General features: G+C 27.2%; 55 protein-coding genes and 1 other annotated feature (2 of these 56 only partly in view). Of the genes, 42 read left to right on the top strand and 13 right to left on the bottom strand.

From position 1 onward, the window contains the following. Nucleotides 1-180, bottom strand: the 5' portion of a protein-coding gene (locus Q3304_RS05155) for a hypothetical protein (protein WP_407814088.1). 828 nt of this gene lie to the left of the window's left edge; the window shows 180 of its 1,008 coding nt (coding positions 1-180); it begins with the start codon at nucleotides 178-180; its stop codon lies off the left edge, out of view. Nucleotides 181-842: 662 nt separating this feature from the next. Here Q3304_RS05155 and Q3304_RS05150 point away from each other — a divergent pair. The 4 genes from Q3304_RS05150 (at nucleotide 843) to Q3304_RS05135 (ending at nucleotide 4,131) form a co-directional block, all read left to right on the top strand. After that, nucleotides 843-1,220: a BlaI/MecI/CopY family transcriptional regulator gene (locus Q3304_RS05150; protein ID WP_407814089.1), complete on the top strand. Its 378-nt coding sequence runs from the start codon at nucleotides 843-845 to the stop codon at nucleotides 1,218-1,220. 103 nt (nucleotides 1,221-1,323) lie between these two features. Continuing rightward, on the top strand, nucleotides 1,324-1,710 hold the full coding sequence (locus Q3304_RS05145) for a BlaI/MecI/CopY family transcriptional regulator (protein ID WP_243193134.1): 387 nt from the start codon (nucleotides 1,324-1,326) through the stop codon (nucleotides 1,708-1,710). 422 nt (nucleotides 1,711-2,132) lie between these two features. Next, complete coding sequence (locus tag Q3304_RS05140) at nucleotides 2,133-2,927, top strand: MerR family transcriptional regulator (protein ID WP_407814090.1); 795 nt, start codon at nucleotides 2,133-2,135, stop codon at nucleotides 2,925-2,927. Between the two features lie 58 nt (nucleotides 2,928-2,985). Beyond that, nucleotides 2,986-4,131: an agmatine/peptidylarginine deiminase gene (locus Q3304_RS05135; protein WP_407814091.1), complete on the top strand. Its 1,146-nt coding sequence runs from the start codon at nucleotides 2,986-2,988 to the stop codon at nucleotides 4,129-4,131. A gap of 206 nt (nucleotides 4,132-4,337) precedes the next feature. Here Q3304_RS05135 and Q3304_RS05130 read toward each other — a convergent pair whose 3' ends face one another. The 3 genes from Q3304_RS05130 to Q3304_RS05120 form a co-directional block, all read right to left on the bottom strand. Beyond that, on the bottom strand, nucleotides 4,338-5,012 hold the full coding sequence (locus Q3304_RS05130; RefSeq protein ID WP_407814092.1) for an MgtC/SapB family protein: 675 nt from the start codon (nucleotides 5,010-5,012) through the stop codon (nucleotides 4,338-4,340). 220 nt (nucleotides 5,013-5,232) lie between these two features. Further along, nucleotides 5,233-5,787 (bottom strand): cysteine hydrolase family protein, encoded by a 555-nt coding sequence (locus Q3304_RS05125; RefSeq protein ID WP_054269911.1) that lies wholly within the window; start codon nucleotides 5,785-5,787, stop codon nucleotides 5,233-5,235. 77 nt (nucleotides 5,788-5,864) lie between these two features. After that, nucleotides 5,865-6,230 carry a helix-turn-helix domain-containing protein gene (locus Q3304_RS05120; protein ID WP_054276396.1) on the bottom strand — a complete coding sequence of 122 codons (366 nt, stop codon included), beginning with the start codon at nucleotides 6,228-6,230 and terminating at the stop codon, nucleotides 5,865-5,867. 229 nt (nucleotides 6,231-6,459) lie between these two features. Between Q3304_RS05120 and Q3304_RS05115 the strand changes: the two genes are divergently transcribed. Then, a complete protein-coding gene (locus tag Q3304_RS05115) occupies nucleotides 6,460-6,594 on the top strand; it encodes a hypothetical protein (protein ID WP_054269913.1) in 135 nt (44 codons plus the stop codon). 197 nt (nucleotides 6,595-6,791) lie between these two features. Continuing rightward, the gene (locus tag Q3304_RS05110) at nucleotides 6,792-7,577 is read left to right on the top strand and encodes a GNAT family N-acetyltransferase (protein WP_054276397.1); all 786 of its coding nucleotides are present in this window, start codon (nucleotides 6,792-6,794) and stop codon (nucleotides 7,575-7,577) included. A 95-nt stretch (nucleotides 7,578-7,672) separates the two neighbouring features. Here Q3304_RS05110 and pdaA read toward each other — a convergent pair whose 3' ends face one another. Next, a complete protein-coding gene (gene pdaA, locus Q3304_RS05105) occupies nucleotides 7,673-8,497 on the bottom strand; it encodes a delta-lactam-biosynthetic de-N-acetylase (RefSeq protein ID WP_054269915.1) in 825 nt (274 codons plus the stop codon). A 222-nt stretch (nucleotides 8,498-8,719) separates the two neighbouring features. Here pdaA and Q3304_RS05100 point away from each other — a divergent pair, with 222 nt between their 5' ends. Continuing rightward, nucleotides 8,720-11,839 carry a helicase C-terminal domain-containing protein gene (locus Q3304_RS05100; RefSeq protein ID WP_407814093.1) on the top strand — a complete coding sequence of 1,040 codons (3,120 nt, stop codon included), beginning with the start codon at nucleotides 8,720-8,722 and terminating at the stop codon, nucleotides 11,837-11,839. A gap of 17 nt (nucleotides 11,840-11,856) precedes the next feature. Then, nucleotides 11,857-12,456 carry a ribonuclease H family protein gene (locus Q3304_RS05095; protein WP_167640087.1) on the top strand — a complete coding sequence of 200 codons (600 nt, stop codon included), beginning with the start codon at nucleotides 11,857-11,859 and terminating at the stop codon, nucleotides 12,454-12,456. A gap of 203 nt (nucleotides 12,457-12,659) precedes the next feature. On the opposite strand, the gene Q3304_RS05090 is transcribed toward Q3304_RS05095, so the two are convergent. Then, the gene (locus tag Q3304_RS05090) at nucleotides 12,660-14,750 is read right to left on the bottom strand and encodes a peroxiredoxin (RefSeq protein WP_176702479.1); all 2,091 of its coding nucleotides are present in this window, start codon (nucleotides 14,748-14,750) and stop codon (nucleotides 12,660-12,662) included. Nucleotides 14,751-15,015: 265 nt separating this feature from the next. On the opposite strand from Q3304_RS05090, the gene Q3304_RS05085 reads away from it, so the two are divergent. From Q3304_RS05085 to Q3304_RS04965, 25 genes are all read left to right on the top strand, one after another. Next, nucleotides 15,016-15,264, top strand: a complete 249-nt coding sequence (locus tag Q3304_RS05085) for a hypothetical protein (protein ID WP_054269966.1) — start codon at nucleotides 15,016-15,018, stop codon at nucleotides 15,262-15,264. Nucleotides 15,265-15,429: 165 nt separating this feature from the next. Next, the gene (locus tag Q3304_RS05080; protein ID WP_054269919.1) at nucleotides 15,430-16,821 is read left to right on the top strand and encodes a hypothetical protein; all 1,392 of its coding nucleotides are present in this window, start codon (nucleotides 15,430-15,432) and stop codon (nucleotides 16,819-16,821) included. Between the two features lie 123 nt (nucleotides 16,822-16,944). After that, nucleotides 16,945-18,408, top strand: coding sequence for a VanW family protein (locus Q3304_RS05075; RefSeq protein ID WP_054269920.1), 1,464 nt, complete (start codon nucleotides 16,945-16,947; stop codon nucleotides 18,406-18,408). Nucleotides 18,409-18,472: 64 nt separating this feature from the next. Continuing rightward, on the top strand, nucleotides 18,473-19,066 hold the full coding sequence (locus Q3304_RS05070; RefSeq protein WP_054269921.1) for a helix-turn-helix domain-containing protein: 594 nt from the start codon (nucleotides 18,473-18,475) through the stop codon (nucleotides 19,064-19,066). Nucleotides 19,067-19,195: 129 nt separating this feature from the next. Continuing rightward, complete coding sequence (locus tag Q3304_RS05065; protein ID WP_407814094.1) at nucleotides 19,196-20,593, top strand: tetratricopeptide repeat protein; 1,398 nt, start codon at nucleotides 19,196-19,198, stop codon at nucleotides 20,591-20,593. A gap of 179 nt (nucleotides 20,594-20,772) precedes the next feature. After that, entirely contained in the window at nucleotides 20,773-21,144 is a 372-nt protein-coding gene (locus Q3304_RS05060) for a CidA/LrgA family protein (RefSeq protein ID WP_054269922.1), read from the top strand. Beyond that, on the top strand, nucleotides 21,137-21,826 hold the full coding sequence (locus Q3304_RS05055; protein WP_054269923.1) for an LrgB family protein: 690 nt from the start codon (nucleotides 21,137-21,139) through the stop codon (nucleotides 21,824-21,826). Before Q3304_RS05060 ends, Q3304_RS05055 begins: the two co-directional genes overlap by 8 nt. 522 nt (nucleotides 21,827-22,348) lie before the next feature. After that, a complete protein-coding gene (locus tag Q3304_RS05050; protein WP_054269924.1) occupies nucleotides 22,349-23,215 on the top strand; it encodes a YitT family protein in 867 nt (288 codons plus the stop codon). Between the two features lie 241 nt (nucleotides 23,216-23,456). After that, nucleotides 23,457-24,266: an MORN repeat-containing protein gene (locus Q3304_RS05045; RefSeq protein ID WP_054269925.1), complete on the top strand. Its 810-nt coding sequence runs from the start codon at nucleotides 23,457-23,459 to the stop codon at nucleotides 24,264-24,266. A gap of 146 nt (nucleotides 24,267-24,412) precedes the next feature. After that, a complete protein-coding gene (locus Q3304_RS05040; RefSeq protein WP_231300642.1) occupies nucleotides 24,413-25,477 on the top strand; it encodes a CAP-associated domain-containing protein in 1,065 nt (354 codons plus the stop codon). A 27-nt stretch (nucleotides 25,478-25,504) separates the two neighbouring features. After that, nucleotides 25,505-26,224: a polysaccharide deacetylase family protein gene (locus tag Q3304_RS05035; protein WP_167640092.1), complete on the top strand. Its 720-nt coding sequence runs from the start codon at nucleotides 25,505-25,507 to the stop codon at nucleotides 26,222-26,224. A gap of 21 nt (nucleotides 26,225-26,245) precedes the next feature. After that, on the top strand, nucleotides 26,246-26,830 hold the full coding sequence (locus Q3304_RS05030) for an aminodeoxychorismate/anthranilate synthase component II (protein ID WP_223152499.1): 585 nt from the start codon (nucleotides 26,246-26,248) through the stop codon (nucleotides 26,828-26,830). 1 nt (nucleotide 26,831) lies between these two features. Further along, the gene (gene pabB / locus Q3304_RS05025) at nucleotides 26,832-28,181 is read left to right on the top strand and encodes an aminodeoxychorismate synthase component I (RefSeq protein ID WP_407814095.1); all 1,350 of its coding nucleotides are present in this window, start codon (nucleotides 26,832-26,834) and stop codon (nucleotides 28,179-28,181) included. Beyond that, nucleotides 28,171-28,914, top strand: coding sequence for an aminotransferase class IV (locus Q3304_RS05020; RefSeq protein ID WP_407814096.1), 744 nt, complete (start codon nucleotides 28,171-28,173; stop codon nucleotides 28,912-28,914). The genes pabB and Q3304_RS05020 overlap by 11 nt, the downstream gene beginning before the upstream one ends. A gap of 33 nt (nucleotides 28,915-28,947) precedes the next feature. Then, entirely contained in the window at nucleotides 28,948-29,649 is a 702-nt protein-coding gene (locus Q3304_RS05015; RefSeq protein ID WP_231300643.1) for a hypothetical protein, read from the top strand. Nucleotides 29,650-29,674: 25 nt separating this feature from the next. Continuing rightward, the gene (folE, locus tag Q3304_RS05010; protein WP_407814097.1) at nucleotides 29,675-30,247 is read left to right on the top strand and encodes a GTP cyclohydrolase I FolE; all 573 of its coding nucleotides are present in this window, start codon (nucleotides 29,675-29,677) and stop codon (nucleotides 30,245-30,247) included. Nucleotides 30,248-30,311: 64 nt separating this feature from the next. After that, nucleotides 30,312-31,103 carry a dihydropteroate synthase gene (folP, locus tag Q3304_RS05005; protein WP_161803429.1) on the top strand — a complete coding sequence of 264 codons (792 nt, stop codon included), beginning with the start codon at nucleotides 30,312-30,314 and terminating at the stop codon, nucleotides 31,101-31,103. Nucleotides 31,104-31,113: 10 nt separating this feature from the next. Continuing rightward, nucleotides 31,114-31,479 carry a dihydroneopterin aldolase gene (gene folB, locus Q3304_RS05000; RefSeq protein ID WP_054269969.1) on the top strand — a complete coding sequence of 122 codons (366 nt, stop codon included), beginning with the start codon at nucleotides 31,114-31,116 and terminating at the stop codon, nucleotides 31,477-31,479. Beyond that, entirely contained in the window at nucleotides 31,472-31,978 is a 507-nt protein-coding gene (folK, locus tag Q3304_RS04995) for a 2-amino-4-hydroxy-6-hydroxymethyldihydropteridine diphosphokinase (RefSeq protein WP_054269933.1), read from the top strand. Before folB ends, folK begins: the two co-directional genes overlap by 8 nt. Then, nucleotides 31,959-32,744 carry a 3-deoxy-7-phosphoheptulonate synthase gene (gene aroF, locus Q3304_RS04990; protein ID WP_219673528.1) on the top strand — a complete coding sequence of 262 codons (786 nt, stop codon included), beginning with the start codon at nucleotides 31,959-31,961 and terminating at the stop codon, nucleotides 32,742-32,744. Before folK ends, aroF begins: the two co-directional genes overlap by 20 nt. A gap of 222 nt (nucleotides 32,745-32,966) precedes the next feature. Continuing rightward, nucleotides 32,967-34,793 carry a DNA primase gene (gene dnaG / locus Q3304_RS04985; RefSeq protein ID WP_227832485.1) on the top strand — a complete coding sequence of 609 codons (1,827 nt, stop codon included), beginning with the start codon at nucleotides 32,967-32,969 and terminating at the stop codon, nucleotides 34,791-34,793. A 17-nt stretch (nucleotides 34,794-34,810) separates the two neighbouring features. Continuing rightward, nucleotides 34,811-35,977, top strand: a complete 1,167-nt coding sequence (rpoD, locus tag Q3304_RS04980) for an RNA polymerase sigma factor RpoD (protein WP_054269936.1) — start codon at nucleotides 34,811-34,813, stop codon at nucleotides 35,975-35,977. A 165-nt stretch (nucleotides 35,978-36,142) separates the two neighbouring features. Beyond that, on the top strand, nucleotides 36,143-36,832 hold the full coding sequence (locus Q3304_RS04975; protein ID WP_407814098.1) for a tRNA (adenine(22)-N(1))-methyltransferase: 690 nt from the start codon (nucleotides 36,143-36,145) through the stop codon (nucleotides 36,830-36,832). Nucleotides 36,833-36,845: 13 nt separating this feature from the next. Then, complete coding sequence (locus tag Q3304_RS04970; RefSeq protein ID WP_407814099.1) at nucleotides 36,846-37,943, top strand: Nif3-like dinuclear metal center hexameric protein; 1,098 nt, start codon at nucleotides 36,846-36,848, stop codon at nucleotides 37,941-37,943. 62 nt (nucleotides 37,944-38,005) lie between these two features. Continuing rightward, the gene (locus Q3304_RS04965) at nucleotides 38,006-38,578 is read left to right on the top strand and encodes a flavodoxin family protein (RefSeq protein WP_054269939.1); all 573 of its coding nucleotides are present in this window, start codon (nucleotides 38,006-38,008) and stop codon (nucleotides 38,576-38,578) included. Nucleotides 38,579-38,641: 63 nt separating this feature from the next. On the opposite strand, the gene Q3304_RS04960 is transcribed toward Q3304_RS04965, so the two are convergent. Next, entirely contained in the window at nucleotides 38,642-39,109 is a 468-nt protein-coding gene (locus tag Q3304_RS04960; protein WP_407814100.1) for a pyridoxamine 5'-phosphate oxidase family protein, read from the bottom strand. Between the two features lie 147 nt (nucleotides 39,110-39,256). Further along, nucleotides 39,257-39,522: a binding site (T-box leader), on the top strand. Between the two features lie 167 nt (nucleotides 39,523-39,689). Here Q3304_RS04960 and Q3304_RS04955 point away from each other — a divergent pair. Continuing rightward, the gene (locus Q3304_RS04955; RefSeq protein ID WP_407814101.1) at nucleotides 39,690-40,241 is read left to right on the top strand and encodes a tryptophan transporter; all 552 of its coding nucleotides are present in this window, start codon (nucleotides 39,690-39,692) and stop codon (nucleotides 40,239-40,241) included. Nucleotides 40,242-40,366: 125 nt separating this feature from the next. Here Q3304_RS04955 and Q3304_RS04950 read toward each other — a convergent pair whose 3' ends face one another. The 3 genes from Q3304_RS04950 to Q3304_RS04940 form a co-directional block, all read right to left on the bottom strand. Next, entirely contained in the window at nucleotides 40,367-40,843 is a 477-nt protein-coding gene (locus tag Q3304_RS04950; RefSeq protein ID WP_054269942.1) for an HD domain-containing protein, read from the bottom strand. Between the two features lie 118 nt (nucleotides 40,844-40,961). Further along, nucleotides 40,962-42,053 carry a DUF5808 domain-containing protein gene (locus Q3304_RS04945; RefSeq protein WP_407814102.1) on the bottom strand — a complete coding sequence of 364 codons (1,092 nt, stop codon included), beginning with the start codon at nucleotides 42,051-42,053 and terminating at the stop codon, nucleotides 40,962-40,964. Continuing rightward, a complete protein-coding gene (locus Q3304_RS04940; RefSeq protein WP_054269944.1) occupies nucleotides 42,046-42,435 on the bottom strand; it encodes a GntR family transcriptional regulator in 390 nt (129 codons plus the stop codon). The genes Q3304_RS04945 and Q3304_RS04940 overlap by 8 nt, the downstream gene beginning before the upstream one ends. Nucleotides 42,436-42,625: 190 nt before the next feature. Here Q3304_RS04940 and Q3304_RS04935 point away from each other — a divergent pair, with 190 nt between their 5' ends. The 6 genes from Q3304_RS04935 to Q3304_RS04910 all read left to right on the top strand — a co-directional run bounded on the left by Q3304_RS04935 (nucleotide 42,626) and on the right by Q3304_RS04910 (nucleotide 50,103). Next, nucleotides 42,626-42,895: a hypothetical protein gene (locus Q3304_RS04935; protein WP_407814103.1), complete on the top strand. Its 270-nt coding sequence runs from the start codon at nucleotides 42,626-42,628 to the stop codon at nucleotides 42,893-42,895. A gap of 418 nt (nucleotides 42,896-43,313) precedes the next feature. After that, complete coding sequence (locus Q3304_RS04930; protein WP_407814104.1) at nucleotides 43,314-44,039, top strand: response regulator transcription factor; 726 nt, start codon at nucleotides 43,314-43,316, stop codon at nucleotides 44,037-44,039. Continuing rightward, nucleotides 44,026-45,276 carry a sensor histidine kinase gene (locus tag Q3304_RS04925; RefSeq protein ID WP_407814105.1) on the top strand — a complete coding sequence of 417 codons (1,251 nt, stop codon included), beginning with the start codon at nucleotides 44,026-44,028 and terminating at the stop codon, nucleotides 45,274-45,276. The genes Q3304_RS04930 and Q3304_RS04925 overlap by 14 nt, the downstream gene beginning before the upstream one ends. A 79-nt stretch (nucleotides 45,277-45,355) precedes the next feature. Then, complete coding sequence (locus Q3304_RS04920; protein WP_054269948.1) at nucleotides 45,356-46,033, top strand: ABC transporter ATP-binding protein; 678 nt, start codon at nucleotides 45,356-45,358, stop codon at nucleotides 46,031-46,033. Next, entirely contained in the window at nucleotides 46,034-48,595 is a 2,562-nt protein-coding gene (locus tag Q3304_RS04915) for an ABC transporter permease (RefSeq protein WP_407814106.1), read from the top strand. A gap of 233 nt (nucleotides 48,596-48,828) precedes the next feature. Next, entirely contained in the window at nucleotides 48,829-50,103 is a 1,275-nt protein-coding gene (locus tag Q3304_RS04910) for a 4Fe-4S dicluster-binding protein (RefSeq protein ID WP_079740315.1), read from the top strand. 55 nt (nucleotides 50,104-50,158) lie between these two features. On the opposite strand, the gene Q3304_RS04905 is transcribed toward Q3304_RS04910, so the two are convergent. Then, nucleotides 50,159-53,203 carry a serine hydrolase gene (locus tag Q3304_RS04905; protein WP_407814107.1) on the bottom strand — a complete coding sequence of 1,015 codons (3,045 nt, stop codon included), beginning with the start codon at nucleotides 53,201-53,203 and terminating at the stop codon, nucleotides 50,159-50,161. Nucleotides 53,204-53,409: 206 nt separating this feature from the next. On the opposite strand from Q3304_RS04905, the gene Q3304_RS04900 reads away from it, so the two are divergent. Then, complete coding sequence (locus tag Q3304_RS04900) at nucleotides 53,410-53,709, top strand: rhodanese-like domain-containing protein (protein WP_407814108.1); 300 nt, start codon at nucleotides 53,410-53,412, stop codon at nucleotides 53,707-53,709. Nucleotides 53,710-53,766: 57 nt separating this feature from the next. Here the strand turns inward: Q3304_RS04900 and Q3304_RS04895 are convergent, their stop codons facing one another. Both Q3304_RS04895 and Q3304_RS04890 read right to left on the bottom strand, forming a co-directional pair. Then, the gene (locus Q3304_RS04895; protein WP_407814109.1) at nucleotides 53,767-54,336 is read right to left on the bottom strand and encodes a TetR/AcrR family transcriptional regulator; all 570 of its coding nucleotides are present in this window, start codon (nucleotides 54,334-54,336) and stop codon (nucleotides 53,767-53,769) included. Between the two features lie 197 nt (nucleotides 54,337-54,533). Further along, a complete protein-coding gene (locus Q3304_RS04890; protein ID WP_407814110.1) occupies nucleotides 54,534-56,762 on the bottom strand; it encodes a YhgE/Pip domain-containing protein in 2,229 nt (742 codons plus the stop codon). A gap of 291 nt (nucleotides 56,763-57,053) precedes the next feature. Between Q3304_RS04890 and Q3304_RS04885 the strand changes: the two genes are divergently transcribed. After that, nucleotides 57,054-57,671: the 5' portion of an ABC transporter ATP-binding protein gene (locus Q3304_RS04885; protein WP_407814111.1), read on the top strand. It continues 1,158 nt past the right edge of the window; only the first 618 of its 1,776 coding nucleotides appear in the window; it begins with the start codon at nucleotides 57,054-57,056; its stop codon lies off the right edge, out of view.

Below are 57,671 nucleotides of genomic sequence, written 5' to 3'. Positions count from 1 at the left end.
TTCAATGTTGTATTTATCTTTGAAATATTTACTTGACATATCCATAAATTCTTCAATTTTTTTTTCATTTGATAATTCCCAAGAAGACATGGAAGGTTTCCAATTAGTTTGTACTAGTTTGCAATTTTTTGTATGTCTTAACCAAGAAAAAAGTAAGGACTCACCTATTTCTATTTTCAAATTTAAACACCTCCTAATATACTATTTAATTCATTATATCACAAAAGGCATTAACTGAAAATATAGTGATTTCAAGGGCTTTGTTAACATGTATTTGATTAACTATGGCTAAATGATGTTGCAAATTCATCTATTAATGCGAGCAAATAATAGATGAATTTTACGTTATATTATAACTATACATGAATCTATAAGTAGATAGAAATTGGACTTATTAGAAGAGTATTTTAAAAATTTATGATAGGAATATAAGTATACTTAATAAAGTTATTAATGTTTTTTAATTTAAGATAATTTAGAAATATGCATATTATTGCCCACCTAAAAAACTTTCACAAAACCAAAAGAGTATATGTTTTTGATAACTTACCAATATAACTTATAACTCATTTTACAAGTCTTATTTAATAAATATTTATGTCACTAAATTCCTTTAGTTTTACCAATTTAGTATTATTCTACAATTAAAACAATACAATACAACTAGTTATTATTCAACATATGTGTTTGAAAGTTGAATAAGTTTATAGATATGAATAATGGTTTTTATATATAAAAACAAACTAAAATAGTAGAATATATGGGAAATTTTACCTGTAGTTTTTGTGTTAAAAAGCTCCTATTATTAGTTTAAGTTGGACTAAATGAGGGAGCGACACAAGATGGAAGAAGAAATGTTAGTAGAAAAATTATTAAGAGCAGAATTAATAGTAATGGAGTATTTATGGAAAAAAGATTCTAAAATGCCTAAAAAAGAAATTGTAAAAGATATAAAACAGATGTATGTATGGCATAAAAGTACAATAAAAACACTATTAAAAAGGCTACTTGACAAAGGCTATTTGGCTAGGGATATTATAAAGTTTCAATCTCATTATAAAATAATAATAGATAATGAAGAATATTATGCTTTTAAGAAAAAGGTACTAAAATCTAGTAAGAGTAGAAAAATAATGCGTTCCCTTACTACTACACATAAAAATGTAAGTAAAGAAAAGTTGGATTCATTAGAAGAGTATTACAGAAACTTAAAAGAATGATATGGTAAAAATTGGATGGATATATTTGGCTAAATTCTCTTGTTTGATAAGCTTTATTGATGTAGAATTTACATATACATAAATCGGCAAAGGGGTGTAAACTATGAAAATTAGTAAATTACCAGAAGCAGAATTAAAAGTTATGAGATATATTTGGGAATCAGATAGAATATTGACATCAAGAGAAATTGTTGAGGCTATGGAGCAAAAGTATGAATGGAAAGATACAACTACATTTACAGTATTAAAAAGATTGCAAAGAAGGGAGTTTTTAGAAACAGAGAAAATAGATAAACGTACTCACTATAATGTACTAGTAAAAGAAAAACAATATCAGAGATTTGAAACAAGAGAATTTATAAAAAATATACATAAAAATTCAATTAAAAGTTTGATTTCAGCATTACATAAAGATGATGAGAAGGTAGATGAAAAAAAGTTAGAGGAACTAGAAGAGTATTTCAATAATTTAGAAGAAAATGAGAAATAAAGAGTATTATTTTATAAAGAAAAAATGAGTGGCAAATTGTTTTTGCCACCCATTTGCCACCGAACTTATTATATAAAATTAACTATAAATAAATAAACATAAATAAGATAAAATAAAAACATTGATTTAATGTCTGATATTTTAACGGTTTCAAAATAAATATAAATAAATATAAATAAACATAAAGAAAATACTACAATTTGTAACTGAAATTCAAGTACTTGTAACTAAATAATTAAATTTTAATTGATGATAAAATAATATAAAAATTCTGGATTAAATAATGTGAAAATAGACTAGTGATTATCTAGTCTATTTTTATTTGGTAAAATTTTACTCTTTACATTTTGTTCAAGTTTTATTTACAGTATATAATAGTAAAGTAATAAACTTCCAATCAATAAAATAAAGAAGGTGTTTGTATGTATAAAATAGGTGAAGCTTCAAAAATAACTAAAATATCATCTAGAATGCTCAGATATTATGATAAAGAAAATATATTGAAACCTAGTCACATAGAAAATAATGGATATAGATACTATACAGATGGAGACATTAATGTAATATCAAAAATCAAAAACTTAAGAAGGTATGAATTTACTTATGAAGAAATAAAAGATATATTCGATAATAATAAATATGAAAGTATAGATATATATATTAATAAGATTGAAGAATTAACAAAAAAGGTAAATACATATGGGTATTTAATTTCAGAAATAGAAGAAAAGGTGAAATTTAAAGATATAATCATAAATAATTATGATATTAATATTTGTGAACGACAATCAGTTAATACATTGTGCCAAAAAGCTATTATTAATTATAAGGATATAGGAGAATTTATAGAATCTTGCTATAATGCGATTTCAAAAAGCAAATCTAATAAAGTTGGATATTATTATGTAATGTTTTACAATAATGAAAATGTAGATGAAAACACATATGAAATAGAATATTATCAACCTATTATAGATAATAAAGATATAAAAGGATTTAATAATAAGGTAATTGAAAGCGGTACATATATTAGTACAATATGTTATGGAGATTATGAAAATTTAACTGGTGCTTATTCTGCTTTGTACAAGTGGATTAAAAATAACGATTTTAAAATTAAAGGAAATTTTGTTGAAAAATACTTTGTAGACTCATTATTAACTCCATTTAGCTACGAATTTATAACAGAAGTATCTATAAAAGTTTCAAAAGATTAGTTGACCTTGACATTATGATAACCTTTATACTTGAAATATAAAAATAGAGGAGGTTATTATGAATAAGAGAATTTTAATGCTGGGATTATCACTACCATTATTATTGATGATAAGAGAATTTACAAAAGGATATGAAAACAAAACCATAAATCAAAATAATCAACAAAAGTATTATATGCCACTAGAAGATGAAGAACATGAAGGAACTTGGTTGCAATGGCCTCATAGTTATACTTATGGGAAAAAATATCAAAATGGAATAGAAGATGTATGGGTAAATATGACAAAGTCTTTAGTGAAAGGTGAGAATGTTCATATAGTAGTTTATAATAAAAGTGAAAAAGATAGAATAGAAAATTTATTGAAAAAAGAAAATATTGATATGAATTATATAGATTTTTATATTTATAAAACTGATGATGTTTGGATAAGAGATAATGGTCCTATATTTGTATATGATGAAAGCGATGAACTTGTAATATTAGATTGGGGATTTAATGGTTGGGGAAGAAAAGAACCATATAGTAAATCAAATCAAATTCCTAAAAATATAAGTGAAGACTTAGGAGTGAAAAGTATAAATTTAAAAGAAGTAGTTTTGGAGGGTGGAGCAATGGAACTTGATGGTGGTGGAACATTTCTAGCAACTAAAAGTTCTATAATAAATAAAAATAGAAATAAAAACTTAAGCCAAGGTGATATAGAAAAATATATAAGGAAATATTATGGTGTAGAAAAATTTATATGGTTAGATGGTGTGGTTGGAATAGATATAACAGACTTTCATATTGATGGATTTGCAAAATTTTATGATGAATCAACAATAATTACATTAAATGAAAAAGGATTGATAGATTGGGGTCTAAAACAAAACGATATTAATATATTATTGAATTCAACTAATGCAAAAGGAGAAAAGTATAATTATATATATCTACCACTTACACAAAATAATGTTAAATTAAAAAATGGAAAAAACTTAGAATATCAAGGTTCATATATGAATTTTTATATAGGTAATAAAGTTGTATTAGTTCCAAATTACGATGACCCAAATGATAAAGTTGCAAATCAGATTATACAAGATTTATATCCTGATAGAAAAGTAATAGGAATAGATATAAGAGAGTTGTATAAAGATGGTGGAATGATTCATTGTGTAACTCAACAACAGCCTATAGATATAGTTAAAAATAGAGAATAATAGAGTGTGATATGAATTGATATTGGCAGAGTATTTATGGACAAAAGATTCTTTAATAAGTAAAAGAAAAATTTAAGAGTTTAGAAGAAAATCATTAATAAGACACATTATTGTTTAACAAAGAAAAATGGAGTGGCAATTTTTTTGCCACCCATTTGCCACTACATTTTCAAATCGGTGGCAAATTGTATCATTATAGTTGTTTTTTATATTTCTAAAGTTTCTATAAGAGGGTTATCACTAAATAATTTTAATAAATTTGTTTTTTTGTATCCTTTAGGTAACTTAGTATATATAACTATTTCTAACCAATCTCCATCAAGACGTTTAATATTCATGTTTATAATTTCAATATTAGATTTCTTAAATTTCTCCTCAATGTACTCTATAGAATCAGTGCTATTAGAAATTCTGAGAGAAACTTGTTCTGCTGTAGGAAGTTTCATCCATTTCCTATCTCTATGGAGTAATATCTGTACAATAACAATGATAATACTTGAAACAATACCTAATAAATATAGTCCAGAGCCAATAGCAAGCCCTGTACCAGCTGTTGCCCATATACCAGCAGCTGTAGTAAGTCCACTTACTGATTGATTTCTAATAAATATTAATCCAGCTCCTAAGAAACCTATTCCACTAACAACTTGTGCTGCAACACGGGCTGGGTCTAGACCAATACCTGGAGTACCTACTATATCATTAAACCCATACTTAGAAACAATGATTATAAGTGCTGAACCTAATGCAACTATAAAATGAGTTCGTATTCCAGCTTCTTTTAGTCTATTTTTCCTTTCATATCCAATTAAAGCTCCACAGAAACCAGCAATAATGATTCTTGCTATATACCCAAATTGAATTAGTATATGATTATTCATTTGTCTAGCACCCCTTTCTATATAATATTATATATACTATAATACTACATTTTTTATGTGGATATAGTAAAGTTTAAAATTTATATAATAGTTATATATGAATATAAAATAGATAAGGGTATTTTATATATATAAAAATGGTAGAAAGTATCTAATTTTAAATGATTAAAAAGCATACTTAAATAGGTTAAGTTTGCTTTTTTTAATATGGTGAATATTTTTATTTATAACAACTAGACAAAAAAATATCTGTATTTTTTATATCTGCAAAACTATTCTGCAATGATGCCATGAATACTTGATGGACAGTGTTTGCATGAATTTCTACATCACACCAAGATAAATTTTTTGTTGTACAGGCATCATCTATAAGAGTTATGTCGTATCCCAATTTTTTTGCTGTTCTTACACTTGTATCAATGCACATATGACTCATCATCCCACAAATCACCAACTTAGTTATACTTTTTTTCTCAAGTACAGTGTGTAGGCTGGTTTGAAAAAAACTGTCTGGTGAATGTTTAATTATAATTTCTTCATTTGCCAGTGGAAAAACAGTTTCATTTATTTCTGAACCATAAGTGTGAGGAAGAAAAAAAGAAGCTGTTTTATCTGTTGATATATGTTGTACATGAATAACTGGTAAGTCATTTTTTCTAAAGAACAGCAATATCTTTTTTGTATTTTCAGCAGCTTTTTTTGATTCAAATAATTCACATTTTCCGTTTTTAAAATAATCATTCTGAATATCAATTAGTATTAAAGCTATAGACATGTTTATACCTCCTATCTATCCTTATTATAATATTCATATAAGAAATGTAAATTACTTACTTTTTGGTATGTATAAAACTATTTATTATAACAAATTCCTTTGCTATCTAGAACCCCTTGTTGACCGTTTTCAAGCATATATTCTATACCTATTTCTTGCATTATTTCCACAGCTTTTAACATTTTTTTACCACGGTCAGTAAGAAAATATTCAACATGTAATGGATAACCAGCTGAACTTATCTTATCAATAATACCAAACTCATGTAGTTCTTTTAATTGTTGAATTAACATTTTTTGATTTATTCCCAAGATACTATGTTCTAACTCAGAAAATGTCTTATTAGACTGTCTCAATTCAAATACAAGGATAGTTTTCCATTTTCCTTTGATTATGTCATGTACAATTTCAAGAGGACATGTGTATTCATCTCTTATTTTCATAATATATCACCCCCATAAAATGATAATAAATTATATCACCTGTATAGTGATATGACAAATATATATGAATTGTATGTAAAGTTTATGGTTTATTAAGTTCTAAAATTCTTCTAGAGTAGTTCACATTTAATACACAAATAATTAGTAAGATATAAGTAAATAAACATATAAAATAACTATAGAAATTTAACTTTAAAATAATTTATGATAATTTAGAGGAGGAAAATGTATGAATATATCAAGAAAAGCTATGAAAATAATAGAATTGGCACAAAGAATTGCAATTAAGAAAGGAATCTCAGTGGAAGAGGCTTGGAATGAAGCGATGACAGAATATAAAAATAAATATGAACATATTGCATAGACATTAAAAAATGTAATTTAATTAAAATATAAAAATGACATATAATATTTTAATTGTATACTTTTATAAGAAATTAATTAGCTTACAATTCTAAATTATTTTTGAAAAATTAAGAATATTTGGTGGAATATAATGGATTTAAATGATACTATAAATTATAAGGTATATCATTATTAATACAAAAGGAGGATATATACTTGATTGTAAAAATAGATAATACTTTAGAAAAAGAATTTTGGCAATATGTATCACATGAAGAAAGTCTAAACTTATTCATAATTGGATATGTTGAAAACTATGGGTTTAGCTCCTACTCTCAAGATATATGGTCTCAAATGAAAGGAGGAAATATAACTTCTATAATATTAAAGAATAAGTCAAAACTTATAATTTATAGTCTAAAAAATGACTTTGATGTAAAAGAGATGAAACATCATATAAAAGATTTGGATGTAGAAAGTATAAGTGGAAAAAAGTGTGTAATAGATAGACTAATAAGTGAATATAAAGATTTTTATGAAAAACTAGATAATAAATTTTGTATATTAAAGGAAATAAAAGAAATAGATTTTTCTCACATGAAAGAGTATAAAATAGAAACAGCTCAGGAAAAAGATATTGATGAGATAGGAAAACTTTTAAATATCTCAGATTATAAAGTAAGTAAAAATTACATAGAAGAAAGAAAAGAGCATTTAAAAGAAGGAAATGTAAGAGCATATTTTATTAAAAATAATGATACTATGATTAGCACTGCATCAACTGGAATGGAAACTAGTTTTTTGGCAATGGTAGTATCTGTAAGTACAGATAAAGCATATAGAGGAAAAGGGTTTGCAAGTTATATAGTTTACAATTTAAGTAAAGAATTATTGTTGGAAGGAAAAGTCCCATGTCTTTTTTATAACAATGATATAGCAGGTAAAATATATCAAAATATAGGATATAAAGAGATAAATGAATGGACAATTCTTTTTAAATAAATATAAAAAATAAAAAACTCCATTAGGAATTAAAGTATTTATAAATAGTTTTATTTTTACTCTAATTCATGATGGAGTTTTGTTGAAATAAAATATTATTTTTTATTACTTAGATAATCAAGAGTTTTAAGTTTATAACCTTCTTTTTCCCAATGTGTAAGTACTTCATCCAATATTTCAGTATTTGTTGAAGAATTTGGATGTAATAAAACTATTGCCCCAGGATGCGTTCTTGAATAAATTTTGTTTTTAGCAAATTCATGCGTAGGTTGTTTCTTTTCATACCAATCCACATAAGCAAAACTCCAAAATATAGATTTATATCCTAAATCTTTTGTGTATTTTAAAGATTGCTCACTGAATTTACCCATTGGAGGTCTAAAATATTTGGGCATTTCTTTTCCAGTAACATCTTTATATGCCTTTTCTACACTTGTAATTTCTTCTTTGAATTTTTCAAAATCTGTAATACCTGCCATTGATGGATGACTTTTTGAATGATTACAAACTAAATGACCTTCTTTTTCCATACGTTTTACTAAATCTGGATTGCTTTTTATATAACTTTCAACTACGAAAAACTGTGCTTTAGCATTATGTTTTTTTAATGTATCTAATAACTTTGGAGTGTTCCCACTTTCATATCCAGCATCAAATGATAGATATATAACTTTCTCATTAGGATTTCCTACATAGTAAGAATCATATTTTTTAAAAAAAGTTGCTTCTTTTATAGGAGATGGCTGTTTACCATCCTCTCTAGGGTTAAAATACCAATCATATTCATGTGTATCGAGTGTTGGGCTAGAAATTTGAGTTTTTGTCTTATCTAATGATTTAAAGTTTACACTAGCGATTCCCAAAAGTATTAGAGCAAATGTTCCTATCAGAATGTATTTTTTTAGGCTATCTTTTTTCACAATTTCACCTCTTATTTAAAATTTCAAGTGCATTTCTTACAATATAGTTTGAATATTTATAGTTAAAAATATTCATATATACAGATAATAAATTAAAGAAATTTGTTGTAAGATATATAAAATTAATATTAATTATATTAAATAAAGTACATATAAATGATAAAATATAAAGAGCAATTATTGTAAATAAGTTAGACTTGTTTAACTTGAAGGGATATAAAAATGGATAATATAATAAGTATGTTGAATAATGTTGTTTTTTTAGATATAGAAATTAGTGGATTAGATTATTTAAATTCAGAAATTTTAGAAGTTGGAGCTGTTAAGGTTAAAGATTGGAAGATAGATACATATCAATCATTAATAAAAAATAAATACGATGTACCTATAGAAGTATTTTCACTATGTAGTAATTTAAATAAAAGTGATTTAGAAATAGCTCATGATATAGAAAAAGTAGAAGATGAACTTATAAATTTTGTAGAAGATAGTTTGATTATATGTCATGATTTAAGTTTGAAAAAAAAGTTTTTTGAGCATCATATGCCAAAGTTAAAAAATAAGTTTATTGATTTAATTGAATTAGCAGTTATTTTAGAACCATATCATAAAGAATATAGTCTAGAGTATTTAAAAAATAATTTGACTGCTTGCGATTCTAAAATAAAAAATAGAGCTCTATCAGATGTATTTGATATCATAAATATTTTAAATTGTCTCCTAGTAAGATTTAATAATTATGAGAAAAGTACTTTAGAGCCATTGAGTTTTAAAATAAATTCTTATCTTAAGAAGTTTAATCTTTCAATCTGGGAATGGAGTAAATTTTTAGAGGATGCAAACTATGATTTATCAAATAATATAAATATTAAAAAAGAATATAAGAAGCCTAACTCAAAAGAAGAGAAGAAAAAAGAAAGAGAAACATTAAAAATTTTAAATGAAGAGAAAAATAATTATGAAGAACTATTGAGATACAAGACCATATGGGAGAATAAAGAAGGATTTACATATGAGTATAGAACAGGTCAGTATGAGCTTACTAAAATGATAAGAGAGTTGTTTAAAAATAGTGAAGATGATGAAAAAATTGCATGTATAGAAGCACCAACTGGTATAGGTAAAAGTGTAGGGTATTTATTGCCAGCGATATTAGAATCTAGAATTAATAAGAAAAGGTTGTTAATTTCTACTGATACAAAGGAATTGCAGATACAATTAATAAATAAAGACATTCCAAATGTGTTAGACTCTTTAGGGTTAAATGGAAAAGTAAGTTATGGGTATATAAAAGGAAAAAATAACTATATTTGCATAGACAGATTGGAAGCATATATAGCAGACTACGAATCTCAAGAGCCTACTAAGGGAGAAATATTATCTTTGATATTTTTAGAGAGATTAGTTGAAGGTGGTAAACATGGAGATATAGAAGAAATAAATTACTGGGTGTTGGATAATTTTAAGGAAATAAATGTACACTTGAGAAATATAAGCTGTGACCCAAATATGTGTAGACCTAAAAAGTGTAAAAAAGATTGCCTATATAAGAAAAGAACAGAAGAATTGAAAGAAGAACATATAACAGTAGTAAACCATTCTTTATTAGCTAAATGGGCATATAAAGATGAAAAACCTCTAGAAAATATAATAGTAGATGAAGCACATAATTTGACTGAAAAAGGATATGATTTCTTTTCAAGCATTATAAATTCAAAATCTTTAAGATATTTATTGCAAGAAATTTATCCATATGAATTCATTCAAGATAGTAGCTTCATATATAAAAAATATAGTAAAAATATGAGAAAAATAAAGGCTTTTGATAAATTTTATCATGTATTAAAAATTGAAAGAAAAGATAAACAAAAAATTGCTAGAAGTATAAATCTTATTCTTGAAGAGATAGATTCAATATTAGACTTTGGTAGTTGTAATGAATATAATAGTGTAAGTAATTATAATTTAAGATGGGAATTAAATCTGCAAATAGATGAAATTGTGGGAAAACTAAAAAAAGATGGTATAGATACTGAAATAAGTTATAGATTGTATAGTGAAAAGATAAAATCAAGTTGTGAAAAAATAATAAAAAATTTAGTTGCAATAATAATAACAATTTATAGAAATATTGATGATGATAGTATAGATAAAGAAACCGACATATATAAATTTGGAAAAGCGAAGGCGAGAGACTTAGAGGATATAAAGATTATATTTGAAATATTTTTAGAGTATGATGAAAAGGATGATTATGCAAGGATAGTTGAAATTGAGAAGAATTATAATGATTTTGAATTTAGAGTAGTTCCATTAAAAATAGCAGATTTATTTGAAGAAAATATCTTATCTCAGTTAGAAAAAGGAATATTTTTATCTGCAACCTTGAGTTTATCTGAAAATATGTCTTATTTTAAAAATACATTAGGAATAGATAGAGTTAAGAATGTAGAAAAGATTATAGAACCAATTTTTGATTATAAAAATATGGTATCTGTAGTTGCCTTTTCTGATATATGTGAATACAGGAATACTGAATTCCCAAATGAAATGAGTAAAATTATATCTAATATATCACAAATTACAGAAGGTCATACATTGGCTCTTTTTAATAGTAAAGATAGACAGGAAAAGACTTATGAAATATTGAAAAAATATTTACATGGTTTTAATTTAGAAATTTATGCTGATAAAAAAGGGATTAGACATCTTAATGATTTGAATCGAAAGTGTGTTGTACTTGGCTCAAAAGGATGTTTTGAAGGTGTAGATATTCCAGGAGATGGTCTGGTATGTGTAACGTTAGACAAGCTTCCAAATCTAAATCCAAAAGACCCTTTGTATTTTACTATAATGAAGAAGTATAATATAGATTACTACACTATAAATTATCCACAAATGACAATCAAGGTAAAACAAGCTATGGGGAGAATTTTAAGAAGTAAATATGATTATGGATGTTTTGTGATTTTTGATGCAGGAACCAATATAAGTATACTAAAGAGGTTAGAGAAAGATTTGCATGGTTGTAAAATTTCTAAAATGAATAGTAATGAATTTTATACCTATATAAAGCATCATTTAAATAAATCTAGAAGTTCAATCCTAAAATCTGTTATATTTGATACTGTAAAAGCGCTAAATGTTGATGCTAGAATAGATAAGAATGATGTTGATAAAGATATAATAAGAAAAGATATGAATGAAAATATAAGACAAAGAGCTATAAAAGGGGAAGTGTATTATATAGATATTATAAATAAAGATATGAAAGTAAATTATTTTGATAGGAACTATCTGATAAATCTAGATATATTTATGAGAGAAGAACATAAAAACTAAAGGTGGGAGTGATATATTTGGCAAAACAAAAGTTTTATGCTGTAAAAAAGGGTAAAAATATAGGTGTATATAATACATGGGATGAGTGCAAAAAGCAGGTAAACGGATTTTCAGGAGCTGAATATAAGAGTTTTCCTACTTTACAAGAAGCAAAAGAATATATTTATGGTTCAAAAAAACCTAGCTTTAAAGAAGATGAAGAATTTATAGAGGCATATGTAGATGGAAGCTATGAACATTCAATAAAGATGTATGGTTCAGGTGTTGTGATTTTAAAACATAATGAAGTTATAAAAACATATAGTGAAAAAGGAAAAGATGAAACTCTTGTAGGAATGAGAAATGTAGCTGGAGAAATAGAAGCTTCTAAAATTGCAATGCAATACTGTCTTGAGAATAATATTCAAAATTTGATTTTATATTTTGATTATGAAGGTATAGAAAAGTGGTGTACTGGAGTTTGGAAAACGAATAAAGAAGGAACTATAGCATATAAAAACTTCTATAATAGTATCAAAGCTAAACTAAATGTAAAATTTACAAAAGTCAAAGCACATTCTGGAAACCAATATAATGAGGAAGCTGACAAATTAGCTAAAAAAGCTATTGGGATATAATAAAAGATTATTGATATATAATAAGATGTTGTAGGAGTATATTTAAACTCTTAACTCATAATTAAAAAGCAGGATTGTATTATTAGAAAATAAGTATCTAATTTATAAATAACTAATCAGTATTATTAATTAGACAAAGTTTATTTAATATAATACAATCTGCTTTTTTGTATAACAAAACTATAAAATTTCCTTACATTATATTAGAACTGACCATAGATACCTTCAAGTTCATCTTTTAATACATCAGGGTCATTTATACCAATGGACATAGTTCTAGCCAATATATTTGCTTGGTCATAAGTTGATGTCCATGAGAATACGCCACCTAGACAATTTCTAAGAACATATTGAGTTTTTAAGAATATAGATAAAGAATCGTCATAGGACATTGCAAACTCTCCATCCTTAACTAAATATGGAACTTGAGCAACATTGTCAAATCTATATTCATACCCATTTTTATTTATATAATCTCTTCTAAGTTCATCGTAAGTTCTTGTTATAGTAGCACCTAATCTTCCATAAAATGGAATACCAAGAAGTATTTTTTCAGAAGGCATTCCAGCATTTTCGAGATTTCTTACCATTATATCAACGCTATATCCTGGTAAAGATAAATCAGATTCAAAAAGATTTGCTTGATGTTTTCTACCATTTGGACCTGTTTCACCTGCTGTAAAATCATAACTCATAAGATTAAAATAATCTATTATTGGAGCTATTTTATCTATTTCAGCACTTGAATTTATATACCCTCTATCTCCTGTTCCAGCCACACTAAGCCATTTTTCATCTCCTATAACATCTCTTATGGCTGTTAATAAAAGTGTAAAGTTTTCTCTATCCTCAGGTCTTGATACTATTCCAGATGCACTACTTCCAGGATATTCCCAGTCTATATCAACTCCATCTAAAGCATATTCATTTATCATCTGATTAACCTGTCTTGCAAAATTGTATCTGGATGTAGGAGTTAATGCTGCATCAGAGAAGCCTTCAGCTCCCCAACCTCCAATAGCTACAATTACTTTTAAACTAGGCTTTTCAGCTTTAAGAGCAAGTAATTGATTTAAAAATCTAGGATAAGGGATAAATAAATTACCAGACTGGTCTATCTCTGCAAAAGCAAAGATAACTGCATCTAATAGTTGAGCATCTACATTAGTTGGATTACCAAGAACATATTCTACCACAATTGGATTTATATCTGGACAATTTGCATTTTCAACTATTGGATTGTATGGGTCTGTTATTTGTGGTCTAACTAATTTTTTTGAATCCTTCAAAGTCTTCATAGCTATTTTCTTAGTATTTTTTTCACTAGTATAATCATAGTTTTTATAATTTTCTTTATAGAAATCCTCATAACTACTATCTTCTTTATCGTAGTTATAATTCATTACATCACAAGATTTATCTTTAAGCTTATTTTGTTTAGAGTTACAAGTTTTATTGGTATTTTTAGTGTGCTTTTGTTCACAGTTAAAATCTTTTTTAGTATCATTACTGTGTTCTTCCTTACAATCGTGAGTTTTGTGCATGTAGTCAGTATTTTTGTCTTCACAATCACCTTTATTTTCAATGTTTTTAGTATGTTCTGTATTCCAGCTACAAGTATTATCAATTTTCTTGTTTAATTCTTCGTCATTATAATTATCTGGTACAAAACATAAGTACCAGTCCATGCAGGAATATTTCTTATTACAGCTGTTAACCCTGTTTTTTAATTCTTTATAGTTTTTAGGATATGGTAAAATTACTGGCATACCAGGGAACCAGTTTGCAGGTGTAACTATGTTGTCTCTGTCGCTAGTTTGAAGAGCATCTACTATTCTAAGTATTTCTGGAATATTTCTTCCTGTAGTAAGTGGATAATAAAGAATCGTTCTCAAAATTTGATTATTATCTATAATAAATACAGAACGAACAGTTGATGTATCACTCATTGGTTTTGATATCATACCATATAACTTTGCAATTCTCATATCTCTATCTTCTATAATAGGAAATGGAATTTCTACACCTGTAAGCAAAGAAATATTGTACATCCAAGCTAGATGTGAACTGTTACTATCGACGCTTAGACCAATTAACTCTGTATTTCTTTTTTTGAACTCGTCATAATATTTAGCAAAGCACAAAAATTCTGTAGTGCAAACTGGTGTAAAATCACCAGGATGTGAAAATAAAACAATCCAATTACCTTTATAATCAGAGAGTCTAATAGGGCCGTTTGTTGTATTGGCTTTAAAATCAGGAGCCTTTGATCCTAAACTTGGCAAATTTGGCATGTAAATCACCCCTCAATAAATTATCATTTATTTTATTCTATTAATTAATACAGATTAGTGTTACTACTTTATTAAAAATTAACGAATCCTAATGTCAAAAAAAGATATTTATTAAAAATATTTAATATATTCCTAATATAAATGACAATAGTAATTGCTATTTTTTTACTAATTTGGTATAGTAATGGATAAGGGGTAGTGTCAATATTAGTGATTATACGAGGTGATTGGATTGAAAAAAATTCTAAGAATTTTAGTTATCTCCATGATGATATGTTTTGCAATGACTTTTGCATTAGTATTAATAAATTCAGTTATGGGAGTACATATAGGATTGGATTATTACTTTTTGATGGGCGGTGTAGTTACAGTTTGTTTAACAACTGGAATTGTTTTATGCAATGCTAGGAAAATATTTGATAATAAAACTGTACATAAAACAAGAATGAAAAATGTCAGTGCTAATAAAAAACAAAAAAGTCATTCTAGAGATATAAAGAGAAAGATATCATAGTTTATGTAAAGGAAATATTTATGTATAAAATAATGATTGATAGGTAAAATAAAAACACGATTTAACTTGTGTTTTTATTTTTTTTCAGGAATTATGATATAATAACCAATAAGAAATTTAGTTTACCATAGAATATAAATATTGCTAAATGGAGAGGGAACCATAATGAATTTTAGAGATTTATTTGAGAAAACTGTAGATTTTATTGATGAAAAAAGAAAGTCTATAGTTGCAGTTTCATTATCAGCATTAGGCGTAATTGTTTTAATGATAGTATTTTTCTTAAGCAGTAATGAATTTAGTGTAGGGAATGAAGCTAATGAGTTGTTGAAAATCATAGATAAAAGACAATATTCTATAGCTGTTGATTACTATGCGAGTATAGAAAAAAAGTTTTCTGCTTCAAAAATGGAAAGATTCAATAAGTCTGTTTCTAAAAAAATTAACAAATTATTATTAAATAGTGGTGATAAATACTTAGATGGAGATATAAGTCAAGAAAGTTTTATTGGATTAATAAATACAGTAAAAGAGCTAAATAAAATAAATATAGATGTGGATGATTTGCTAACTCAGGCGGATAGAGTTAAGGAAATGTATAAGGAAGAGAATACTACTTATGATGTTGCCATTAACTACATAAACACTGTTTCAATATTAAATGGAGTGGGTAGTAATTTAGATGTATACAAACAGAATATAGAAACAATTAGGGAATCTAGAGATGTTTATGATTCAGCAGTTAAAGACCAAAAAGTATATAAGTATTATGAAGCTATCGAAAAGTATAATAAAGTATTAAAAGAAGATGAGAAGTATTATAATATGGCTCAAAATGCGAAAAAGCAATGTATTGAGGAAATGTATGATTATTATATAAGTAGAGCTGAAGAGGCAAATACTTCTGGAGATTATGAAAGAGCATTACAGTATATAGAATATTTAAAAGAAGATTATTCAGATGATGAAAAAGTGCAAAGTCTAGAGAAAAAATATAAGAAGAATTTATCATTGTATACTTTAACATCTGATGACATCATAAATGTAATATCCAAAAAAAGTGGCAAAGATAAGTCAAATTTATCTATAAATTCACTTCCACAAATGATAAAAAATAATAAATATTATTATGCTGAAGTATATGAGTATGACAAATTAGTAAATGAGGTTTTAGTAAGTGCAAAAACTAAAGATTTATATTCATATAAAGATGGTAAGAAAGATTACAAAGTAGACTATGGAGATGGATACTTTAGGATATTAGAGGATGGAAGTTATCAATTTGGTATTACTAAAGATAAAGCTAAATTTGTATTAACTAATACTCTTGATGAAAAAGATAACAAATATAAAAAGGTTGAGATATTAGATATAGAGAAAGCTGAGAGGTATGTAAAGAGTAAAAAAACATTAGAAGAATTATTTGGGAAGTATAAAAATATTTATTATTACGCTATAGTAAACAAAGGATTATTTAAAGGTAAAGAGGTTTATGCTATTAATATTTACAATGAAAAAATATATGCCATATCAGAAAAAGGACTAAATGAATATTAATTAATTATATTGATAATGTTAAATTATTATATAATTAAAAAGTTTTTGGGTTTTTAAGGCAGATTATGTAGTAATATAATAGTAGGTGTATATAAATAATTTTATTGTAAGGAGAAGTATGGGATGAGTAATGTGAACAAAAAGCTAGTTATAGCCATTGGTGCTGTAGCATTAGTAGTCATAATTTTTATAGGCATAATGTGTGTGCAATTTAATGGGGAGAAAATAGCAAAAAACACATATGTTAATGGAGTAAACATTGGCAAATTGACTAAAGCACAAGCAAAACAGGAATTAAGTAAAAAATACAAATTAGAAAATGTTGAGTTTATCTACAATGATAAAAACTGGAAAGTTAAAAGTAAAGATTTAAATTTATCTGCAGATTTGGATAAAACAGTAGAAAATGCATATAATTTAAATAGAAAGAATGGTTTCTTTGGAAATCTATCAAAAACTATTTCAGCAAATTTTGGAAAGAAAAACAACTTAGTAGTAGTGACAAATTATGATAAAAATAAGCTAAAATCAGAAATGGAAAAGATAGCTAAAGAAATAGATGTAGAGGTAAAAGATGCAACACTTGATATAAGTGGTGAAAAAGTAAAAGTTGTACCAGACTCTGATGGTCTTAAAATGGATATTTCTAAGAGTATGGAGAATTTTGAGAATCAAACTAAAAAAGGAAATTATAAGAATAAGTTAGTAGTAAAAGCTACTCCAGCAAAGATAAAAAAAGAGCAACTTGCTAATATAGACACAAATTTAGGCAAGTATTCAACAACATTTAAAACTTCTCAAGTAAATAGAAGTATAAACATAAAATTAGCAACAGATAATATAAGTAATGTATTACTTATGCCAGGAGAAACTTTTTCATTTAACAAGCATACAGGTAAAAGAAGTAAAGAAAATGGATATAAAAGTGCACCTGTAATAATGGAAGGTGAGATGGAAGAAGACTATGGTGGAGGAGTTTGTCAAGTTTCGTCAACACTATATAATTCTGTGTTATATGCAGGATTAGAAATTGTTAATGTAAAAAATCATACAATACCATCAAGTTATGTTCCAAAAGGAAGAGATGCAACTGTTGCAGATAGTGGAATAGATTTCTTATTTAAAAACAATCTAAAGCATCCAGTTTACATAAAAAATTACGTTTCAGGGAATCAAATTGTTTGCAATATATATGGAAGTGCAGAAGACAAACAAAATATAACAATATCAACAAAATTAGATGGTGTTTCACAAACTACAATGAAAAGAGTTAATGATTCTACAATGCCTAAAGGCAAAGAAAAAGTGGAAAAGAGCGGAAGAAATGCATATTCTGTATCAACATATAGAACATTTAATGATGCTAATGGTAAGAAAATTAAAACTGAAAAAATAGCTAATTCATATTATCCTAAGAAGGAAGGTATTATATTAGTTGGAACTATGGAACCAAAACCAGAAGAAAAGCCAAAGACAGATGAAAATAAAAACAATCAAAATTCGAATAATCAAAATAATCAACAAAAACCAGAAACACCACCAACTGATAATAAGCCTAATGAGACACAACCACAACCGCAAGCTTAAAGTTCTCAAGAATAGGATTTATGTAGAGTATTAAAAAATATAAATCTAAATAGGAGGGATTACTTTGAATTTAAATAATATAACGAATTACGTTCAAAGTATTTGCGAGAATATTTCTAATGTGTTGGATGTAGATGTTACTTTAGTTACAAAAGATTTAACTAGGATAGCAGGGACAGGAATATTCAGAGGTAAAATAGGAGAGACAATCTCAGAGAAATCAGTATACTCTCTTGTTTTAAAAGATGGAAAATCCTATGTTATAAATAAGGAAATAGAAGAGAACTGTAATCAATGTGCAAATAGAGAAAATTGTAAAGAGTTAGCTGATATATGTACTCCTGTTAAAATGGGAGAACATATACTTGGAATTTTGGGTATAGCTGCATTTAATGAAGAACAAAAGGAAAAAATACTTTCAAAAGACAAGGAGTTAACTGCTTTTATAAGAAGTATGTCTGACTTAATATCTTTTAAATTAGATGAATTATATAAACAAGAAGTTAAGACTATGGATGACCTTGAGAGGGAAGCTATAGAAAAAGCTATAAAAAAATATGGAAGTAACACAGAAGGTATGAAAAAGGTAGCTGAGGCTTTAAATATAGGCATAGCTACACTGTATAGAAAAGTAAAAAAATTCAACATTAAAAGTTAGTAATATTGGAAAAAGGTAACCTTTTCACAAGAAGAAGAGGATTACCTTTTTTATTATGAGGATAATGGCAAAATATGTATAGTTTTGACTTGACATATTAAATATGTTATCTTAAATATATATTTTAGAGTGGAGGTGAGTATTATTTTAGTTAAAGATATAAAACAGGACATAGAAAACATGCCTAGAAAAATTTTAGATATATCTTTGATAGAAGATAATAAAAGTGATTTGACTTTTTTTAACATAGAAGAAGAAGATGGTGACGAGACACTAAAAGCATTAAAGCAGAGCTATGTGACTACAAATTATAAAGAAGAGACACTATTGAACTTACAAGGAGCTTTAAATTCAAAGTCAGACACAACATCAAAGGAATTAAAATTAGAATCATACAAAAGATATAATAATGCACTGGATTTGGCATATAAGAACTATATAACTAGTGCTATTAATATGGTGAATAAAGCTTTAGAAATAAATCCTAAAGATATTGATATACTAAATCTTAGAGGTCTTTTAAAGCTATTAAAATGTGACTTTGCTAAGTCATTTGAGAGCTTTTATACAGCTTTATGTTATGAAAATAACCATATATCGAGAAAATATGTAAATCTAATTTCATCTGAAGATTTTAAAACATTTTTAGGAAGGTACAATCATTCTATAAGATTTATAAATGAAGAATTAAATTATGAGTCAATACATATTTTGGAGAATATAATTGAGGAAGAACCTGAACTAATAGAACCATATGTGATTTTATCTTTGTTGTATGATAAACTAGGCAATGTAAAGAAGAGAGAAGGATACTTAGATAAACTTAAAGAGTTAGATAAGGATAATCCAGTATTTGAAAAGAAAGAGGAAGAAAAAGAAGATACAAGTAAAAAAGAAGAAGTAAAAAAAGTTAAAAAGAAGAAAAATATTTTACCCTATATTATAGTTGTTTGTGTTTTAGTAGGTATGGGTGTATATTTGATTCAAAGTAAAAAGAGAATAGAAAATTTAAATAATCAAATAAGTAGTAAAGATGAAAAGCTAAATGAAACTGATAAAAAGCTGGGAGAAACAAATGAAAAATTAGAAAAAACGAATAAAGAGTTAAGTGAGGCTAAAAATAAAGAACCAGAAAGAGAGATAACTGTAGCTGATGAGGAAGATTTATACTATCAAGCTCTAGATTTAAAGAAAAATAAAGAATATGAAAAAGCCATAGATAATTTTAAAAGTGTAGTTTCTTCTGGGAAAACTAAAAAATATATTTCTGAATCAATATATCAATTAGCCATAACAAATAAGCTATTAGGAAATAAAGATGAAGCTATAAAATATTATAAAAAATATATAAATACTTATACTAAACATGACCAGTATTATGATGATTCATATTATGAGTTAGGGATGCTTTATTATGATAATGGTGATTTAAAAAATGCACAACAAACCTTCTATAGTTTAAGAAGTGAAGTTCCAGACAGCATGTATAACAATTCAAAAATAAAAGAGATTTTAAGTGAAAAATAGGTTTATATAGTTAAGTTTTTTGAAACAACCAAGTATGTATTTTATTAAATTAAAATAAAAATAAATTTAAAAGAGATTGTATCAAATTATAACTTTCTATTTGAAGAAAGATATTTGCTTGTTGAAAAAACTACAAATATGTGATTTGAAGCAATCTCTTTAGTTTTTGGAGGTGGAAAATGAAAGTTTTCAATCAGTTAGTAATAATTTTATGTATATGGGTCATAGGAGAGTATATAAGTTCCTTTATACAGGGAATTATACTTATTCCTGGAAGTATAGTTGGGATGCTATTATTATTCTTGCTACTACAACTTAAGGTATTAGATTTGAGTAGTATAGAAAATATAAGTGGATTTTTCCTTGATAATATGGCTATATTCTTTATCCCAGCAGGTGTGTCACTTATAAAATCATTAGACCTGATAAAGGAAAATGTACTAGTGCTTTTATTAGTCATATGCTTAAGCACACTAATAGTAATGTATGCCACTGGAGTTATAGTGGAAAAAATGATAAAAAAGAAGGAAGAAGGACAAAAAGATGTATAATGTATTACAAACGCCAGTGTTTGGTATAATAGTGACAATAGTATTTTTTAATTTAGGGAGATATATCCAACGAAAAACGAACAATCCTATATGTAATCCCATGTTAATTGCAATCGTAGGAATAATAGTGTTTTTAAGCATAACTAAAATTCCTTATGAGAACTACAAGATAGGAGCAGATAGTATAAATTTCTTTCTAGGTCCTGTTACAGTAGTACTTGCAGTTCCACTTTATAAGCAATTTGAATTATTTAAAAAGCATATGGTTGAAATTATTGTAGGTATAGGTTGTGGTATAGTAATTTCTTTTATATCTGTATTGATAATTGGTAAGATAGCTAATTCAGATGTAAGTATTATAAACTCTTTGATTCCAAAATCTATAACAACACCAATGGGAATATCTTTAGCAAATTCCTTAAATGGTATAGAGTCAATAACAGTTGTGGCTATAATTTTTACAGGTATCTTTGGTGGAATGGTTGCTTCTACAGTATTTAAACTTGGAAATATAAATCATCCAGTTGCTAAAGGAATTGCACTTGGAACGTCTGCACATGCTCTAGGGACTACAAAAGCTTTTGAACTTGGAGAAGTAGAAGGAGCTATGAGTGGTGTTTCTATTGGAGTATCTGGTACAATTACAGTAATATTAATTCCAATTATAATGAATTTTATATAAAAATAAAATTAAAATTAGTATTGTGGATACTTAAAACAAAATAAAATAAAAAAATTTTAAAATAAAAAGTGAATGAAAAAAATGCAAATAATGAAATAAAAAAATCATATACTGAAATTATGAAAACAAAAATTTCATTTAGCAATTAATTATGAACAGATAAATATTAAATTTGAATTTGCTAAGATAAGATAAATTACTGTAAAAATAGATATTTAGAAAAGAATACTATAAATTTACTATATTGCAAGTCAAACAATAAATAGTATCATATTGTGCTAGAAGGATTTTTATTTAAAGCATAAATGAGATGATTTGAACGTTTTTAAAGATTAAAATATAAAAAATTGCACTAGACATATATGAAAAAGATACTATAATAGATGATGTAATAGATGACAGTTCAAGAAATTATATAAAAATTTATTTGAAATATTATCTATTACATCAGGAATAATATAATATATGTAAAGATAAGTTTTTAAAATTCTAAAGATTTAGAAAGATTGAAGGGAGAAAGAAATGAGTGAAGTTAAGAATACCCTACAAAAACATCCAGTTTTAAGATATTCAACAATGTTATTTGGGATGTTGATGACATCTATAGGTATAAATGGGTTCTTAAGACCAGCACATCTGCTTAGTGGAGGTGCTACAGGTATAGCAACATCTATAAACTATTTGACAAATATAAATGTGGGTCTATTAACATTTTTAATCAATATCCCAATATTTATTTTAGGGTTCATATACCTTGAAAAAGAGTTTTGTATTTCAAGTTTAGTAAATATGATTGTATTTTCATTATTATTAGGTGCAACTCAGGAAATAAGTCAGATTATACCTATACATGATATATTACTCCAAAGTGTATATGGTGGGATACTATCTGGTTTAGGTGTTGGGGTTGTATTTAGAACTAGGTCTTCCCAAGGTGGTACAGATATAATAGCTGCAATACTAAAAATTAAGAAGAACATAGAAATGAAAGATACTGCTTTAGCAATAAATGGATTAATAGTACTTACAGGAAGTTTCTTATTTGGATTAGATTTAGCATTATATACTCTTATAGGTTTATTTCTAAATGCGTATTCAATGAGCTTCATTAAAGATGCAATGAATTATCAAAAATCTGTTATGGTAATGTCAAATGAAGTCGATTTAATAGCAGAAGATATAATGAAGAGTTTAGTTAGGGGTGTAACTTTTTTAGATGCAGAAGGTGCATATACTCATCAAAAAAAGAAAATTATATATACAATAGTTTCATCAAATGAGATACCAAAGATAAAAGATATAGCTTTGAAGTATGATAAAAAGGCTTTTATATCTGTAAATGATGTCACAGAGGTAAAAGGAAGAGGATTTAAAGCAAAAGATTTATAGGGAATTTTATAGGCTGAGAGCTATAATATATAAATTTATATTATGGCTCTCAGCCTATTTAAATTTAATAGGTGGAAGATAAAGATTTTATTAATGATTTGTGTATCACTTTAAAAGATGCTATTTTAAAATTAAAATTGAAAAAATTACTTAATGTGTAGAAAACATGACCACTATTAGGATATAATAAATTTAATGGATTTAGTAAAATATCTAGTAATAACGTTGGAGGAATGGCATTATGAATTTATCTAAAGAATATGTTAATTTGTATGATAATTATTTGAAATATATAAATGAAGTAAATAAAGAGATTAAAAGTATAAAGAACATGAAAAAACGTGTTTTAAAAAAGGGAGATTTTGCTCCAGAAAATGAAGTATTAGAATTAGAAGGAAAAACAATTCGTGATATAGATGAAGTAGATACAAAAAAACCAAAAAATAAAATATATAAATTTTCAAATGGGGATGTATATGTAGGTAAGTTTTTAGAGGGAAAGATGGAAGGTCAAGGCTCTTATACTTTTTTTGTAGATGAAGGAACAGAAATGGAGTACATAGGAGAGTTTAAACAAGATAAAAAAAATGGAAAAGGAAGTTTTGTATTTTCAAATGGAAATGAATATATAGGTAATTTTGAAGAAGATACAATGAATGGTATTGGAAATATGCTCTATAATAGCAAAGATGAGTATATTGGAACTTGGAAAAATGGTAAGAAGGATGGGAAAGGTATTTACAAGTGGAGTGATGGATGCATATATGCAGGTGAATTTAAAGGTGGAAAGATGGAAGGATATGGTATTTGTTACAATAGTGAAGGAGAAATACTTTATGAAGGAGAATGGAAGAACAATTTGATTCATGGTAAAGGGACTTATATATGGGAAAAAGGCAAGAAATATGTAGGTGAATTTATGCATGGAAAAAAACATGGGCAAGGAACTTTTTATCTAAATAATGAATTGGTTTATGAAGGGACTTGGAAATTTGATAAACCATCCATTTTTGATAGAACATTAGATGAAATATTTTCTTTAAGACTGTAGCTTTATCTATTAGTAGGTAAAGCTTTTTTATAATACTTAGTAAATTTGAATAGGTATGAATGTTATTTATTAGTATATATTATCAGTATTAGTATAATAAATGAATATTAAAAAATTTTAATTCGATTTTATGAAGGAGGGATATATTGAAGAAATTAATTGCATTAGTGTTGGTAATACTTATTGTTTTATTTTATAGTCCTGAATTGTTAGAGGAAGTATATGATTTAAAAGAAAAAATTTCTCAAAGTGAAATATGGAATGAATTTTTAGACAAGATAAATATAGGTGACAATTCAAAAAAAGATAAAAAAGAAAAAAATCAAAATTTACAATTGAATAATACTGAAAATGAAAATCTAGATGAATCAGATATAAAGAGTTTTGAAAAAATAAGTCTGGGAGACAATTTAAATCAAGTATTATCAAGTATTGGGAAACCTGGAAGAATTGATACTAGTGAGTATGGCTTTGATTGGTATGTATATAATCAATATGGAAAAGAATTTGCAATGGTTGGTGTTGAAAATAATGAGGTAGTAGCACTTTACAGTAATTCTATGAATTCATGTGAAAACCAAGATATAAAAATAAATCAAGATAGGCAAACAGTGAGAACTAAGATTACACCATTAAAATATAAGAGAAAAGGAAATACTAGATATATAATAAACTCAGAAAATCAATATGATATAATAAGTAAAGAAGGCAAGTATATTACAATTTTCTACGATATTCATGAAAAAAATAGAGTTTGTTCATATTTAATAATTGATAAAAGTACTGAAGATGAGTTTAAAGAATTATATCCAGATGATAGAGAAGAGCTTAAAAAATGTTTTGAACTAGAAGTTATAGACCTTGTAAATAGTGTTAGGAATCAAAGAGGATTAAATTCACTAATATACAGTGAACAAGCTACTTTGAGTTCAAGAAAGCATAGTGAAGATATGAGAGATAATAATTTTTTTGACCATATAAATAAAAATAATGAAACTCCATTTGATAGAATGAAAAGGGAGGGAATCGTATATACTTCGGCTGGGGAAAACATAGCAGCGGGGCAAATTAACGCAATATATGCACATGAAGCTTGGATGAATTCTGAAGGACATAGAAAAAATATTTTGGGGAATTATAATAATATTGGAGTTGGAGTAATATTTGGAGGAAGCTATAAAACATATTACACTCAAAATTTTTATAAATAACTAAAATGTTTGAAAGGAAGTTTAAAAATGACACCATGGAAAAAGAGGACAACATATAAGTGTTTAGTAGCGATAGTCTTGTTTTGTGGAATAATACTAGTATCTAATTTTGGTAAGGTCTCTGCTTTGATGACAGATACTAATGGAAATGTTTTAATTAAGCATGGTTCAAGGGAAAAAAAGTTAATAGCAATTACCTTTGATGATGGACCACATCCAAAAGAAACTAGCCAAGTTTTAGATGTATTAAAGAAATACAATGTAAAAGCTACTTTTTTTATAGCTGGTAAACATGCTCAATGGTATAAAGAACCATTAGTGAGAGCTAGTAAAGAAGGGCATGAAATAGGAAATCACACTTTTAATCACCCTGATATAAGTAATTTAAGTTCTAATCAGATAGAAGAGGAGATTGTTAAGTGTGAAGATATCTTAAAAGAAGTGACTGGAAAGAAACCTACATTATTTAGACCACCATTTGGAAGTTATAGAGAAAAAGACTTAGTAGAAATTGCAAAAAAGCATGACTATAAAGTTGTTTTATGGACAGGTGTAGATGTGAAGGACTGGAAAAATCCTGGAGCTAACAGTATTGCTGATAAAATAATTAATAAAGTACAAAATGGAGATATAATACTTTTACACGATTATGCAACTAATGATACAGTTGAAGCTTTAGATATGTTTATCCCAAAAATGATGGAAAAAGGCTTTAAATTCGTAACAGTTTCTGAGTTAATAAAATAATTTTTAGGGGGGGATTTTAGTATGATTCTAATGATAGACAATTATGATTCTTTTGTGTATAACCTAGTACAATACATAGAAGAATTAGGGGAAATAGTCGTAGTAAAGAGAAATAATGAAATCAAAATAAGTGATATTGAAGAACTTAATCCAGAGGTAATTGTATTATCTCCAGGACCATGTTCTCCAAAAGAAGCTGGTGTTTGCATAGATATTGTTAACTATTTTAAAGGGAAAAAGCCTATACTAGGAATTTGTTTGGGTCACCAAACTATTGGACATGTTTTTGGAGGAGATATTATAAAGGCACAGCAACCTGTACATGGAAAGGTGCATAGTATAAACCATATTAATAAAGGGGTTTTTAGTGGTCTTAAGAATCCTTTGAATGTCACTAGGTATCATTCACTAATAATTGATTCTAATAAAGTTCCTGAAGAACTAGAAGTTACAGCAACAACTGATAAAGGTGAAATAATGGGAATTAGACATAAAAAATACTTAATAGAAGGAGTACAATTTCATCCAGAAGCTATTTTATCAGAGTATGGTCATGAGATGCTGAAAAACTTTATAACAGAAGCTAGAGAAAGGATACATATGTAATATGATAAGAGAGATAAACACTAAACTTAATTCTTTTGAGATATTTACTATTTTTAGAAACGAACATGACAGTTTTATATTAGACAGTGCTATGGATAAAGAAAAATTAGGAAGATATTCTTTTATAAGTAGTAAGCCATTTAAGGTATTAAAATATAAAGATACTGACGAAAATCCATTAGAATTTTTAAAAGAAGAACTAAATAAATATAGAGCTAAAAATGATACTAACCTTCCATTTATAGGAGGAGCTGTAGGATATTTGTCTTATGATTTAGGTAATTATATGGAAGAATTGCCTAGAAGTGCTATAGATGATATTGGGATGCCTGATATGTATTTTGGTTTGTACAATCATGTAATAGTTGTAGACCATCTTATGGAAAAAACTTACATAGCCACTCCAAATATAGATATGAAATTAGAAGAAAAGATAGTTGATGACATCGAACAAAAAATACTAAAAGAAGAAGAAAAAGGCATAGATAATATATGTTATCAAGAAAAAGAAGTTAAACCTATAAGACTTAAATCTAATTTCACAAAGAAAGAATTTAAAAATGCAGTTCAAAATGTTAGAGAGTACATAAGACAAGGGGATATATACCAAGCAAACTTAACACAAAGGTTCAGTGGAGAAACAGAACTTACAAGCTTTGAACTATACAGAGATTTAAGAAGATTTAGTCCAGCACCATTTGGAGCATTTTTAAACTTTGATGATGTACATATATTATCAAACTCTCCAGAAAGATTTATAAGATGTATTGATAAGAAAATAGAAACTAGACCAATAAAAGGTACTCGTCCAAGAGGTAAGGATAGGGAAGAAGACTTAAAGCTTCAACAAGAACTTAAAAATAGTGAAAAAGATAGAGCTGAATTACTTATGATAGTGGACTTAGAAAGAAATGATATTGGTAGAATATCTAAAACAGGAAGTGTAAAAGTTCCAGAACTATTTGTAATTGAACCATATGCAAATGTAAATCACTTAGTTTCAACAGTTGTAGGTGAATTAAAAGACGATAAGGATGCTACTGATATAATAAAAGCTACTTTTCCAGGTGGTTCTATAACAGGAGCACCTAAGATTAGAGCAATGGAAATTATAGATGAATTGGAGCCAACACAAAGAAGTGTATATACTGGTTCAATAGGTTATATAGGTTTTAATGGTGATATGGATTTTAATATAGCAATTAGAACAATAATAAAAGATGATAGAAAGGTTTATTTCCAAGTTGGAGGAGGAATGACTTGGGATTCTGACCCAGATGAAGAATATCAAGAAACAATGGATAAAGCAAAATCTATAATGAAGGCTTTGAGGGGTTATTATGAAGAATAATGTAGGTTTTGATAGCAGTTTAAGTAAGTTTGGAATTGGTTTATTTGAAACTATTAAAGTTGAACATGGTATAGCAATAGATTTAAATCTTCATATAGAAAGAATGCTTAATTCAATAAGGTGTTTAGAACTAGATATAAAGCATGAAAAAGACTTCTTGATAAATGAGATTAATACATATATAAAAAAAGAAACTATTGTTGATAAAGCACTTAGAATTACTGTTTTTGATAAAGGTTATAATATATCTATCAGAGATATCCCATATAATCAAGAAACATATGAAAATGGCTTTAAGTTAACTGTCTCACCAATCATTAGAGGAGATAGTTTGATTCATAGACATAAAACTACAAATTATTTTGAAAATATATATACTAAAAATTTTGCAAATAAAGATGGTTATGATGATGGTATATTTGTAAATTCAGTGGGTGTAATCTTAGAATGCTCTATGAGTAATATATTTTTTATAAAAGAAGAAATAGTATACACTCCTAGTGGTAAATTACCAATATTAAATGGAATAATAAAAAAGAGGATTATAAATATTTGTGACGAATTACATATAGAGTTGGTAGAAAATGAAATTAATATATCAGAAATTAGTAGTTTTGATTTTGTTTTTGTCACAAATAGTCTTATGGGAGCTATGAAAGTTACAGAAATTGACAAAATAAAATTTTATGAAAAAAATGCTATTTTCGATAAAATAGTAGAATATTTAAAGTAAATTAAAATATTAACAATTTGTTGGAGATAAGAAATGATAAGTTGTGTTTATAAGGTATATAGTGAAGAGATAACAACGATAATAGAAAATCCAAATACTTTAGCAGTATTTTTGGTTGGTTCTAGTAAAGACTTAGATTTTACTCTTCACGATGTAGAAATAAATGATATTGATATATTCGTTTTTGTAAAAAAAGGGGAAAAACAAGAGCGAGTACTGTTTGAAAAAGAGGGAATAGAATTTGACATAAACTATTTTTCAAGAGATGGTGTAAAAAAATTATTATCAGATAGAGAGTATTTCTTTATTAAAGAGATGAAGGATGCTAAAGTTCTATTTGATAAAGAGAAGATATCAAAGAATATAAAGGATATAAGTAGGGATATTTACCTAAAAGGGCCTAAAAAAATGTCACTGGAAGAAAAGTCTTTTTTAAAACAAGATATTGGGGGAAAAATATCAAATTTAAAAAATAAAGAAAAATTTGATGCTTTTGAATATCATTTTTTGACGAATTTATATTTAAAAGATATAATAATTGGGTACTTTAATATAAATGATAATTGGGTACCAAAAGATAAAAAATTGCTAAAAGTTTTGGAAAAAGAAAATAATGAGCTTTTTGAACTAGTATCAAAGGTAAGTGAAAGTTATGACTATCAAAAACTTTTAGATGTGTATAATTATATTTTTAAAGAAATTGAGACAAAAGAGATTATAAAACTAATCTTCTAGTCACAAATCAATGGGGGGAGTTTAAATGAATAAAGTTGATAAAGAAAAGATACAACATGCAGTAAGGGAAATATTGGAGGCAATTGGAGAAGACCCAGATAGAGAAGGTCTAATTGAGACTCCAAATAGAGTTGCTAGAATGTATGAAGAGATATTTTCAGGTCTTGCTGAAGAACCAAGAGACCATTTAAAAGTTCTTTTTGCAGATGAGAAACATGAAGAATTAGTCTTGGTAAAAGATATTCCATTCTATTCATGTTGTGAACATCACTTAGTTCCTTTTTTTGGAAAAGCTCATATTGCTTATTTACCAAAAGGAGGAAGACTTACAGGTCTTTCTAAACTTGCTAGAGTAATAGATACATTGGCAAAAAGACCACAATTACAAGAAAGAATTACTAAAAATGCTGCAGATATAATAATGGAAGAATTACAGCCTTATGGTGTTTTAGTTGTAGTGGAAGCAGAGCATATGTGTATGACAATGAGGGGTGTGAAAAAGCCAGGTTCAAAAACTGTTACATCAGCAGTAAGAGGTATATTTGAAAAGGATATTGCATCTAGAGCTGAGGCGATGAGTCTTATTACTATGAAATAGTAGTTGTTGTAGATATAATCATTTGTTGAGATATAAAATTTAATTTAAGGGAGTGTCAGTAATTGTGTTTGATTATGGTAAAAGAACTTATATAATGGGAATATTAAATGTAACTCCAGATAGTTTTTCAGATGGAGGAGATTTTAATAACTTAGACATAGCAATAAAACACGCAAAAGATATGGTTGACCAAGGCGCTGATATAATAGACTTAGGAGGAGAATCTACACGTCCAGGTCATAGTTATGTAGACTCAGATGAAGAACTAAGAAGAGTAATCCCTGTAATAAAAAAACTTAAACAAGAATTAGATATACCAATATCAATAGATACTTATAAGGCAGATGTTGCAGAAGAAGCACTAAAATTAGGTGTTACTATGGTAAATGATGTTTGGGGTCTTAGAAAAGATAAAAATATGGCCTCTGTAATAGGTAAATATGATGCAGAAGTATGTATAATGCACAATCAAGATGGGACAAAATATGAAAAAGATATAATGGAGTCAATAAAGGACTTTTTTGAAGAAAGCATAGAAATGGCAATTAGCTGTGGAGTAAAAAAAGAAAAAATAGTACTTGACCCAGGAATAGGATTTGGTAAGGATTTTGAACAGAATATAGAAGTATTAAGAAGGTTAGGCGAATTGAAAGACTTAAGCTATCCTATTTTACTTGGCACATCTAGAAAATCGGTAATAGGTAAGGTCCTTCCAGTTGAACCAAAAAAAAGATTGGAAGGTACAATAGCTACTACTGTACTAGGTATAAGAGATGGTGTAGATATAGTTAGAGTACACGATGTTTATGAAAACTTAATGGCAGCTAGAATGACTGATGCAATATATAGAAAGTAGGTATAATATAATGGATAAAATATTACTTAGTAATCTAGGATTCTATGGATATCATGGTGTGCTTAAAGAAGAAAATTTTCTAGGTCAGAAATTTTTTATCGACATGGAGCTTTATGTTGATTCAAGAGAGGCTGGACTTAGTGATGATATAAATAAATCTGTAAACTATGCTGAGGTTTACAGTGTTGTTAAGGATATTACTGAAAATAAACAATTTAATCTTTTGGAGGCTTTAGCAGAAAATATTGCAGAAGAGGTCTTAAATAAATTTGTGCTTATAAATGGAGTCATGGTTAGGGTTAGAAAACCAGAAGCTCCTGTGAATGGAATTTATGACTATTTTGGTGTTGAGATAAGGAGAACAAGAGATGAATAAGGCTTATTTGGGAATAGGTACTAATATGGGGGATAGATTTAATAATTTATCAGAGGCATGTGAGCTTTTAAGAAATAGTGAATCTATCTATAATGTAAAAGAATCAGGATTATATGAAACAAAACCATGGGGATATACAGAACAAGCAGATTTTCTAAATATGTGTGTAGAAATAGAAACAGAGTTTGAACCATATGAGTTGTTAGAATATTGTCAAAAAATAGAGAGAGAACTACACAGAGAGAGAATAGTACGCTGGGGTCCAAGAACTATAGATGTAGATATACTATTTTTTAATGATGTAGTCTCTACTGACGAAAAACTATTAATACCTCATCCAAGGATTCAAGACAGAGCTTTCGTTTTGATACCACTTATGGATTTAAATGAAGAACTTCTAATAAATGAAAAATCAATAAAAGAACATTTAAACCTCCTATCTGCTGAAGAAAGAGAAGAAGTAAAGGAGCTTGTAGGTTATGAAAGAAAACCTATTTAATGGTAATTCAAAAATAGAGATAAAAACAAATAATAAAGAGATAGTTGTAAAAAAAGACAAACTTATAATAGCTGGACCATGTGCAATAGAGAGTTATGAGCAACTTTTAATGACTGCTAAATTTGTAAAAAGTCATGGTGCAAATATTTTAAGAGGTGGAGCATATAAGCCAAGAACATCACCAAACTCATTTCAAGGATTAAAAAAAGAAGGTCTTGAAATATTAAAAGCAGTCAAAAAAGAGGTTGGCATAGCTGTTATTACAGAACTTATGGATGTAAGAGATATGGACGACCTGTATAGTATAAGTGATATAATTCAAATTGGCTCAAGAAATATGCAAAACTTTACACTTTTAAGTGAAGTAGGAAGACAAAACAAACCTGTTATGTTAAAAAGAGGAATAGCATCGACAATTACTGAATGGATAGGTGCTGCAGAATATATAGCAATAGAAGGAAATAGCAATATTATAATGTGTGAGAGAGGTATAAGAACATATAATGATTATACTAGAAATACATTAGATTTAGCTGCTGTACCTATTATCCAAAAAGAAACAGGTCTTCCTGTTGTGGTAGATCCAAGTCATGCTACTGGAATTAGATACTTGATAAAACCTATGTCAATGGCATCACTTGCATGTGGAGCTGATGGAATAATGGTAGAAGTGCACCCTGACCCAGAAAATGCTCTATCAGATGGTGCCCAATCTCTTTGTTTTGATGAGTTTGAAGATTTAATGGAATCAATTAAGAATTATTAAAAGAGGCAAAAGCCTCTTTTTTATTCGTAATGGTTATTGATACGAATTTACAGGTTATATATAATTTAATAGTTAGACCATTTGATATAAATAAAGACTTAATATTGATATAATTAATATAAAAAATAAAAATTTTTTGATTAATAAGAAGGATATCAATAAAAAAAGTCGAATTCTGTATATTGAGTGATTGACAAATTTAGAATATAGTGTAGAATAGAAATGTTAACACAAAAAATTACACCAGAAGGTGATAATATGAATGATATAAAAGACATTATTGAAGAAATAAAGGCTAGATGTGATATAGCAAGTATAATATCTGAATATATGAATATAAAACAATCTGGAGCTAATTATAAAGGATTATGTCCATTTCATGGTGAAAAGACACCATCTTTTTATATAAACACATCAAAACAAATTTATAAATGTTTTGGATGTGGAGAAGGTGGAGATGTAATAAATTTCGTCATGAAAATGGAAAATTTGGATTTTATGGATGCTGTAAAAATTTTAGCAAATAAATGTGGTATAGAAATTAACACTAACATGAATGAAGAGACTAGAATTAAAATAGAAAAATCTAAAAAATTCCAAGATATTCACACAGAAGCTGCTAGATTTTATCTTTCAAACTTGTTGGGAAGTAAAAATCTTGGGTATGAATATCTAAGAATAAGAGGACTAGATGATAAAATTATTAAGAAATTTGGTTTAGGATTTTCTTTAGATTCATGGAATTCACTTATGAATACTTTAATCAGTAAAGGATATAAAAAACAAGATTTATTGGAGTGCGGTCTAATTGCAAAAAACAGAGATGGAACTAATTGCTATGATAAATTTAGAAATAGAGTTATGTTTCCTATATTCGATTATAGAGGAAATATAATAGGATTTGGGGGAAGAGTATTAGATGATTCTTTGCCAAAATACTTAAATTCTCCAGACACAATAATTTTTAATAAAAAACAGAACTTATATGGATTAAACTTTGCTAGAAAAAATTTAGAGAGTAAAACTATAGTCTTAGTTGAAGGATATATGGATTTAATTTCGCTTTATCAGTATGGCATAAGAAATGTAGTAGCAACCCTTGGAACAGCCTTGACTGAACAACAAGGCATTTTAATAAAGAGATATGCGGACACTGCTATTATATCTTATGATTCTGATGAACCAGGAATAAAAGCAACTTTAAGAGCTATGGATATACTTACTAAATTAGGTATTAATGTAAAAGTATTGGATTTAAAAGATGCTAAAGACCCAGATGAATTTGTAAGAAAATATGGACTTAATGATTATAAAAAAGCTATGGATGTTTCTACTCACTACATAAAATATAAAATAGATCATCTTAAAAAAGAATTTAATATTCAAAAAGATGAAGAACGAGTGAAGTTCGCAAAAGAAGCTTCTAAGATTATAAAACAATTGACAAGTCCTGTTGAAATTGATTTTTATACAAAGTATTTAAGCAATCAAATAGATATTAATGTCGAGTCTATAAAGAGAGAAGTGTATGGTAAAAATTATAATAAGCCATATAACAACAAAAATCAAAAGAAAGCAGAAGAAAAAATAATTGAAAAAGTCGAAGTCAGACAAGATGGAAAACAATTAGTTGAAGAGACTCTAATAAAAATAATGTTAGAAGATAAAAAAATTAGAGAAATAGCGTTACTAAAAGTAGAAGAAAGTGATTTTTTATTGAAAGAAAGTAAAGAAATTTTAAATTACATGATTAAAAATCAAGAATTGGACAAAATAACTATTGACAAATTGAAAAGTTTAAACATATCCGAAGAATACTTAAAAGAATTAAATTCAATTTCTTTGAATAGTATAAACTTAGAGAACACAAAAGAAATAGAAGGAATAGTAACAAATATCAGAAAAAATTCATTAGAAGAACAAATTAACAGCTTGTTGAGAGAGCAACAAGAATTAGAAAATAATAATGATATGAAAGAGGTAGATGGTAGAGTTATGGAAATTGCTTTAAAAATAGTTGATATAAATAAAATTTTAAAGAGCTTGTAGAGAAAGGAGGTTTGAGTGTGGAAAATAAATCGAATAAAAAAGAGTTAAAAAAAGTTACTGCTAAGACATTAATAGAAAAAGGAAAAAAGCAAGGTTCATTAACACTTGCAGAGATAATGGAAGCTTTTTCAGAGACTGAACTTGATAAGGACCAAGTAGAGAATCTTTATGAGACTTTAGGAAATCTGGGAATAGAAATAACAGAAACAAAAAATTATAAAGCTGATATAGATTTTTCGACTACTGATGATGATTTAAGTATTAGCAACCTGGATGAAGATACAGAAGCGATTTCACATGAAGACTCTTCTGCAATAGAAATAGAAACTGTGGATTTATCTTTACCAAAAGGGATAAGTATAGATGACCCTGTTAGAATGTACCTAAAAGAAATAGGAAAAATTCCTCTACTTAAACCACATGAAGAAGTTGAATTTGCTAGGAGAATGCACGAAGGTGATGAGATAGCGAAACAAAGGTTAGTTGAGGCAAACTTAAGATTGGTTGTAAGTATAGCAAAAAGATATGTAGGAAGAGGTATGCTTTTCTTAGATTTAATACAAGAGGGAAATTTAGGTCTTATAAAAGCAGTCGAAAAATTTGACTATACAAAAGGATATAAGTTTAGTACTTATGCAACATGGTGGATAAGACAAGCCATAACACGTGCCATTGCAGACCAAGCTAGAACTATAAGAATACCAGTTCATATGGTAGAGACTATAAATAAGCTAATAAGAGTATCAAGACAACTACTTCAAGAACTTGGAAGAGACCCAAAACCAGAAGAAATTGCAAAAGAAATGGAAATGACAGAAGATAAAGTAAGAGAAATAATGAAAATAGCTCAAGACCCTGTGTCTTTAGAAACACCAATAGGAGAAGAAGAAGATAGTCATTTAGGAGACTTTATTCCAGATGATGATGCTCCAGCCCCAGCAGAGGCAGCAGCATATTCTTTACTAAAAGAACAAATAGAAGATGTACTTGGCTCATTAAATGATAGAGAGCAAAAAGTATTAAAACTTAGATTTGGCCTTGAAGATGGTAGAGCTAGGACTCTTGAAGAAGTTGGAAAAGAGTTTGATGTAACTAGGGAAAGAATAAGACAGATAGAAGCAAAAGCACTAAGAAAATTAAGACATCCAAGTAGATCAAAAAAACTTAGAGATTATTTAGATTAAAAAGATACATCATTAATGTTTTTGTTATAAAGGCCATGGGATAAGTGATATCTCATGGCTATTTTGTAGTAGAGATTTAATTTTATTTTTTATAATAACCTTAATTTAATGATTATAATTTAATATAAAGACTATAAATGAAGGCAATTGAAAGGAGATATATATTTGAAATTAACAGATAGATTATTAAAAATAGCATCATTGGTATCAGATGGTAAAAAAATAGCTGACATAGGAACTGACCATGGATATATACCAGTATATTTGTTAAAAGAGGGAAGAGTACCATTTGCAGTATTGGCAGATGTTAATAAAGGGCCTCTTGACAATGCACATAAAGAGGTCATACAGAACAATCTTTTAGATAAGGTTGATTTACGACTGGGTTCTGGTATAGAGGTTCTTGAAGTAGGAGAAATAGAAGAAATAATAATTGCTGGTATGGGTGGAATTTTGATAAGTGAACTTCTTGAAGCTAAAAAACAAGTGGCGCATAATGTAGAAAAATTGATACTACAACCTATGCAAGCACAAGAAGAACTCAGACGTTATCTTTTAAATAATGGTTATGAAATCTCAGAAGAAGTTTTGGTGAGAGAAGATTTTAGGATATATGAAATAATAGTTGCCAAATACACAGGTAAAAATACTATAATAGAAGATGAGATATATTTTGAAACTGGAATAAAACTTTTAGAAAATAAGAACTCTCTTTTTAATGAATTTATAGAAAAAAAGATAAAGACATATAGTGCTATAGTTAATAACCTAGAAGGAAAGAATGGGGAAGCAATAGACAAGAAGAGAGAAGATAGTAAGACTGCAATAAAAAAACTTGAAAATTTAATAAAATAAATTGGAGGCATATATGTTATTAAAGAGTCTAACTAGAAAAATTGAAAAAAAGTATCCTCTAAACTTAGCTGAGGATTGGGACAATGTAGGTCTTATAGTTGGAGATTTTGATATGGATGTAAAAAAAGTATTAGTATCTTTGGAAGCTAATGAAAATGTTATTGATGAAGCCATCTCAAAAAACATAGATTTAATTGTGACACATCATCCTTTTATATTTGGGAAAATTAATAAGATTAATAGTGCAGATTTAAAAGGTAGGCTTATACAAAAACTTATTAAAAATGATATAGCACTTTATTCTATGCATACCAACTTTGACATAGCATTTGGTGGTCTAAATGACTATTTTATGGAGATTATGGAATTTGGTAACTCAAAGGTTTTAGATGTGACTGAAAGCGAGACTTTATATAAACTTGCAGTATATGTACCATGTAATTATTCAGATGAATTGAAAAGAGTTTTAAGTAATTCAGGAGCAGGTCATATAGGAAATTATAGTGATTGTGCATTTTCAATAGAAGGTGAAGGACAGTTTAAGCCATTAGAAGGCTCCAATCCGTTTCTTGGAAGCATAAATGATATAGAAGTTGTAAATGAGGTTAAAATTGAAACTGTAGTGCCACAGAAGCTTTTAGGTGGGGTAATAAGTTCTATGTTGGATGCACATCCTTATGAAGAAGTAGCATATGATTTGTACAAGTTAGAAAATAAAGGGAAGACATTTGGTCTAGGTAGAGTTAGTAGACTTGATGAAAGTATGACATTAGAAGACCTTTCAAATAAAATAAAAGAAAAATTAAATATGAAACATATCAGGGTAGTTGGAAACCTCAATACAAATATAACCAAAGTAGCAGTTGTAACAGGAGCTGGTTCTGAGTTTGTAAAAAAAGCTAAGAGACAAGGTGCAGAAGTATTAATAACTGGAGATGTAAAGTATCATGAAGCACAAGATGCACTTGATATTGGAATGTGTATAGTAGATTGTGGTCATTTTGATACAGAAGATATATTCAAAGATGTCATGAAGAGATTTTTGAGAGACTTTAATGAAATTGAAGTAATAAAAAGTGATGTATATTTGAATCCATTTAGTATTATTTAGTAGTATTTAATTATAAAAATACTATATAAAAAATAAATTTGAATTTACTTAGGGGGATAAAGATGAAAGCAGCAGTAATTTTTCATAGTGTTTGTGGGAGTACATATTTATTAGCAAGAACATATAAAGAAGTGCTTGAAGAAATGGATATAGAAGTAGATATGTTTAAAGTAAGTGACGAAGTTGCAAAAACACTTCTTCAATATTATTTAATAAATTCTAAAGAATATAAAGACGAGTTTGAAAGTGTAAATATAATTAAATCTGGAAAAGAATTGCTAGACTATGATGCTATATTTATGGGTTCGCCAACATATTATGGAAATGTATCTGGACCAATGAAGATGTTTATGGATAGTTTTTCTGATATTTGGGTAGGTGCTCCTTTGAGTGGGAAAATATTTGGTTGTTTTGCCACAGCAGGTTCACAACATGGAGGAGGAGAGCTATCTTTGCAAGCAATGAATATATTTGCTCAACATATGGGAATGACTCTTTTATCAGTTCCATGTACAGTAAGAGGAGGACATCCAGCATATGGAATACTACATATAGCAGGTGATAACTCTGATATAAGACCAAATGATGATGTTAAGCTGGGGATAAGAGATTATCTAAAAAGAATTAGTCTATAAGAATGTCAAAAGAAAGTGCCTAAAAGTGGCTATATAGCTACTTTTAGGTATTTTAATATGTTATTATAAACGTGAAGCTTTGCCAGAAATATGGTCGATTTCTATTTTAACTACAGTTGTTAAATTTATGTCTTTCTCTATATATTTCATTCCCTCTTCAAAAAATCCTTTAGAATATTTTTTTATGATTTCTACAAGAGCATTTTTCTTTTCTTCATCTTCTACAGTTGAAGCTTTTCCAAACACTATAGCACTAGAATATGTAGTACTAAATTTGTCTGGAATAACATTTTCATTAGCAACTACTAAAAAAGAAACTTTGTTGTTTTTTGATATATTATCTAATTTATGACCATTTCTTGCACAATGGAAGTAAATAGAATCATTAAGATACACATAGTTTACAGCTACTCCATAAGGATAGCCATTTTCAGATATAGTGGAAAAAGTACCAAATTCACCATTCTTTAACACTTCTACAGTATCTCCTTTTGTCATTTCTCTCTTTTTTAATCTCATTTCTCTAAACATATTATCATCCTTTCTAATTTTGATTATTAAATTAAATTTTAAAACATTTACAAAGATTATGCTATGCTTTTTACAAATTTAAAATAAAATAAAAATTAGAGTTGACAATTATAAAAATTTAGAATATTATAATAGCAACAGCAAATTAAAAATCCTATGACAAGGAAGAGTAATTATGTTTAGCTTCAAGATAGAGAGCTGAGGATGGTGGAATCTTAGCAAGAAGGAATATAGTGAATGGACCTTAGAGGAATGAATTGAAATCATATTATTATGAGAGTAGACTTTATCGTCAGTCGCACGTTACAGCGAATAAGGTATGTAAGTACCTGATAATGAGATGTATAAGAAATAAGTTTATGTTTATTTTTTATATAATTTAGGTGGCAACGCGGATAATCTCCGTCCTATTAATTTAGGACGGAGTTTTTTATTTTACAAAAATTTCAAAATAAAAATATATAAATGAGATAAAAGGTGGTGAAAAAGATGTTATGAACTCTCAAAGCTAATGAAAATGATTTAGAAAATTGGCAAAGAAATAAAATAAATATTAATAAAATTAGGGGGAATTATTACAATGAAATCAAATACAAAAAAATTAACTTTAAATGCTATACTCTTAGCTATGGGATTATTAATACATCAACTTACACCTGCTATAGGACTTCCAATGCAACCAGATATATCTCTAGCAATGATGTTTATAATAATGATATTGAACAAAGATGATTATAAAATTTGTCTAGTGGCAGGAATTGTGACAGGAATATTTGCAGCATTAACAACTAAATTTCCAGGAGGTCAAGTTCCAAATATACTTGATAAAACTGTTACAATAAATATAATGTTCATGATAATGTATATAATTTATAAATTACCATTTATGAAAAACTTAAGTAATAAAAAGCAAGACTTAATAGTAGCTACAATAATCTTTCCAATAGGAACTATTGTGAGTGGAACTACATTTTTATTGTTTGCTCAAGTAATAGTAGGTCTTCCTGGAGGTTCATTTATAGCATTGTTTATGGTTGCAGTAGTACCAGCAATACTAATAAATCTGATAGCTGGTTTACTGTTATTTAAGGTAGTAAGCATGTCTATAAGAAGGGTAAGTTATCAAGGTTAAATATTATTGCTTACAATGATATTATAAAAAAATAGTATTTTAAAGAATAAAATAATAAAGAGGTATTAAGTTATAATACTTAAGACCTCTTTAAAGTTAAATTTTAACTATGCTAAAGAAATATTCTATACATGGTAAGGAGATAGTAAAGAATGTATCTTTAAAGTCTCAACCAAACAGCAAAATTTATCCAACAAACATACAATTAAGGCCTCTTTGTATCTAGGAGGCGTAATTGTAAGTGGCCACATATGTTTTAAAATTATGTCTGTTTCCATTTCATTTATTTGAAAAAATAAATTCGCATTTTTTAATGCTTCTTTAGGATGAGTAAATCCGTGTAATCCTTTTCTATCCCCTTTGTAATGCCAGTCATAAAGGAAAAAGTCATGTAATAAAGCTCCTCTAATAACACTTTGAATATCAACATTTAGATGCAATTTTTTACATAATAGATAACTATAATATGCTACTGACAAACTATGTTCAAGACATGAAACATCGCCGTGATGAGGAAATGTTCTCATAAGTTGTACTTGTTCTGAAGAAAGTATTTCAGAAGCACATTCATTAAAGTATTTGATTTCAGCTTTTGACAACATTATGCAAATCTCCATTCCTAGTAAAATATAAATACTATATTTCAATGATAATATGAAATATTTCTTATCCTACAAAATATAATACCCAATAATACAAGTAAGATACCTTTTATGGTATTTAAAGTAAAAGAGATTTTATTAGGCTAAACAATGAAAAAATTAAAAGTAAAGCTATAGCAATATATATTATTTTTCCTATAGGATTTCCAAAATTTACAGTATAACCAATACCAAATCTCTTATCAACCATTAATGATGGGTCGTTTGGATTATTGTATATGATGCCTGCTATCCAATGTTTTTCATCATCTTCTGGAGAATAAGAAGAGCTAGACTTTAAATTTGGAGACTTAATATATGTTAACACTAAATAAATTATAACCAAAAATGTTGCTATGGTCATAGCAGTTGATAAATTTGTTTTTATTGATAAAAAAGCAATGAAAAATTGTATTGTCATTAAAATCATCAATATCAAAAATAAATAACCAATTTTGTTTAGATATTTAATGTTTTCAGTTCTACTTTCTTCAATTCTATTTGAATCTATCTTAATTCTTGACTTTATAGAACCAATAGAAGTTATATATAATAAAACGATTAAACAGAATGCAGTGCCTATTGATTTAAACACATTAAAATATGATTTCTCCATAAAAGAATTAGGTGTCCCATTTATATTCCAATTTATAACAATTAAGTTTGGCAGTTGATTATAATTAGATGCTATAAAAATACTCATTCCAAAAGCAAGTAGTATTGGTATTAAATATAATATTTTAAACTTTTTTATTATTTTATCTTTTTTATTTAAGAAATCCATATCTATTATTAATTTTGAATCCATATCTATATGACCTTCTATAGAATAAATTTCTGATTTAAACTTTTTAGCCTTTTTATGAGTATGAATATACAATAAACTTTCATATAATAAAAATCCAGTTATACTAATAAAATAGGAAAATTCTAATTTATCAGATGTAAGAACTAGAATAAAAACTAATATAAAGTCTATAATAAAACCTAAAGATAAAAGTTTTTTGAATTTCTTATCTAGCATTATAAAGTTAGTATAGTTTTTGTGTTCTTGGTCTATAGAAACTCCATAAATATGTTTATTACCTACTAAATATGGCATAAAATAAAATGTAGCATACATCAAAATTAAAATTGGGAATATTGTAAATAGACATTCAATCTTACTCATAGTATTTCACCTCATATTTGTCAAATAAAGTTGAACTTAGCGATAAAAATTCTTCTTTGCTGATACCTGATAAATAAGATTTTGCTACTAGAAGTTCTAAGTCAAGCTTATTTTTTTGACGAGTGGAATTGTCTATTTTCATTGGTAGCTTAGCAACAATAGCACCTTTTCTTCTATCAATATTTAAGAAGCCCTCTTCTTTTAGCTCATTATAAGATTTATTCACTGTATGTAAATTTACACCAATGTTTTCGGCCATACTTCTCACAGATGGAAGTGATTCGTTTATTTTCAATTCTCCTGAAGCTATAGCTTTAGTTATTTCTTCTTTAATTTGTACATAAATAGATTTATCACTATTAAAATCTAGATTTAGAACCATAAAAAACCTCCATTATGCTTTATAAATGAAAAAGACTGTTATACATATAGTATAACATAAAAAATAATATCGAACACAAAATATAAATTTATATTTGTAAAAATTGTAATTTAAAAATAACCTAATTTTTATCAAAATAATACAGATACTATCTATAGATATAAATAAAAATTAGAAAGGAGAAAAAAATATGTTAACATATTTAATGAAAAGACAAATGCATAAAAAAGATGATGGAATGAGTAAACCAATGATGTTCACAGGAGCAGTTCTTACAGGTGTGGGTGCATATGCTGTATATAAGATGGTAAAAAATCGTAAATCTAATTCTCAAATGGTTGATACAAATTATTATAGAAATAGTGACTATGATGACTATATGTATGACGAATTTGATTATGACTGTGATTGTAGAGACAAAAAACAGGATTATGAATATGAAGAATTAAAAAAAAAGTAAAAGAATTTAATTCAAGAAGAATAAACTGTGAAAATTGTCCACATGTATCTCAGGAAGAAATGATGCAATATGTAAATAGTGTTAAAGATATAAAGAATGATATTGATGTACATGAAGACGATAAAAAAGACAATATTTACAAAGAAGAAGAATATAAGAAGTATGATGAAGAATAAATTATATTCTAAATAGTTAAATAGTTATATTAGATTATTTAACATAAAGTTTCTAAAATGTAAGTTGTAACTTAACTTGAAGAAATTAGTATTATTCTTATGAGAGTTAAGTAATAACTTACATTTTTGTTTTTGTAAGCTTTAATAACCCTTTGTGACTATTTTGTAATTTTAGATATATTTTAGTATATAAGGTATTTGTGTATAATAAAAACTGTATAGGTAAATAATTTAAAATCAAAATGAAAAGAAAGGAAATAGTTATGTTAAAGTTATTAATAGTTGAGGATGATAGTACTATATCTTTTGGAATAAAGTATGCTTTAGAGCAAGAAGGATTTAGTGTAGATATAGCAAAGGACTTATTAAGTGGAAAAGAAATGATTTCTTCTAATGAATACAGCATGATACTTTTGGATGTGACATTACCAGATGGAACTGGTTATGAATTGTGTCAATATACAAGAGAATTCTCTCAAATTCCAATAATATTTTTGACTGCTTGTGATGAAGAAGTAAATATTGTAATGGGTCTTGATATGGGTGGAGATGATTATATAACAAAGCCTTTTAGAATTAGAGAACTAATATCTAGAATAAAAGCTGTTTTAAGAAGAAAAGGCAATACTTCAGAAGAAGCTAAAAAAATGCTTAAATTTGGGGAGTTAAATATATATACATTAGAAGCTAGAGTATATAAAAATGAAAAAGAAATATTTCTGACATCAGTTGAATATAAACTTCTTCTAATTCTTATACAGAATAAAAATACAGTTTTAAGTAGAACTCAAATATTGGAAAAACTTTGGGATGTAACGTATGATTTTGTAAATGATAATACTCTAACTGTTTATATAAAAAGACTTAGAGAAAAAATAGGTGATGACTTATGTGAGCCAATATACATAGAAACTGTAAGAGGCCTTGGTTATAAATGGATAGGAAGTGAAAATAATGTTTCTATATAATCCAGAAGTGAAGAGGTTTTTCAGTAAGTATATTGTTTTGATGTTTGTTGCTATTACTATATCTATTGGGTTTAGTATAATCAATATGAATATAACTAAAGGTATGATTGTAAAAAATAATCAAGCTATAATAGGAACACTGTCTAGTAAATATCCAAATTTAGAAAGAGAGATAGTAGATATAATAACTCAAGGAAAGTCTATAAGAAATATAGACTATGGAGAGAAAATATTAAGTAAGTATAATTATGATAAATCTATTAAAATAAACACTGAGCCTATAATTTCTAAATTAGTTTTAGATACGATAAAAATAAATATAATCTTGGTATGTATAATATTTATTTTAATATTTATATTGGTTGTTAGCTATTTTAAAGTAATGTACAATGATTTATCAGATATGACTAAGTATGTTTACTATAGTTCAGAAGGAAAACCATTTGATATGAAAAATAAAAATCAAGAAGGTCAGGTAGGTCTTTTAAAAACTGAACTATTGAAGATGACGACAATTCTTAATGAAAAGGTTGAACTTTTAAAATCAGAAAAAGTATTTTTAAATAATACAATCTCTGATATATCACATCAATTAAAAACTCCTATGACTTCTTTAATAATGTTGAATGACTTGTTATATAATGATATACCATGCGAAGTAAAAATTGATTTTTTGGATAAGATAAAGAATCAACTAAATAGAATGGACTGGCTGATTAAAAGTATGCTTAAACTATCAAAAGTAGAAGCAAAAGTGATAAAGTTTAAAAAAGATAAGATAAAATTTAGTGAACTTATACATAGAGCAATACAACCAATGAAAATACCTATGGAAATTAAAAATCAAAAATTAACTATAGAAGGAAATGATAATGTATCTTATATTGGTGATATTGATTGGTCTGTGGAAGCATTAGTGAATATAATTAAAAATTGTATAGAGCATACTCCTGAATTTGGAAATATAAGTATGACATATAAAGAAAATCCATTATTTTCTGAACTAATAATAAAAGATGATGGTGAGGGAATAGATAAAAAAGATATACCACATATATTTAAACGATTTTATAGAGGAAAAAGTAGTTCAAAAGAAGATAGTGTAGGTATAGGTCTTGCAATGTCAAAATCCATAATAGAAAGCCAAAATGGAGATATCTATGTAAATAGTGAAAAAGGAAAAGGAACAGAATTCCATATAATATTTCATAAAATGTATGCTGATAATAGTGACTAATCTGTAATATTTAATTCACTTTATAGTAATAGCTAAAGTCTAATATATGAAGTATAGAATATAAATATTGGAGGTAGCCATGGAAATTTTAAGAGTAGAAAATCTAACTAAAAGTTATGGTAAAAATGAAACAAAAGTTGATGCTATAAAAAATGTAAACTTATCAATTGAAAAAGGTGAGTTTATAGCAATAACAGGTCCAAGTGGAAGTGGTAAAAGTACATTATTGCATTTGCTAGGAGGTGTTGATAGACCTACTAGTGGTAAGGTTTATATAAATGATGTGGATATCTATAATTTAAAAATTAAAGATTTAGCAATATTTAGAAGAAGAAATATAGGTCTTATATATCAATTTTATAACTTAATTCCAGTCTTAACTGTAAAGGAAAACATATTGCTTCCAGCAGAACTTGACAATAGAGATATTGACAAAGAATATTTAAATGATTTGATGAAAACATTAGGTCTAAACGATAGAGAAAAACATCTTCCAAACCAGTTATCAGGGGGTCAACAACAAAGGACTTCTATAGGACGTGCTTTGATTAATAGACCTTCTATAGTGTTAGCAGATGAACCAACAGGTAATTTAGATAGTAAAAATTCAAAAGAAATACTAGGATTATTAAAACTGTCAGTAAAGAAATACAATCAGACTCTAATAATGATAACTCATGATAAAGACATAGCACTTCAGGCTGATAGAATTATAGGTATAGAAGATGGAATTATAAAAAGTGATGAGGTGATGTAGATGAATTTATATACATCACTAACTATTAGATATTTAAAACAGAATAAAAGAAGAACTATTATAACTATAATTGGGATAATACTTTCAACAGCTTTAATCTGTGGTATAGGAAATATATTTGAAAGTTTCATGGATTATCAAGTAAGAGAAACTATAAAAAATGATGGAAGTTTTCATGTTACATTCCATGATGTAAACAAAAAGAATATGGAATATGTAACAAAATCAGCTGAAATAGAAAAACATGCATTTACTAAGCAAATTGGATATTCTAAATTGGAAAATAGTGAGAATGGTATATTAAGTATAAAACAGTATGATAAAAATGCCATGGAGGGATATCAAATTTCTATAAAAGAAGGTAGATTGCCATCTAAAGAAGGAGAAATTGTTCTAAGTGAAAATGTTATTAATCTTATGGATGATAAATTAAAAATAGGAGACGAAATAACCTTAAAAGTAGGAGACATGTTTGACTCAAATAAGAAAAAGATTGATAACATGGTATTTCATGAAGGTGATTATATAGCAAATGAAAAGGATAGCACTTTTAAACTGGTTGGTATAATTAAAAAGCCTGGATTTGAGCTTTATGATGAGATTACAACTGCTATAACTTACTTTAATCCTATGATTGATTATAAAGGAGCAATGAACATCTCAGTAACAGTAAAAAATCCTAAAGATGTGTATAAAATAAGTAAAAAAATAAGCAAAAACATATATCCAAATAAAGATGAAGAATCAATTTCTGATATGGTAAAATACAATGAACATTTATTGAGATTACAAGGCGCCAGTAAATATGAGAATATAAATAGTTCTGTAAAATCTATAATTGCATTAGTAACTATATTAGTAATTATATGCACGATTGCTACAGTATATAATTCTTTTAGTATTTCTATAACTGAACGAAAAAAACAGTTTGGCATATTAAATTCTATAGGTGCTACATCTAGCCAAATTAAAAGGTTAGTCTTTATAGAAGGTATTATAATTAGTTTAATTGGAATACCAATAGGACTAATATCTGGGACAATAGCTATAGACTTATTATTTAAAACTATAAATAAGTATTTTACAGAATCGATTGTTACACAGATGAGTTTACAAATAGTGTATAATCCAATAATAATTATTGTTAGTATAATAATAGTTTTATTTACAATATTTATATCAATTCTATTACCTGCAATAGCAGCTTCTAATGTTTCTCCGCTTGATATAATTAAGAACAGTGGAGAGTATAAAGTGAGAAAAGTTAAAGATTCAAAGCTTATCAAAATTATTTTTAAGACTGAAGGAGTACTTGCATATAAAAATATGAAAAGAAATAGAAAAAAATTCATAGTGACTCTTTTTTCTTTAATGATAAGTATAATAATATTTATATCTTTTAGTGGATTTACATTGCTTTTGTTAAGAGGTGAGGAAATTAGAAGTTCTCAAAGAAACTATGATTTGTATTTAACTGCAAAGGGTACAGCTAGACCTATTGATGATGTCATAAGTAAACTACAGGATATTCCTGAAGTAAAGAACTTTGAATTCGCAACAGGTCAATCTATGTCTATAAAAGTAAGTGAAAATAAAATAAATAAATCCAAGGAGGATTTAATTAAGGAGTATTATCAACAACATAAGAGTGGAGATAGTTATGAATACGACTTTAGCAATAATGAATTAAATTTTCCAGGAGAGTTTGCAATAAAAAATAAAACAAATAATTTAGTAAAAGGTTCTTTTGATAAGGAAAAAGCAATTAAAGAAAATGGTGTGATACTAGTTAGAAAAAGCTACTTTGAATCTAGAGGTAAAAAAGGTATAGTGGAGTTAACTAATTACAAAGTTGGAGATACACTAAATTGTGAATATCTTGATGACAATGGTTCAAGTAAAAAAATGAAGATTAAAATTCTTGCGATAACTGATGAAGAACGTTTAGGAATGGGATATCAAAATATGGGCTTGCAATTTATAACTTATGATGAAGTTGCTAAAAATTTAGGTCTAAAATTAAATAAAAGTCTTATATTTATCGACTTAGGAGGAGATGTTCAGACTAAGAAGAAAATAGAATCTTTAGCTGATAAAAATAATTTTAACTTCCATGATGAAAGTGCAGGAGGAGAAGAAGAAAAACAAAATCTAAAAGTTGTCAAAATATTTGTATACGGTTTTATAGTAGTGATATCTCTAGTTAGTGTTACAAATATACTAAATACAGTAAGTACAAGTATAAATCTAAGAAAAAGAGAGCTTGCTATAATACAATCTATAGGAGTTACCCCTAATGGATTTAGAAAAATGATATATTTAGAAAGTTTTATTTATGGTATACTGTCTTTAATATTTGGGATACCAATTGGTATTGGAATGACTCTAGTTATGAATAAACTTATTTCAGGTGTAATTGAGTTTTCCCCTGTCATACCATGGGCAGCAATAGCTATATGTATAGTAAGTGTTTTTATAATAACTTTTATAGCAGCTTATATACCAATGAGTAAATTGAACAAAGAAAATATAATAGATAATATAAGAAGAGAAAGTATCTAAGTATAAAAGTAATTTTTAAATATATAAAATATTATTAAAATCGTTTAATTTGTATAAACTATTATTATACAAATTGAACGATTTTTTATTTATATAAGAAATCTAATAAATAAATTACTAGAGGTATTTAACTATTTAGAAAGAATTGGTATTATATAAGGTAAGGGGTTAGATAAAGTATTTATAAATAAGTATAAATATTTGATTTTATTGGAAAACAAAAGAAAAAGAAGGTGATTACTATTTCTCATATAACTGCGAAGAACATGTATAAAAGTTTAGAGGAAAGAATAAACAAGTTTCCACAAGGTGCTCCACCATCAGATACATTATACAAAATACTAAATGTATTATATACAGAACAAGAAGCAAAATTAGTAGCTCAGCTTCCAATAAAGCCTTTTAGAGTAAAAACAGCAGCTAAAATCTGGAGTGTAAGTGAAAGTGAAGCATATAGAGTATTAGACAAACTTGCAAGTAAGGCTCTGATACTAGATATAGAAGATAATAAAGGGAAAAAATATATAATGCCTCCTCCAATGGCTGGCTTTTTTGAGTTTGCTATGATGAGAACAAGACATGATATAGACCAAAAACTTTTAGCAGAACTTTACTATCAATATATGAATGTAGAGGAAGATTTTATTAAAGATTTATTTTATTCAACAGAAACAAAGCTTGGAAGAGTGTATGTTCAAGAGGAAGTTTTGACTAATGATAATGAAGTTAGTATTTTAGATTACGAAAGAGCTACTCATATAATCGATGAATCGACTCATATAGGTGTAAGTATGTGCTACTGTAGACATAGAATGCAACATGTTGGTAAGGCTTGTGATGCTCCTATGGATATATGTATGACATTTGACAATGTAGCAAATTCTTTAATAAATAATAAGTTTGCAAGACGTGTAGATAAAGTAGAATGTAAAGAGTTACTTCATCAAGCATATGAGCATAACTTAGTTCAATGTGGAGAAAATGTTAGAAAAGGAGTTACATTTATATGTAATTGCTGTGGCTGTTGTTGTGAGGCATTAGTAGCAGCTAAAAGATTTGGAAATCTTCATCCAGTACAGACAACTAGTTTTATACCAAATATAAACCATGAAAGTTGTGTAAAATGTGGAAAGTGTATAACTGCATGTCCTATAGATGCAATAAGCAAGGTCAAGGAAAATGATAAAGAATATATAAAAATTGATGAGGATAGATGTCTAGGTTGTGGAGTTTGTGTTAGAAATTGCCATAAAAATAGTATTATGTTATTAAAGAGAGATGAAAAGATAATAACTCCAGCAAACTCAGTACATAGAGCAGTTCTAATGGCAATTGAAAAAGGGCAATTACAAAATCTGATTTTTGATAATAATGCCTTAGCTAGTCATAGAGCTATGGGAGCTATACTATCAGCCATCTTAAAACTTGAACCAGCTAAAAAGATTTTAGCTAGTAAGCAATTAAAGTCAGTGTATTTAGATAAACTATTGAGTATGAATGATAAATAGATAGAAAAGGGCTATATTTAAGTAATATTACTTAAATATAGCCCTTTTTAACATGTTAAGCTATTTCTTTGATTTGTTTAAATGAATTCTCATTTCCATTTCCACCAATTTGTGTTACAGATTTAAATCTCATAGTTTTAAATAGTTCTTTTTGATTATAATCTAATAAATTTCCTACTAATATTACAGGAGACTTAGTTTTTCCAGCTAAAACTCCAACAGATAATCCATCTATTAAATCATCTTGTTTATTGATTCCGTTTTTTGCAACATATAAGTTGTCTATCTTAGAATCTTTATAAAATTCTTTTATTACTTTTGCATTAGTTTCATTTCTAGTGCTACCTGATATTCTTTGTGGATTTTGAAGTTTACTTTCTATATTTTTAGAAACTGTGTATTCTCCACCAATTACATAAGACTTCTCAATTTTTTTGTTTTTAAACAAGTTGTTTATTTCATCTATATTACTGTTTTCATTAGTAAGTATTATAGGCATATCATTTTGAGCTGATACAGCTCCAATGCTTACTGCATCGGCTAATCCTTTTTCACCATTAACTACTGAAATCTTTGATATGTTACTAATATTATTCAATTCTTTAGCAATGTTCATAGAAGTTTGATATCTATCATTTCCTGAAATTCTAGATACAGAAATATTATTTGATTTTATAGTATCTAATGATTTTTCATTTACAGAAGCTTCTCCACCAACTACGTACACATTTTTTACTTTTAATCTTTTCAATTCAGTCAAAGTTTTTTCATTTATTTGAGAGCTTCCAGTTAATAATATAGGAGCATTCTTCTTATATGCAAGTGGTGTTGCAGCTAAAGCATCTGCAATTGCTGAGTCATTTATTAAAACTGCATTTTCAGCATTTTCCCAACCTGCTTGACTTATTTTAATAGAAGTTTCATATCTATCAGTTCCTGTAAGTGTACTTGCATTTACTTCATCTTGGTACGCAACTTCAAATTTAGCATTTGGACTTCCTGAGAAAACAATTATGCCTCCTTTTGGCAATCTAACTCTATTATTTTTTGTAACTAAAGAATAGTTTACAGGAACTCCTTTATCATCATAAACAGCAAAAGACGAATTTTGAGGAAGATTAACTTCTATTTTTTTATTTGCTATATCGTCACCAATTTTATACCATTTTGCATAACCATTAGATGCTAACTCACATGTAAAAGATTTTTCTGATGGTAAATTAGTTATAGAATCTTCACTAACATATGTCTGTGTGGCAAAAGTTAAATACTCTGTACCATTTTCTTTATGAAGTTTAATATCAGCTAAGTCACGTCCCATCACACCAGGTATTTCTATAAAAGCATTTGAGTTATTTTCATCTGCTATTTTAGTATTAGCTATATAACCAGGAGTTCCATCAGAAAGACCAAGAACTGCTTTTACAGAACCAAACATATAGTGTTGAGAAGTATATTTTTCATCTACTATATAGTAACCTTTATCATTTCTTTTTTTCCATGCTTCTTTGACGCTATCTGATATATCATTATTATCTACTCTTTGAGCTACATAATACAAACTTGCTGTTTGACCTAATCCAGGGACATCATCATAAGAGCTCATATTTAAATATGTAATATTATTTTTTTCTTTTACAAATTTTAAGCAACTATTACCCTTTTCAGATACAAATCTATCTTGACCTATGTATACATACTTATCTTCAGGCCCATTTTCTAGATAAGGAGAAGACACTGTTAAAGTACCATTATCATTAACATCAACTTTTATCATATTTGAAGAAGCGTAAAGACCACTGTTTTCTTTTAAATAACTTGGCATTTTAACTTGTTGTGGTTTACTGAATGTTTTATCAGGTTTTATTTCTTTAATTTTACCTTTTTCTTTTAATGCAGACAGCAACATTTCTTGTCCAATTATTTCATTAAGTTGACTACTTCCACCAGAAGAAACAACTGCAACTGCCATATTTTCATCTGGAAGCACTATAATATTACTGTGGAATAGTAAAGAGTCTCCACCTTTTGTAAGAGCCTTTAAGTTATATTGATTAAATGGATAAGTGTTTACACAATCCCAACCTAAGCCATATCCAAGTATAGAATCTTCTCCCTCAGGCCATAGACCGTTTAAATATTCTTTGTTTTCCATAGCTTTTATTGAAGAAGGTGAAAGAATACCATTTGAATTTTTCATAAATGTTTGTGCAAATGTACATAGATTTTCTGCACTTGAATATAAACCACCAGCACCTATAGTATTAAAATTATCTTGTGGTACAGCATCTTCAAAATAAGGTACATAGGCTTTTGCAAGTCTTGCGCTATCAAAACTATCTTCTGGAGTTTTTGTATTTTGTAAATTAAGAGGACTGCTTATGTACTTGTCAATAAAATTAGTAAATGGCATGCCAGATACTTTTTCCACTAAAATTTCAGCTAAAGTAAATCCATCATTACAATAGACAGAAAAAGCTCCTGGTTTAGCCTTTAATCTTTGTTTCTTTAATTCTTCTAGGAAACTATCGTGACCATAAGAATCATTGTCTCCCAATAAAAGAGCATTTTTTAAAGAACTTCCCATTAATCCTGATGAGTGGTTTAATAACATTCTTGGAGTGATTTCCTTGTATCTCTCATCAGCCATTTTAAACTCAGGTATATAATTTACAACAGGAGTATCTAATTTTACTTTTCCCTCTTCTACTAACTTCATAACAGCAGTAGTAGTAAATATTTTACTGATAGATGCAATATTATACATATTATCCTTAGTTAAATTTTTATTATCTTGTCTACTGTAGACTCCACCATTACCAGAAATCTCAATTTTACCATTATCAATCAAAGCATATTGAGCATTTTCAATTCCATACTTAGATAATAAAGTTTTAATTTTCTCTTTAGCAAGAGCTTTAGTTTTTGGATAAGATTCTGAGTTTTTGCTATAATCATTTAGCTTTATGTCAGAACTTTGATATTTCTCCGAGTTATCTTTTACATTACTATCAGCAAAAGTAATATTTGGAGTAGCAGTAAATAACATACTCAATACTAATGTACTAGATAATAATTTAGAGAGCCTTTGCTTAAACATATTACACTACCTCTTTTCCCTTTTAATAATTTATAATTAGCATAACATTCTTAATTATTTAAATCAACAGATTATTATTAATAAAAATTTTTTAATAAGTATACCTTTTTGTATAGCTGATAAAAATAAAAAAGAATATTTGTTGCTGTATGAAGAATAAAGGGTATAAGTAACATATACAAATAAAATGGAGGAATCTTAGACATATGTACAAGAATATAAATAAGAAACAACTTAAAGAAATGATGAAAAATGAAAATGATATTTTATTACTAGATGTAAGAACTAAAGATGAATTTAGAGAATGTAAAATAGAAGATGCTATAAATATATCTTTACAGGAGCTAATCAATAATATAGATGAAATTTATGAGTATAAAGATAAGAAAGTAGTGGTTTATTGTAAAAGTGGTCATAGAAGTGTTACTGCATGCAATTTATTAGCTGAGGAAGGATTTGAACATCTGTATAATTTAAACTCAGGAATAATTGATTATCTTAATTAAATTATGTAAGTTATATTGAATACTGAATATATCCCTGTTTATTAAGCAGGGATATATTTAGATGTTCATAAGATAACCTAGGAACGAACGAATTTTTTCTGATTTTTCATTATTGGAAATATCTTTACGCAATAATATACCTTGTTGACCATATACACAAAAGTATGTTGTTGTGTCAATATCAGGGACATTAATTTCTCCTCGTGAGTTAGCTAATTCAAGTTGTTTTTTTACTATGGGAATAAGTTTTTCACAAATTTTTAAAGATAATTGGTCATGAATTTTTTTACTCTTTTCTCCATGGCATACTTTATAGTAAAGGTTATCATCAGTTTCTATATCAATAAATGTAGGAACTTCTTCAATAATTTGTTTTAATGTTTTATCTGCATTGTCTATAATAGTAGACATTTTGTCCACTAAAGTCTGTGCATAGTAGTCTATAGCACTGTCAAATAGGTTTTCTTTTGATGGAAAATAACGATAACATAATCCTTGTGCGACATTCATATGTTTTGCAATATCAGTTATAGAAGTTTTCTCATATCCATTTTCATAAAACAATTTTATTGCAGTATCTAAAATTTCTTGTTTACGTTCACTTGGTTCTTTAGTAATACGTGCCATATAGTATCCTCCTTATAATTTCAAGTACATAATAACATAAGGAATTTTTAAAGTCAATGAATGAATATCAGTCATTTAAATTACATAATAAATTTTAATTTTGAAGTTAAAAAAGGTAGTAACTGAGAAGTTACTACCTTCAATATAAATATTAAGTACTATTTCTAAAAAATATATTTAAATACAGAATTGATTTTTTAATGACCAGTTAAATTACTATCACCAAATTTATCATTGAATGGTTTTATAATTCTGTTTATAGGTCCTTTTAGAAGTACATTTAAACAAATAGATAGAATCATAAATAACAACAGAACTAATATATCTTTAGTTAAATTTGGAGCATATATACCACCTACTGCTTCTCTTGTAGCGCCTATTGCATAGGTAAATGGCATTATAGGGTTTATTCTTTGGAAAAATGTAGGTGTAACCTGTATAGGGAATGTACCACCAGAAGAACCAATCTGAACTACTAATAGTACTATTGCAATTGCTTTTCCTACATTTCCAAATACAGAAACTAAAGAATAAACAATAAAGTTAAATACCATACTAGTAAACATAAGCAGAAGTATCAATAAAATTGGATGTTTTGCTGTTACTCCTAATAATAGTATATCTCCAGTTCCGATTATGAAGCCTTGAATAAGAGCTATACTTAGAAAAGTAAGACCTCTTCCAAAATAAATTTCATATGGCTTATAGTTTCCATGTACAGATGTAGATAATAATGCAGAAAGAAGCAATATACCTACCCATGTAGAAAGAACACTATAAAATGGTGTCATTGCAGAGCCATAATTTTCAATTGGATATAATTTTTCTGTTTTCACTTCAACAGGTTCCTTTAAGAAGTTAGACTTGGTTAATATATCACTTTCAAGTAAGCTGACTAATTTTTTCATATCTTCACCATTACTAATCTTACTTAAATTATTAATCAAGTCATCTAGCATTCCTTTTGCTAGAGGAAGCTTTTCTCTTATTAATGATATACTTTCCTGTGCATTTCCTGATAGACTTAGAGAAGTAGTCAGTATTTCTTCAACCTTTGGAAGTTTTGCTTCTGCCTTGTCTAGTACAGTGATTATATCATTTGCTACTTTTATACTGTTTGAAAATATGCTATTTATAGGTTTTGATATTTTTGAATCAAAATTATTTAAAATATTTAAATTAATCCTTCCGATACCATTTGATAAACTTAAAACGTTATTTAATGCACTTATAGATGGTTGTTGCCCAGATATAACCTTGTTTTTAATGTCATTCAATGTTGATATAGAAGAATCTATTTTATTGTTAGAGTCTTCTAAGTTATCTATTACATCATCCAATCGATGGTTTGATGTAAGCTGATTTAATTTAGTTAAAAAGTCTTCTAATGTATCATTTAAAGATTGTAAATTAGAAAGCTTTTCTGATAAATTATCTATCAACTTAGGTACATCTTCGCTTCCATTATTTACGGCATCAATTAAATTTAGTGTAAGAGAAGAAGCAGAAGATGAAAGGTCAACCATTAAATTTAAATCAGATTTTATAAGAGGAGAAAGTTCATCTAAATTATCATTTGTATCCTCTAAGAATTTCTTTAAATCATTTGATAACAGTTTTGTATCATTTAAAGTCTTTTTAATTGTAGGTAAATCTGATTTAATATCTTTAACTGTATCAGACAACTTTGAAGTAGCATCAGAGGCTAAATCGACAGTCTTATTTATATGGTCGAATCTCTTTTGAAGGTCGATAAGAGAACTTTCAACCTTTGTTAATTTTGGAAGACTGTGTTCAATTCCTGCACCAACTCCATTTGATATACCAAGAACAATTTCACTTACTGTTTTCACTATAGTCTGATTAACTTGCAACTGTATTGTAGAAGCACCTTTATCAGTAATTTTTGGTGCAACTGCATTTATTTTTTCATTTACTGTATAAATAATTTCACCTTTTTTAACATCATCTGTAATTAATGATGTTAAATCTTTTGTAAAATTCTTTGGAATTTTAAGTGATGCATAATAAGTACCTTTTTTAACACCTTCAAGAGCGGTTTTTTCATCTACAAATTGCCAACCTAAACTTTTATTATCCTTAAGTTGTTCAATTAATTGGTCTCCTACATTAATCTTCTGACCTGCTATTTCATTTCCTTTATCTTCATTTGTTACTGCTACAAGCATATTAGCGGTACTTCCATAAGGGTCCCAAGATGCCTTTATATTAAACCAGGCATACAAAGAAGGTAAAAAAGCAAGTCCGACAACTATTACAAGTACTGCATAATTTCCACGTATATCTTTTAGGTCATTTTTAAAAATTTCTAATATATTTTTTAAACCATTTGAAGGTTTTAAATTCTTGATATTATTCCAGTTTAAAACTTCTTTTAAACTATTAGTTTTTTTCAAATGTCTCACCTCCTAAAATATTTTGATAGAGAAAAAGTTAGATTTATAATCAATTTTAAATTATATTACTTTTTAGACAAATAGTAAAGTTAAAGTTTTGTCTTAATTTTAATACATATATATTATATATAATAGTATGCTATAAATATATATAAATATAGGAAATAAAAACAAATAATTTATAAAGTGTATAGTATAAAATTTAATAATAAAACAAATATTTATAATTGATACAATCAATTAAATTAGCCATTATGATATACTTTTGATAATGAGAAAATTCTATGAAGGGATGATTAAATGAGGTATTTTAAAAAATACATAAAAAAATATATAGTGTTATTTTTTACAGCAGTATTTTTTTTGACACTGGAAGCTTTTTGTGATTTAGCTCAACCAACTATAATGGCAAAAATAATCGATATAGGAGTTTCAAATAAGAATTTAGATTACATATTATCAACAGGAGCTTTAATGATAGGTATAACCTTTTTAGGTGCAATATTTTCAATAATAAGAAGTATAATCTCAGCAAGAGTTTCTCAATGTTTTTCTTATGATTTGAGACAAGATGTGTTTGAAAAGATAAATACATACTCATTAAAACAAATAGATAAATTTGGTAGAGCTTCACTAATAACAAGAATTACTAATGATATTAATCAAATACAACAATTCGTACATGGAATGATGAGAGTTTTTATAAAATCACCAATCATGTGTATAGGAAGTTTAATTATAGCTATAAAATTAAATTTAAAGATGTCAATAATTATCTTAGTTGCAGTTTTAATCATATTTATTATAATATTACTCAATATGAAGATTGGCTATAGATTATTTAAGAATGTGCAAGAAAGTACAGATAAGATAAATTCAAAATTAAGGCAGTTTTTAAGTGGCATAAAAGTAGTTAAG

Source organism: Clostridioides sp. GD02377 (assembly GCF_045899875.1).
Classification (GTDB): domain Bacteria; phylum Bacillota; class Clostridia; order Peptostreptococcales; family Peptostreptococcaceae; genus Clostridioides; species Clostridioides difficile_A.
The sequence above is the reverse complement of the archived record's forward strand: the minus strand, read 5'-3'. Positions and strand labels throughout refer to the sequence as shown.

Bases quoted from the DNA above. Each gene is read 5' to 3' on its own strand.
- Q3304_RS05150 (WP_407814089.1), top strand. From the start codon at position 843: ATGGAAGAAGAAATGTTAGTAGAAAAATTATTAAGAGCAGAATTAATA.
- Q3304_RS05145 (WP_243193134.1), top strand. From the start codon at position 1,324: ATGAAAATTAGTAAATTACCAGAAGCAGAATTAAAAGTTATGAGATAT.
- Q3304_RS05140 (WP_407814090.1), top strand. From the start codon at position 2,133: ATGTATAAAATAGGTGAAGCTTCAAAAATAACTAAAATATCATCTAGA.
- Q3304_RS05135 (WP_407814091.1), top strand. From the start codon at position 2,986: ATGAATAAGAGAATTTTAATGCTGGGATTATCACTACCATTATTATTG.
- Q3304_RS05130 (WP_407814092.1), bottom strand. From the start codon at position 5,012: ATGAATAATCATATACTAATTCAATTTGGGTATATAGCAAGAATCATT.
- Q3304_RS05125 (WP_054269911.1), bottom strand. From the start codon at position 5,787: ATGTCTATAGCTTTAATACTAATTGATATTCAGAATGATTATTTTAAA.
- Q3304_RS05120 (WP_054276396.1), bottom strand. From the start codon at position 6,230: ATGAAAATAAGAGATGAATACACATGTCCTCTTGAAATTGTACATGAC.
- Q3304_RS05115 (WP_054269913.1), top strand. From the start codon at position 6,460: ATGAATATATCAAGAAAAGCTATGAAAATAATAGAATTGGCACAAAGA.
- Q3304_RS05100 (WP_407814093.1), top strand. From the start codon at position 8,720: ATGGATAATATAATAAGTATGTTGAATAATGTTGTTTTTTTAGATATA.
- Q3304_RS05090 (WP_176702479.1), bottom strand. From the start codon at position 14,750: ATGCCAAATTTGCCAAGTTTAGGATCAAAGGCTCCTGATTTTAAAGCC.
- Q3304_RS05085 (WP_054269966.1), top strand. From the start codon at position 15,016: ATGATGATATGTTTTGCAATGACTTTTGCATTAGTATTAATAAATTCA.
- Q3304_RS05080 (WP_054269919.1), top strand. From the start codon at position 15,430: ATGAATTTTAGAGATTTATTTGAGAAAACTGTAGATTTTATTGATGAA.
- Q3304_RS05075 (WP_054269920.1), top strand. From the start codon at position 16,945: ATGAGTAATGTGAACAAAAAGCTAGTTATAGCCATTGGTGCTGTAGCA.
- Q3304_RS05060 (WP_054269922.1), top strand. From the start codon at position 20,773: ATGAAAGTTTTCAATCAGTTAGTAATAATTTTATGTATATGGGTCATA.
- Q3304_RS05055 (WP_054269923.1), top strand. From the start codon at position 21,137: ATGTATAATGTATTACAAACGCCAGTGTTTGGTATAATAGTGACAATA.
- Q3304_RS05050 (WP_054269924.1), top strand. From the start codon at position 22,349: ATGAGTGAAGTTAAGAATACCCTACAAAAACATCCAGTTTTAAGATAT.
- Q3304_RS05045 (WP_054269925.1), top strand. From the start codon at position 23,457: ATGAATTTATCTAAAGAATATGTTAATTTGTATGATAATTATTTGAAA.
- Q3304_RS05035 (WP_167640092.1), top strand. From the start codon at position 25,505: ATGACACCATGGAAAAAGAGGACAACATATAAGTGTTTAGTAGCGATA.
- Q3304_RS05030 (WP_223152499.1), top strand. From the start codon at position 26,246: ATGATTCTAATGATAGACAATTATGATTCTTTTGTGTATAACCTAGTA.
- pabB (WP_407814095.1), top strand. From the start codon at position 26,832: ATGATAAGAGAGATAAACACTAAACTTAATTCTTTTGAGATATTTACT.
- Q3304_RS05020 (WP_407814096.1), top strand. From the start codon at position 28,171: ATGAAGAATAATGTAGGTTTTGATAGCAGTTTAAGTAAGTTTGGAATT.
- Q3304_RS05015 (WP_231300643.1), top strand. From the start codon at position 28,948: ATGATAAGTTGTGTTTATAAGGTATATAGTGAAGAGATAACAACGATA.
- folE (WP_407814097.1), top strand. From the start codon at position 29,675: ATGAATAAAGTTGATAAAGAAAAGATACAACATGCAGTAAGGGAAATA.
- folB (WP_054269969.1), top strand. From the start codon at position 31,114: ATGGATAAAATATTACTTAGTAATCTAGGATTCTATGGATATCATGGT.
- folK (WP_054269933.1), top strand. From the start codon at position 31,472: ATGAATAAGGCTTATTTGGGAATAGGTACTAATATGGGGGATAGATTT.
- aroF (WP_219673528.1), top strand. From the start codon at position 31,959: ATGAAAGAAAACCTATTTAATGGTAATTCAAAAATAGAGATAAAAACA.
- dnaG (WP_227832485.1), top strand. From the start codon at position 32,967: ATGTTAACACAAAAAATTACACCAGAAGGTGATAATATGAATGATATA.
- Q3304_RS04970 (WP_407814099.1), top strand. From the start codon at position 36,846: ATGTTATTAAAGAGTCTAACTAGAAAAATTGAAAAAAAGTATCCTCTA.
- Q3304_RS04965 (WP_054269939.1), top strand. From the start codon at position 38,006: ATGAAAGCAGCAGTAATTTTTCATAGTGTTTGTGGGAGTACATATTTA.
- Q3304_RS04960 (WP_407814100.1), bottom strand. From the start codon at position 39,109: ATGTTTAGAGAAATGAGATTAAAAAAGAGAGAAATGACAAAAGGAGAT.
- Q3304_RS04955 (WP_407814101.1), top strand. From the start codon at position 39,690: ATGAAATCAAATACAAAAAAATTAACTTTAAATGCTATACTCTTAGCT.
- Q3304_RS04950 (WP_054269942.1), bottom strand. From the start codon at position 40,843: ATGTTGTCAAAAGCTGAAATCAAATACTTTAATGAATGTGCTTCTGAA.
- Q3304_RS04945 (WP_407814102.1), bottom strand. From the start codon at position 42,053: ATGAGTAAGATTGAATGTCTATTTACAATATTCCCAATTTTAATTTTG.
- Q3304_RS04940 (WP_054269944.1), bottom strand. From the start codon at position 42,435: ATGGTTCTAAATCTAGATTTTAATAGTGATAAATCTATTTATGTACAA.
- Q3304_RS04935 (WP_407814103.1), top strand. From the start codon at position 42,626: ATGTTAACATATTTAATGAAAAGACAAATGCATAAAAAAGATGATGGA.
- Q3304_RS04930 (WP_407814104.1), top strand. From the start codon at position 43,314: ATGAAAAGAAAGGAAATAGTTATGTTAAAGTTATTAATAGTTGAGGAT.
- Q3304_RS04925 (WP_407814105.1), top strand. From the start codon at position 44,026: ATGTTTCTATATAATCCAGAAGTGAAGAGGTTTTTCAGTAAGTATATT.
- Q3304_RS04920 (WP_054269948.1), top strand. From the start codon at position 45,356: ATGGAAATTTTAAGAGTAGAAAATCTAACTAAAAGTTATGGTAAAAAT.
- Q3304_RS04915 (WP_407814106.1), top strand. From the start codon at position 46,034: ATGAATTTATATACATCACTAACTATTAGATATTTAAAACAGAATAAA.
- Q3304_RS04905 (WP_407814107.1), bottom strand. From the start codon at position 53,203: ATGTTTAAGCAAAGGCTCTCTAAATTATTATCTAGTACATTAGTATTG.
- Q3304_RS04900 (WP_407814108.1), top strand. From the start codon at position 53,410: ATGTACAAGAATATAAATAAGAAACAACTTAAAGAAATGATGAAAAAT.
- Q3304_RS04895 (WP_407814109.1), bottom strand. From the start codon at position 54,336: ATGGCACGTATTACTAAAGAACCAAGTGAACGTAAACAAGAAATTTTA.